At 71.3% G+C, this 55,096-nt stretch carries 61 protein-coding genes, 1 tRNA gene and 2 pseudogenes (2 of these 64 cut by a window edge); 36 read left to right on the forward strand and 28 right to left on the reverse strand.

Translation table 11 applies throughout. The annotated features are described in order from the left end of the window. On the forward strand, positions 1-608 hold the 3' portion of the coding sequence (locus tag O7635_RS01765) for an alpha/beta hydrolase (protein ID WP_278078623.1). Its footprint begins 190 nt before the window's first position; 608 of the gene's 798 nt are visible here — the last part of the coding sequence; its start codon lies beyond the left edge, outside the window; the stop codon is at positions 606-608. A gap of 49 nt (positions 609-657) precedes the next feature. Here the strand turns inward: O7635_RS01765 and O7635_RS01770 are convergent, their stop codons facing one another. From O7635_RS01770 to O7635_RS01785, 4 genes and pseudogenes are all read right to left on the reverse strand, one after another. Then, entirely contained in the window at positions 658-1,041 is a 384-nt protein-coding gene (locus tag O7635_RS01770) for a VOC family protein (RefSeq protein WP_278078624.1), read from the reverse strand. A 119-nt stretch (positions 1,042-1,160) separates the two neighbouring features. Continuing rightward, positions 1,161-1,862, reverse strand: coding sequence for an SDR family oxidoreductase (locus tag O7635_RS01775; RefSeq protein WP_278078625.1), 702 nt, complete (start codon positions 1,860-1,862; stop codon positions 1,161-1,163). A 44-nt stretch (positions 1,863-1,906) separates the two neighbouring features. Further along, the gene (locus O7635_RS01780) at positions 1,907-2,641 is read right to left on the reverse strand and encodes a phosphotransferase (RefSeq protein WP_278078626.1); all 735 of its coding nucleotides are present in this window, start codon (positions 2,639-2,641) and stop codon (positions 1,907-1,909) included. Positions 2,642-2,644: 3 nt separating this feature from the next. Then, a pseudogene (locus O7635_RS01785) lies at positions 2,645-3,418 on the reverse strand (SDR family NAD(P)-dependent oxidoreductase); the annotation flags it as partial. Here O7635_RS01785 and O7635_RS01790 point away from each other — a divergent pair. From O7635_RS01790 to O7635_RS01810, 5 genes are all read left to right on the forward strand, one after another. Continuing rightward, positions 3,367-3,741 (forward strand): hypothetical protein, encoded by a 375-nt coding sequence (locus O7635_RS01790; protein WP_278078627.1) that lies wholly within the window; start codon positions 3,367-3,369, stop codon positions 3,739-3,741. The pseudogene O7635_RS01785 and the gene O7635_RS01790 sit on opposite strands and share 52 nt — an antisense overlap. Before the next feature lie 69 nt (positions 3,742-3,810). After that, entirely contained in the window at positions 3,811-4,185 is a 375-nt protein-coding gene (locus tag O7635_RS01795) for a hypothetical protein (RefSeq protein ID WP_278078628.1), read from the forward strand. Between the two features lie 13 nt (positions 4,186-4,198). Beyond that, a complete protein-coding gene (locus tag O7635_RS01800; protein WP_278078629.1) occupies positions 4,199-5,392 on the forward strand; it encodes a caspase family protein in 1,194 nt (397 codons plus the stop codon). Between the two features lie 123 nt (positions 5,393-5,515). After that, positions 5,516-5,914, forward strand: a complete 399-nt coding sequence (locus tag O7635_RS01805) for a YciI family protein (protein WP_278078630.1) — start codon at positions 5,516-5,518, stop codon at positions 5,912-5,914. Between the two features lie 88 nt (positions 5,915-6,002). Next, positions 6,003-7,148, forward strand: a complete 1,146-nt coding sequence (locus O7635_RS01810; RefSeq protein ID WP_278078631.1) for a hypothetical protein — start codon at positions 6,003-6,005, stop codon at positions 7,146-7,148. A gap of 122 nt (positions 7,149-7,270) precedes the next feature. Here the strand turns inward: O7635_RS01810 and O7635_RS01815 are convergent, their stop codons facing one another. Then, positions 7,271-7,795: a TetR family transcriptional regulator gene (locus O7635_RS01815; RefSeq protein ID WP_278078632.1), complete on the reverse strand. Its 525-nt coding sequence runs from the start codon at positions 7,793-7,795 to the stop codon at positions 7,271-7,273. Positions 7,796-7,893: 98 nt separating this feature from the next. On the opposite strand from O7635_RS01815, the gene O7635_RS01820 reads away from it, so the two are divergent. Further along, the gene (locus tag O7635_RS01820; RefSeq protein WP_278078633.1) at positions 7,894-9,291 is read left to right on the forward strand and encodes an amidase; all 1,398 of its coding nucleotides are present in this window, start codon (positions 7,894-7,896) and stop codon (positions 9,289-9,291) included. Positions 9,292-9,309: 18 nt separating this feature from the next. Beyond that, positions 9,310-9,732 carry a nuclear transport factor 2 family protein gene (locus O7635_RS01825; RefSeq protein WP_278078634.1) on the forward strand — a complete coding sequence of 141 codons (423 nt, stop codon included), beginning with the start codon at positions 9,310-9,312 and terminating at the stop codon, positions 9,730-9,732. 25 nt (positions 9,733-9,757) lie between these two features. Here the strand turns inward: O7635_RS01825 and O7635_RS01830 are convergent, their stop codons facing one another. Together O7635_RS01830 and O7635_RS01835 are read right to left on the reverse strand one after the other, a co-directional pair. Continuing rightward, a complete protein-coding gene (locus tag O7635_RS01830) occupies positions 9,758-10,228 on the reverse strand; it encodes a hypothetical protein (protein ID WP_278078635.1) in 471 nt (156 codons plus the stop codon). After that, positions 10,221-10,367: a hypothetical protein gene (locus O7635_RS01835; RefSeq protein WP_278078636.1), complete on the reverse strand. Its 147-nt coding sequence runs from the start codon at positions 10,365-10,367 to the stop codon at positions 10,221-10,223. The genes O7635_RS01830 and O7635_RS01835 overlap by 8 nt, the downstream gene beginning before the upstream one ends. 131 nt (positions 10,368-10,498) lie before the next feature. Here O7635_RS01835 and O7635_RS01840 point away from each other — a divergent pair, with 131 nt between their 5' ends. The 6 genes from O7635_RS01840 to O7635_RS01865 all read left to right on the forward strand — a co-directional run bounded on the left by O7635_RS01840 (position 10,499) and on the right by O7635_RS01865 (position 15,212). Continuing rightward, positions 10,499-10,786, forward strand: coding sequence for a hypothetical protein (locus tag O7635_RS01840; protein WP_278078637.1), 288 nt, complete (start codon positions 10,499-10,501; stop codon positions 10,784-10,786). Then, positions 10,779-11,066, forward strand: coding sequence for a hypothetical protein (locus O7635_RS01845; protein WP_278078638.1), 288 nt, complete (start codon positions 10,779-10,781; stop codon positions 11,064-11,066). Before O7635_RS01840 ends, O7635_RS01845 begins: the two co-directional genes overlap by 8 nt. 25 nt (positions 11,067-11,091) lie before the next feature. Next, a complete protein-coding gene (locus O7635_RS01850) occupies positions 11,092-12,759 on the forward strand; it encodes an FAD-dependent oxidoreductase (RefSeq protein ID WP_278078639.1) in 1,668 nt (555 codons plus the stop codon). Further along, complete coding sequence (locus tag O7635_RS01855) at positions 12,747-13,397, forward strand: class I SAM-dependent methyltransferase (RefSeq protein WP_278078640.1); 651 nt, start codon at positions 12,747-12,749, stop codon at positions 13,395-13,397. The genes O7635_RS01850 and O7635_RS01855 overlap by 13 nt, the downstream gene beginning before the upstream one ends. Before the next feature lie 81 nt (positions 13,398-13,478). Beyond that, positions 13,479-14,384, forward strand: a complete 906-nt coding sequence (locus O7635_RS01860; protein WP_278078641.1) for a serine hydrolase — start codon at positions 13,479-13,481, stop codon at positions 14,382-14,384. Between the two features lie 9 nt (positions 14,385-14,393). Further along, complete coding sequence (locus O7635_RS01865) at positions 14,394-15,212, forward strand: alpha/beta hydrolase (RefSeq protein ID WP_278078642.1); 819 nt, start codon at positions 14,394-14,396, stop codon at positions 15,210-15,212. Here the strand turns inward: O7635_RS01865 and O7635_RS01870 are convergent. Continuing rightward, entirely contained in the window at positions 15,209-16,033 is an 825-nt protein-coding gene (locus O7635_RS01870; protein WP_278078643.1) for an LLM class flavin-dependent oxidoreductase, read from the reverse strand. The two genes, O7635_RS01865 and O7635_RS01870, sit on opposite strands and share 4 nt — an antisense overlap. Before the next feature lie 89 nt (positions 16,034-16,122). Between O7635_RS01870 and O7635_RS01875 the strand changes: the two genes are divergently transcribed. Beyond that, positions 16,123-17,376, forward strand: a complete 1,254-nt coding sequence (locus O7635_RS01875; protein WP_278078644.1) for an MFS transporter — start codon at positions 16,123-16,125, stop codon at positions 17,374-17,376. Here the strand turns inward: O7635_RS01875 and O7635_RS01880 are convergent. After that, positions 17,355-18,134, reverse strand: coding sequence for a hypothetical protein (locus O7635_RS01880; RefSeq protein WP_278078645.1), 780 nt, complete (start codon positions 18,132-18,134; stop codon positions 17,355-17,357). The two genes, O7635_RS01875 and O7635_RS01880, sit on opposite strands and share 22 nt — an antisense overlap. A gap of 170 nt (positions 18,135-18,304) precedes the next feature. Between O7635_RS01880 and O7635_RS01885 the strand changes: the two genes are divergently transcribed. The 7 genes from O7635_RS01885 to O7635_RS01915 all read left to right on the forward strand — a co-directional run bounded on the left by O7635_RS01885 (position 18,305) and on the right by O7635_RS01915 (position 24,823). Next, the gene (locus O7635_RS01885) at positions 18,305-19,798 is read left to right on the forward strand and encodes a BTAD domain-containing putative transcriptional regulator (protein ID WP_278078646.1); all 1,494 of its coding nucleotides are present in this window, start codon (positions 18,305-18,307) and stop codon (positions 19,796-19,798) included. 57 nt (positions 19,799-19,855) lie between these two features. Beyond that, the gene (locus O7635_RS01890) at positions 19,856-20,428 is read left to right on the forward strand and encodes a permease-like cell division protein FtsX (RefSeq protein ID WP_278078647.1); all 573 of its coding nucleotides are present in this window, start codon (positions 19,856-19,858) and stop codon (positions 20,426-20,428) included. Continuing rightward, positions 20,425-20,937: a SigE family RNA polymerase sigma factor gene (locus tag O7635_RS01895; protein WP_278078648.1), complete on the forward strand. Its 513-nt coding sequence runs from the start codon at positions 20,425-20,427 to the stop codon at positions 20,935-20,937. The genes O7635_RS01890 and O7635_RS01895 overlap by 4 nt, the downstream gene beginning before the upstream one ends. Positions 20,938-21,054: 117 nt before the next feature. Then, complete coding sequence (locus O7635_RS01900) at positions 21,055-21,474, forward strand: YciI family protein (protein WP_278078649.1); 420 nt, start codon at positions 21,055-21,057, stop codon at positions 21,472-21,474. Continuing rightward, positions 21,474-22,745, forward strand: coding sequence for a sigma-70 family RNA polymerase sigma factor (locus O7635_RS01905; RefSeq protein ID WP_278085349.1), 1,272 nt, complete (start codon positions 21,474-21,476; stop codon positions 22,743-22,745). The genes O7635_RS01900 and O7635_RS01905 overlap by 1 nt, the downstream gene beginning before the upstream one ends. Positions 22,746-22,841: 96 nt before the next feature. Continuing rightward, positions 22,842-23,735, forward strand: a complete 894-nt coding sequence (locus tag O7635_RS01910; RefSeq protein ID WP_278078650.1) for an ATP-binding cassette domain-containing protein — start codon at positions 22,842-22,844, stop codon at positions 23,733-23,735. Beyond that, entirely contained in the window at positions 23,732-24,823 is a 1,092-nt protein-coding gene (locus O7635_RS01915) for an ABC transporter permease (RefSeq protein ID WP_278078651.1), read from the forward strand. Before O7635_RS01910 ends, O7635_RS01915 begins: the two co-directional genes overlap by 4 nt. Here the strand turns inward: O7635_RS01915 and O7635_RS01920 are convergent. The 10 genes from O7635_RS01920 to O7635_RS01965 all read right to left on the reverse strand — a co-directional run bounded on the left by O7635_RS01920 (position 24,813) and on the right by O7635_RS01965 (position 35,054). After that, positions 24,813-25,046 carry a hypothetical protein gene (locus tag O7635_RS01920; protein ID WP_278078652.1) on the reverse strand — a complete coding sequence of 78 codons (234 nt, stop codon included), beginning with the start codon at positions 25,044-25,046 and terminating at the stop codon, positions 24,813-24,815. The genes O7635_RS01915 and O7635_RS01920 overlap by 11 nt on opposite strands. 179 nt (positions 25,047-25,225) lie before the next feature. After that, positions 25,226-25,510 carry a type II toxin-antitoxin system prevent-host-death family antitoxin gene (locus tag O7635_RS01925; protein ID WP_278078653.1) on the reverse strand — a complete coding sequence of 95 codons (285 nt, stop codon included), beginning with the start codon at positions 25,508-25,510 and terminating at the stop codon, positions 25,226-25,228. Between the two features lie 5 nt (positions 25,511-25,515). Continuing rightward, positions 25,516-25,590 (reverse strand) — tRNA-Leu (locus tag O7635_RS01930). A 719-nt stretch (positions 25,591-26,309) separates the two neighbouring features. Then, positions 26,310-26,972, reverse strand: coding sequence for a response regulator transcription factor (locus tag O7635_RS01935; RefSeq protein ID WP_278078654.1), 663 nt, complete (start codon positions 26,970-26,972; stop codon positions 26,310-26,312). Continuing rightward, entirely contained in the window at positions 26,969-28,267 is a 1,299-nt protein-coding gene (locus O7635_RS01940; RefSeq protein WP_278078655.1) for a sensor histidine kinase, read from the reverse strand. The genes O7635_RS01935 and O7635_RS01940 overlap by 4 nt, the downstream gene beginning before the upstream one ends. Positions 28,268-28,315: 48 nt before the next feature. Further along, the gene (locus O7635_RS01945) at positions 28,316-30,148 is read right to left on the reverse strand and encodes a discoidin domain-containing protein (RefSeq protein WP_278078656.1); all 1,833 of its coding nucleotides are present in this window, start codon (positions 30,146-30,148) and stop codon (positions 28,316-28,318) included. Between the two features lie 54 nt (positions 30,149-30,202). Continuing rightward, positions 30,203-31,174: a substrate-binding domain-containing protein gene (locus O7635_RS01950; RefSeq protein WP_278078657.1), complete on the reverse strand. Its 972-nt coding sequence runs from the start codon at positions 31,172-31,174 to the stop codon at positions 30,203-30,205. A gap of 18 nt (positions 31,175-31,192) precedes the next feature. Beyond that, positions 31,193-32,164, reverse strand: coding sequence for an ABC transporter permease (locus O7635_RS01955; protein WP_278078658.1), 972 nt, complete (start codon positions 32,162-32,164; stop codon positions 31,193-31,195). Further along, on the reverse strand, positions 32,161-33,654 hold the full coding sequence (locus O7635_RS01960) for a sugar ABC transporter ATP-binding protein (RefSeq protein WP_278078659.1): 1,494 nt from the start codon (positions 33,652-33,654) through the stop codon (positions 32,161-32,163). The genes O7635_RS01955 and O7635_RS01960 overlap by 4 nt, the downstream gene beginning before the upstream one ends. Then, a complete protein-coding gene (locus O7635_RS01965; protein WP_278078660.1) occupies positions 33,651-35,054 on the reverse strand; it encodes an aldehyde dehydrogenase family protein in 1,404 nt (467 codons plus the stop codon). Before O7635_RS01965 ends, O7635_RS01960 begins: the two co-directional genes overlap by 4 nt. Positions 35,055-35,264: 210 nt before the next feature. Here O7635_RS01965 and O7635_RS01970 point away from each other — a divergent pair, with 210 nt between their 5' ends. From O7635_RS01970 to O7635_RS01995, 6 genes are all read left to right on the forward strand, one after another. Further along, on the forward strand, positions 35,265-35,666 hold the full coding sequence (locus tag O7635_RS01970) for a YbaB/EbfC family nucleoid-associated protein (protein WP_278078661.1): 402 nt from the start codon (positions 35,265-35,267) through the stop codon (positions 35,664-35,666). Positions 35,667-35,728: 62 nt separating this feature from the next. Then, positions 35,729-35,983 (forward strand): hypothetical protein, encoded by a 255-nt coding sequence (locus O7635_RS01975; RefSeq protein WP_278078662.1) that lies wholly within the window; start codon positions 35,729-35,731, stop codon positions 35,981-35,983. Between the two features lie 6 nt (positions 35,984-35,989). Continuing rightward, on the forward strand, positions 35,990-36,484 hold the full coding sequence (locus O7635_RS01980) for a hypothetical protein (RefSeq protein ID WP_278078663.1): 495 nt from the start codon (positions 35,990-35,992) through the stop codon (positions 36,482-36,484). Between the two features lie 33 nt (positions 36,485-36,517). Beyond that, positions 36,518-36,997, forward strand: a complete 480-nt coding sequence (locus O7635_RS01985) for an EndoU domain-containing protein (protein WP_278078664.1) — start codon at positions 36,518-36,520, stop codon at positions 36,995-36,997. A 16-nt stretch (positions 36,998-37,013) separates the two neighbouring features. Then, positions 37,014-37,454, forward strand: a complete 441-nt coding sequence (locus O7635_RS01990; protein WP_278078665.1) for a hypothetical protein — start codon at positions 37,014-37,016, stop codon at positions 37,452-37,454. Between the two features lie 119 nt (positions 37,455-37,573). After that, a complete protein-coding gene (locus O7635_RS01995) occupies positions 37,574-37,861 on the forward strand; it encodes a DUF1905 domain-containing protein (RefSeq protein ID WP_278078666.1) in 288 nt (95 codons plus the stop codon). Positions 37,862-37,866: 5 nt separating this feature from the next. Here the strand turns inward: O7635_RS01995 and O7635_RS02000 are convergent, their stop codons facing one another. The 3 genes from O7635_RS02000 to O7635_RS02010 all read right to left on the reverse strand — a co-directional run bounded on the left by O7635_RS02000 (position 37,867) and on the right by O7635_RS02010 (position 40,158). Beyond that, the gene (locus O7635_RS02000) at positions 37,867-38,424 is read right to left on the reverse strand and encodes a dihydrofolate reductase family protein (protein WP_278078667.1); all 558 of its coding nucleotides are present in this window, start codon (positions 38,422-38,424) and stop codon (positions 37,867-37,869) included. 69 nt (positions 38,425-38,493) lie between these two features. Next, positions 38,494-39,300 (reverse strand): MOSC N-terminal beta barrel domain-containing protein, encoded by an 807-nt coding sequence (locus O7635_RS02005; RefSeq protein ID WP_278078668.1) that lies wholly within the window; start codon positions 39,298-39,300, stop codon positions 38,494-38,496. A gap of 24 nt (positions 39,301-39,324) precedes the next feature. Beyond that, positions 39,325-40,158 (reverse strand): class I SAM-dependent methyltransferase, encoded by an 834-nt coding sequence (locus O7635_RS02010; RefSeq protein ID WP_278078669.1) that lies wholly within the window; start codon positions 40,156-40,158, stop codon positions 39,325-39,327. Positions 40,159-40,267: 109 nt separating this feature from the next. On the opposite strand from O7635_RS02010, the gene O7635_RS02015 reads away from it, so the two are divergent. The 6 genes from O7635_RS02015 to hutH are packed head-to-tail and all read left to right on the forward strand — an operon-like array spanning position 40,268 to position 48,013. Then, positions 40,268-41,110 carry a MurR/RpiR family transcriptional regulator gene (locus tag O7635_RS02015; RefSeq protein ID WP_278078670.1) on the forward strand — a complete coding sequence of 281 codons (843 nt, stop codon included), beginning with the start codon at positions 40,268-40,270 and terminating at the stop codon, positions 41,108-41,110. Between the two features lie 10 nt (positions 41,111-41,120). Then, the gene (gene hutU / locus O7635_RS02020; RefSeq protein ID WP_278078671.1) at positions 41,121-42,755 is read left to right on the forward strand and encodes a urocanate hydratase; all 1,635 of its coding nucleotides are present in this window, start codon (positions 41,121-41,123) and stop codon (positions 42,753-42,755) included. Next, positions 42,755-43,981 carry an allantoate amidohydrolase gene (locus O7635_RS02025; protein WP_278085350.1) on the forward strand — a complete coding sequence of 409 codons (1,227 nt, stop codon included), beginning with the start codon at positions 42,755-42,757 and terminating at the stop codon, positions 43,979-43,981. Before hutU ends, O7635_RS02025 begins: the two co-directional genes overlap by 1 nt. Continuing rightward, complete coding sequence (locus tag O7635_RS02030) at positions 43,978-45,315, forward strand: formimidoylglutamate deiminase (RefSeq protein WP_278078672.1); 1,338 nt, start codon at positions 43,978-43,980, stop codon at positions 45,313-45,315. The genes O7635_RS02025 and O7635_RS02030 overlap by 4 nt, the downstream gene beginning before the upstream one ends. Further along, positions 45,309-46,478 carry an imidazolonepropionase gene (hutI, locus tag O7635_RS02035; RefSeq protein ID WP_278078673.1) on the forward strand — a complete coding sequence of 390 codons (1,170 nt, stop codon included), beginning with the start codon at positions 45,309-45,311 and terminating at the stop codon, positions 46,476-46,478. The genes O7635_RS02030 and hutI overlap by 7 nt, the downstream gene beginning before the upstream one ends. Beyond that, positions 46,475-48,013: a histidine ammonia-lyase gene (hutH, locus tag O7635_RS02040; protein WP_278078674.1), complete on the forward strand. Its 1,539-nt coding sequence runs from the start codon at positions 46,475-46,477 to the stop codon at positions 48,011-48,013. The genes hutI and hutH overlap by 4 nt, the downstream gene beginning before the upstream one ends. Positions 48,014-48,321: 308 nt before the next feature. On the opposite strand, the gene O7635_RS02045 is transcribed toward hutH, so the two are convergent. Next, the gene (locus O7635_RS02045; RefSeq protein ID WP_278078675.1) at positions 48,322-48,888 is read right to left on the reverse strand and encodes a helix-turn-helix domain-containing protein; all 567 of its coding nucleotides are present in this window, start codon (positions 48,886-48,888) and stop codon (positions 48,322-48,324) included. Between the two features lie 232 nt (positions 48,889-49,120). Here O7635_RS02045 and O7635_RS02050 point away from each other — a divergent pair, with 232 nt between their 5' ends. Together O7635_RS02050 and O7635_RS02055 are read left to right on the forward strand one after the other, a co-directional pair. Beyond that, the gene (locus O7635_RS02050; RefSeq protein WP_278078676.1) at positions 49,121-50,038 is read left to right on the forward strand and encodes an alpha/beta hydrolase; all 918 of its coding nucleotides are present in this window, start codon (positions 49,121-49,123) and stop codon (positions 50,036-50,038) included. Between the two features lie 95 nt (positions 50,039-50,133). Next, entirely contained in the window at positions 50,134-50,541 is a 408-nt protein-coding gene (locus O7635_RS02055) for a hypothetical protein (protein ID WP_278078677.1), read from the forward strand. A gap of 239 nt (positions 50,542-50,780) precedes the next feature. Here O7635_RS02055 and O7635_RS02060 read toward each other — a convergent pair. The 5 genes and pseudogenes from O7635_RS02060 to O7635_RS02080 form a co-directional block, all read right to left on the reverse strand. After that, positions 50,781-51,701, reverse strand: a pseudogene (locus O7635_RS02060) (AraC family transcriptional regulator); the annotation flags it as partial. 473 nt (positions 51,702-52,174) lie between these two features. Next, the gene (gene rdgB / locus O7635_RS02065) at positions 52,175-52,789 is read right to left on the reverse strand and encodes an RdgB/HAM1 family non-canonical purine NTP pyrophosphatase (RefSeq protein ID WP_278078678.1); all 615 of its coding nucleotides are present in this window, start codon (positions 52,787-52,789) and stop codon (positions 52,175-52,177) included. Continuing rightward, entirely contained in the window at positions 52,786-53,514 is a 729-nt protein-coding gene (rph, locus tag O7635_RS02070) for a ribonuclease PH (RefSeq protein ID WP_278078679.1), read from the reverse strand. Before rph ends, rdgB begins: the two co-directional genes overlap by 4 nt. 10 nt (positions 53,515-53,524) lie before the next feature. Beyond that, entirely contained in the window at positions 53,525-54,688 is a 1,164-nt protein-coding gene (locus O7635_RS02075; protein WP_278078680.1) for a glycosyltransferase, read from the reverse strand. Next, positions 54,685-55,096, reverse strand: partial view of a glycosyltransferase family 1 protein gene (locus O7635_RS02080; RefSeq protein ID WP_278078681.1) — the final stretch only. The gene runs 734 nt beyond the window's last position; only the last 412 of its 1,146 coding nucleotides appear in the window; the start codon falls outside the window, past its right edge; its stop codon occupies positions 54,685-54,687. The genes O7635_RS02075 and O7635_RS02080 overlap by 4 nt, the downstream gene beginning before the upstream one ends.

The following is a 55,096-nucleotide window of genomic DNA, read 5'->3' on the forward strand; positions in this document are numbered from 1 at the left end:
CGGCCTCCTTCCGGGCCAATGACTACGCGGACTGTCTGGCGGCGTTCGTTCGCGCACTGCGGCTCGACCCATTGCACCTGGTGGGATTGTCCTTCGGCGGGATCGTGGCTCTCGAACTTTTCCGCCGACGAGCGGTTGTCCCGCGACGCCTGGTGCTCGCCGGCGCGTACGCCGGTTGGGCCGGTTCATTGCCCGCCGACGCCGTCGGCGAACGGCTGCGCGTCAGCCTCGATCGGGCGGACCTCCCGCCGGACCAGTTCGTCGAGGCGATGCTGTCATCGATGTTCTCAGCGTCCGCGCCGGCCGAGGCCGTCGCCGCGTTCGGCGCGAGCGTGCGAGCGTTCAGCCCGGCCGGGTTCCGCGCCATGACGTGGGCGTCGGCCGAAGCGGACCTCCGCGACGTTCTCGGCACCGTGGATGTACCCACCCTGCTGCTCTACGGCGATCACGACACCCGCGCGCCGCTGGCCGTCGCGCACGCGCTCCACACCGCGATAACCGGATCCGAGTTGGTCGTCCTGCCCGGCGTCGGACATGTCAGCCCGGTCGAGGCGCCCGAACTGTTCAACCGCGAGCTCCGCGGGTTCCTGACGCGAACCACCGCATGACCCGAGCACCTGCGTGTCCCAGACCGCCCGATTGTGCCACGGCACCTTTCTACACCAGCCCACCATGGCGAGCGCAGAACTCGTTGCCTTCCGGATCGGCCAGGACCCGCCAGCCGTCATGCTCGGACAACACCGTGGCGCCCAGCCGGACGAGTTGCTCCAGATGAGCCTCGTCCCGGAGCCGGACATCGACATGCATGCGGTTCTTCACGGTCTTGGGCTCGGGAACCTCTTGAAGGAAGAAGACCAGGGAACCGTCCGGGGAGTCGATGGCCACCGTCGGATCGGTCTCCGGTGTCAGGCCCAGGGATGCGAGCCGGGCAACCTCGGCCTCGTCGTAGGGCCGGATCCGCCAACCAAGCGCGACCTCCCAGAACCGCGCCAGGCTCGACGCATGACGGCAATCCAGCACGATCTCCACGAGATGGCTCATCCGACGAACGCTACCGATGCTGCTCGCATCCCGCGAGACCACCCGAGCAGCCCCGCGACCAGTTCGCGGTACGAGCGATGCCGAGCTCGCTGAGCCGACGCCCCGACAACCCAGCCACCTCAGCCGGCTCGTACCTGCTCGAAGCGGAACTCGCGGATGAAGCAGTCCCGGGGTTGGCCCACCGCGAACATGACGCAGTCGATCACCGACTGCGCGGTGAGGTCGCTGTCCGACCGCCGCGGTCCGTCCTGGACGAAGTCCGGCGGGAACAGGGAGATGACGCGGATCCCTTCCGGCCGGAGCCGGTGCGACAGGATCTCGGCAAGCCCGGCGTGGGCGTGCTTGGCCGCGTAGAAGGCCGGATGCGCACCCGAACGGCGATGGCCCACCTCGCCGCACGCGGAGATCATGTTGACGATGTCGGGCCGGGACGAGGCGCGCAGCAGCGGCAGCAGGTGCTTCGTCAGCAGCACGGTGCCGGTGCCGCCGGCCGCCAGGACGCCCTCGATCGTGTCGTCGGAGGCTTCGGCCAGGTCGTCGCCGTCGACGTACGCAGCGCCGTTGTTGATCAGCACGTCCAGGTGGCTCGTCCGCTCGGCCACGGCCGCGGCGAAACCGCGCACCGAGTCTGGTGCCGCGAGGTCGCACACGAATGCTTCGGCTCGAGCCGGGCCGATGGCGTCCGCCACCCGCTGCGCCGCCGCCCCGTCGCGGGCCGAGAGGAAGACGTGGGCACCGCGTGCGGCGAACGCCTCGGCCAGCAGTCGACCCGTGCCGCGAGCGGCGCCGGTGATGGCGACGCGCAGACCGTCAAGATCCATGGACAGCAGTGAAGCACCTCAACCCCGGTTGAGGTCCAGCGTTGTCAGACCGGTCGGACCTCGGCGAGCCGCTTGACCGAGAACTCGTCGTCCCAGCAGACGGCGGCTTCCCAGGCGGCCGACGCCTGCGCGGCGATGTCCCACGCCTCGTCGTCGAGTCCCGCGGCGTTGTCGGGCAGCACGAGATCGAGGTCGGGCACGTCGACATGCGCCTCGTCCCAGTCGATCAGGGCGACCCGATCAGGGGTCATGCGTACGTTGCCGAGGTTGTTGGGGTCGCCGTGGACGACGCAGGTCGGACGTCCGGTGAGCCGTGCCCACGCCGCCCGGCATCGCGCGACGCCCTCGGCGGGCATCGCGTTGAGGTCGACCTTCGTCCCGGTCTCGGCGTGCAGGAGGTCGGTCGACGAACGCCAACCCGGGCGCTGGGGCCAGCCGCGCGTCAACCGGTGCAGCTCGCGGAGCGCCTCGGCAACCCGCTGCCAGTCCGCGTGTGTCTCGGGCGGTACACCCTCCACATAGGTCATCACCACCAGGCCGTCGACGAACAGCCGGCCATCCACAGTGGGCATCGGCACCGGAACACTCAGACCCTGACGGTCAAGGAATCGGAGAAGCTCGGTCTCCCACGCGAGATCGGCGTCGCTCCCAGTGCCGAGCCGGCCGACCGCCGGCCGCCCGTCGACGCGCAGGCGCCACACGTCGTTGGCGACTCCGCCCGTCAGCGGTTCGACCCGAGCGGCGTCGTCACCCCACTGCCCGAGCGCCTCCCAACCCACGGCTCACACCGTACGGGATCCGCCTTGGGCGAGGCGGGAGATGTGCTCCCATGCTTCGAGACCGGCGAGACGGCCGGCGTACTCGGTGCGCACCTCGTCCAGTCCCTTGGTGCCGAAGAGCACTCGCAGCGGTGGGTTGGGCGCGTCGGCGAGGGCGAGCAGCGCGCGGCCGGTGGCTTCGGGGTCCCCGGGCTCGAAGCCGGAGCCGGCCACGCCGGTCCAGAGGGCTTCACGGGCGTGCGCGTACGCCGGGTCGGGGGTGGTCTGCGGCGAGGCGGCGATGAGGTCGGTGGGGAACATGACCGGTTCGATCAGCGTGACGTGGATGTCATACGCCGCGACCTCGGCGGCGAGCGCCTGGCTCATCGCTTCGAGTGCCCATTTCGAAGCCTGGTAGATGCCCAGCGTCGGGTGGGCGACCAGGCCTCCGAGGGAGGAGACCTGCATGATCCGGCCACGGCGGCGCCGGCGCATGCCGGGCAACACGGCTTGGGTCGTCCAGAGCGCGCCGAAATAGTTGACGTCCATCTGCGCGCGGGCCTGATCGGCGCCGACTTCCTCCACCGCGCCGACGAGCATGTGGCCGGCATTGTTGACCAGCAGGTCGATGCCGCCGAAGCGCCGCTCGGCCTGGTCGACGGCCGCGTCGACCGCGGCGCGGTCGGTGACGTCGAGCGCGAGCGCCAGCACGCGGTCGCCGTAGCGGTCGACGAGCGGCTTCAGCGTTGCGGCGTCGCGGGCGACGGCGGCGAGGTTGTCGCCGCGGTCCAGGACGGCCCGCGCCCAGTGGGCGGGCCACGGTCACCCGCCGCGACGACGCCCGGGCCCGGTCACTGGTCTCGTTGCTGCTCGCCGACAGCGCGGAGTTCGCGGCGCTGTGGGACCTGCACGACGTCGCCGTCATGCGCCGTCGCCGGAAGCGGATCCGGCACCCGCAGGTCGGCCTGCTGGAGTTCGACTGCCAGTTCCTCGTCGACGAGGACCGATCGCAGATCCTCGCCCTCTTCTCACCGGTGCCAGGAAGCGCGACCGCCGAGCGACTCACCTTGCTCGCCCTCACCCACAGCCCAGCGCGGCCAGCGACCCTAACGGGTGAATGAGGTCAGGTATCGCCGACCTCAGTAGACTTCCACCGGCGTGATTCCGTGTTGACCGATGGGCGGAACCGAGTGACTGTAGAGATCTCCATCGTCGATGGCGCTGTCGACGACCTCGAATCGCTTCACGAATGGCTCACCTCCGAAGATTCGCTCCGCGGGCGCGTCCACAAGGGAGCGGTTGTTCCGGCGCCCGACGAGATGGGCGCCCTGTCCGACAGCCTCGTGGTGGCGCTGAGTTCGGGGGGTGCCGTCACCGCTTTCGCGAGCGCCGTGACGGCGTGGGCGCGGCACCGCGCGCCAAGAGTCAAGATCCGGGTCTCGGTGACGAGAACCGGCCGCACGGTGGAGGTCGACGCCAGCAACTTCGCCGACGCGCACCAGGTCATCGCCGAGGCACTGGGCAACGCCGACGGAGAACGAGCGGATGCGCCTGCCCAGGGCTGAGGAGTCGCAGGTCGTGCTCATCGGCAGCGCCACCTATGACAGCGGCGCACTGCATGACCTGCCGGCGGTGACCAACAACCTGATCGACCTGTACGCGACGCTCACCGACCCGACGTTGTGCGGTCTTCGGACCGAGCACGCGCATTTCGTTCCGCAGCCCCGCCTGCCCGATGTCGGCATCACCATCGAGGTGGCGGCGCAGAAAGCGACCGACGTCCTGCTGGTCTACTACTCGGGTCACGGCATTCCGATGGATGGCGGCGAGCTCTACCTTGCGCTCGGCCAGACCATGCCGGAATACGTCGCGTACACCGCTCTCTCGTTCAGTCTGGTGCGCAAAGCGCTCGCGAACAGCCCGGCCCGGCACCGCATCCTGATCCTCGACTGTTGCTTCTCGGGACGTGCGATCGAGGCGATGGCGGACCCGTCGTCCCTGGTCGCGGGGCAGACGGAGATCTCGGGCTCCTACACCCTCACCTCGGTCGGGAAGAACGTGACGGCCATCGCGAAGCCCGGCGAGCGGCACACCGCGTTCACCGGAGCGCTCTTGGGTTTGTTGCGCAACGGGGTGGCCGGTGCGCCCGAGCTGCTGTCGCTGCGCGATCTGTACCGCTCGGTCCGACACCACCAGCACGTGCGCGGCCTGCCCGAGCCGCAACAGCGAGGCACGGGGTTCACCGACGAGATAGCACTCGCCAGAAACGTCGCCAACTCGACCGTGCTCACCAACTTCGGAAACCGGCATGAGCCAGTCGACGTCAGCGTCACCGACCTGACCGTGGAAGCCAGGGTGGTCATCCAGGACATGAGGCAGTTCGAGCGCGAGTTCAGGACCCGGCTGGTGGCCTTCTTCCAGCAACAACTTCGGCAGTTGCCGAGCGTCCGGCCGGCACCCGCGGGCCTGGAGCGGTTCGTTCACGAGTACAAGATCCGCCTGACGGTCTTCCTGCAGGGCAGGATCACGGAAGCCGAGGGCTTCCGCATGCGGGAGGCCCGGCCGACCGACGATCGCCAACTGCAGCAGCTGCTCGAGTTCATCGACGAGTACAGGACTCGGCTGAAAGGTTTCCTCGTGCGGCTCCACCAGGACGTGGCTGATTACGAGCTGCCCGAGGTGCACGACGCCCGGTACTACACCCATTTCCTCTCGGAACACGTAGAGGCGCACCTCGCGCAGCAGCTGTCGCTGTTCACCGAGCCCGGCTAGCTGGTGACCTCCGGCCCCGCCGCGGAGGAAGATCTGTCTCGTGACCGTGTCGATCGGCGGCTCGCTCGTTCGACCTGTGGGGGTGAGAGCCGAGAGGCGGCCTCGCCGAGGAGGAGAACCGCGATGCCGAAGTACATGCTGATCATGCGGGGCACCGACGAGTCGAACGCGGCAATCAAGGCCGGGTTCCAGGAGTTGGCGGCCGCGACCTACCACTACATCGAGGAGCTGGTCGAGGCCGGCGTGTTCGTCGCGGCCGAGGGCCTGGACGAGCCGAGCGACGGCGTGGTGGTCGACTTCAGCGGCGAGACCCCGGTGGTCACCGACGGTCCGTACGGCGAGACCAGGGAACTGTTCGGCGGCTACTTCCTGCTCGATGTGGGCTCGAAGCAGGAGGCGGTCGACTGGGCCCGGCGGATCCCGGCGGTCCGCGGGTCGAAGATCGAAGTGCGACGGGTGGCCGGCGACGAGGAGATGCCGCTGACCAGCGAGGGGTCGGTCGAGGAGAGCGGCCGGGTCTGACAGCGACAGAGCGGGTCGGCGCGGGCCGTCGCCTCGCCGACTCGCGTCACCCCTGGCGACGGCTGATCACCTTCGTTAGCCTCGCTCGGTGCGATCGAGGGCCGAGCAGAAGCGGTTGTGCGTCGAGCTCCTGCGCATCGGTGAGTCCGGTGGTGAGCCGCGCGATTGGCTCGAAGACGAGGATCCGGGGGTACGTGGCTGCGCGGCTCTCGCACCAGCGCTGGCCAGCGATCGGGCGGCGACCGAAGTCCTGCGACGATTGGCGTCGTCGGCGCGCGTTTTCGACTGCGCGCTCGGCTACGGCGGGGATTCGCCGGCGCTCCGGTACTTCGTCGGACCTCCCCGCTGGACGCTCGCCGAGGTTGTCTGCGCACGCGTCGACGACCCCGGCCGGATCAGCGAGGCCGCTCACGCCGCGCTTCAGCGTGCGTTCCGCCGATCACCCTGCCCGGAACTGTCGCCGTACATTCGGGTGGCCTTCCCCGGCGGGTGGCCGCGGGCGGAGGCCATCACGTCGGCCCAGCAAACGATCGCACGGGGGCTGACTGCTCGATCAGAGCTGTGGCAAGGGAATGCGGAGCATCGCGTCGCGACGCTGCGGCCGCTCGGGCTGCCTGACGACTGGGCGGCCTGGCACAAGCTGGCGCAGTCGGCGATGCCCGACGACCCCGGCCCGGCCGACATCCTGGTGATCGAGGACCCCCTCCAAGCGGTCCGGACGGGGCCGCAGCTGTATGTGGACGCGGCCGGGCGCTCTGATCCGCGGCTGCCCGGCGCGATCGTCACGCAACTCGTCGAGGAGTTCGCGCGATGCCACGGCACCGACGAGTCGGCCAGGTGGAATCTGACCATCGAGTCCCGCGGCAGATTCGTGTTGGAGGTGGACGGGATGGCGCTGAGCGCCGAATGGGCTCCGAGGCGCCGGTCCTACCTCACGACCGTGCTCACCTTCCCACAGGGCGCCAGAGCACCGGAGTGGCGGATCAGTGTGGCGGCCGCCTTCTGCGCCGGAGTGCTCGGCCGGACCTGGTACGGCGGTCGAGCGTTTGAGCAGGAGGTCGTCGACCTGCGGCCGCTGCATCCCCCCACGCCCGCAGGCGAGATGCACGGAACGGGCTACCGGATCGAGTTCGATCTGGATATGGAGTGGCTGCCGCCGGGGAGCGCTATCCCGCTGGGCTTGGACGCCCATCCGCGCGTCCACGACCTCCGCTCCGCACGACCCCAACGCTGACCAGGTCGAAGTGGCAAGGCTGGTGCGGCACAGGGGCGCGCGTCGCGCCCAGGAGCAGTCGCGGCGGGGCCGCGAGGCGGTGTGCGAGCGACGCGCGACGTGCCGTGCCGACGGCGCCTGGTTCAGGAGTCGTTCGTCAACGCGGCGACGGCCTCGGCCAGGATGCGGTCGCTGAGGTCGGTGCCCGCGGTCGCCCGCGCCAGGATCAGCGCGCCCACGGCCGTGCTCACCGCCGTCAGGTCCCCCAGCTTGTCCGCGTAGTACTCGACGCCGTCGGCGTAGGTGGTGACGAGGTCGGGGTTGGCGCCCGGTAGGTCGCGGGCGAAGCCGGCGATCGGGCAGCCGGCGCCGGGTGAGTCGCGGTGGTCGGGCGAGAGGTAGTGGTCCAGAAAGGCCGCTCGGTCGCTCGGCTGTGCGATCCTGGCCAGGCGCTCGGCCACCTCGGCCAGCCCGCGGGTCAGCGCCTCGACGGCCAGGGCGTCCTTCGACGTGAACTGCTTGTAGAAGCCACCATGCGTAAGTCCCGCCCCAGCCATCACGTCGGCGACGCTCACCTGGGCCACGCCGCGCTCGCGGAACAGCCGCGCGGCTGTCTCGACGACCTGCCGGCGGTTCTCGCGCGCCTGTGCCTGCGACACCCGACTCATGAGCCCAGCATAGATGATGTATTTCATCTAAACGGCCGCGCGGCTCAGATGATGTCGGTAATCTAAGACCTACGAACGGATCTTGAGAGGAGTCGATCATGAATACCGAGCTCACCTACCAGGACGCGACCGCCCTCGCCGAGTTGATCCGTACGCGGAAGGTTTCGTCCGTCGAGGTCGTGCAGGCGCACCTGGACCGCATCGAGGCCGTCGACGGCAAGACCAATGCCGTCGTCACCCTGGCCGACGGCGCGCTGGACGCCGCCCGGGCCGCGGACGAGACGCTGGCGGCGGGCGCCGCGGTGGGGCCGCTGCACGGCGTGCCGTTCACCGCCAAGGACTCGTTCGACACCGCCGGGGTGGCCACGCAGCGTGGTTCGCCGATCTTCGCGGGACGCGTACCCGAAACGGATGCGACCAGTGTGGCGCGGATGAAGCAGGCCGGGGCGATCCTGCTGGGCAAGACCAACCTGCCGGAGTTCTCGTACTGGATCGAGTCCGACAATCTTCTGACCGGGCGGACGAACAACCCGTGGGACCTCGATCGGTCGCCGGGCGGTTCGAGCGGTGGGGAGTCCGCGGCGATCGCGGCGGGCATGTCGCCGATCGGGCTCGGCAGCGACCTGTCGATCTCGCTGCGCGGGCCGGCCGCCGACACCGGCATCGCCGCGCTCAAGGCGACGCACGGGCGCGTACCCATGACTGGGGTCTGGCCCCGGGAGCCCCGCCGCGACTGGCACGCCGGCCCGCTGGCCCGCTCGATCCGCGACCTCGCACTGGCGTACTCCTTCCTGGCGGGTCCCGACGGCGCCGACGGCTTCTCCGACGTTCCACGCGAGTTCGACGCCGGCCTCGGCAACACGCCGGTCCGGGTCGGCTGGCTCGTCGACTCGGGACTCGGTCCGACCGACACCGAGGTCGCGGCAACGGTGCGAGCGGCCGCCGACGCCCTGCAGAACGCGGGCATGCGGGTCGACGCCGTGCACATCCCGGCCCTGGAGCGCGACAACCCGCTCGACCTCTGGACGCGGCAGCACGCGATGGAGATGAAGCCGCCGGTCCGGGAGGTCACCGCCGGCCACGAGGACGAGATGTTCACGTACTCCAAGACCTTGCTCGGCACGCCCGACACGCCCGTGGCGGACTACGTCGACGCCGAGGAGGGTGTCGAGCGGCTCCGGGACGGCTTCGCCGACTACTTCCAGCGCTACGACCTGCTGCTGATGCCGGTGACGACCTTCCCCGCGCACGCGCACGGGCTCACGAAGATCACAGTGGATGGTCAGACGGTGGACGCGTTCCACGTGAGCGCGACGACGGTCCCGTTCAACCTGACGGGCCTGCCGGCGTTGTCGATGCGCTTCGGCACCACGTCCGAGGGCATGCCGATCGGCGTGCAGCTCGTCGCCACCTGGCACGCGGAGTCGACGATCCTGTGCACCGCCGCGCTGCTGGAGTCGCGCAGCCCGGTCCGCGACCTGCATCCGGCCATCTGAGGCGCGCGAGGAGAAGTCATGCCCTTTGTCGACGAGCGCGGTTCCTACAGCAGCGCCGAGCTGGCGTACGCCGTCACGAGGTTGTTCGAGGACGCCGACCGGAGCCCGATCCTGCCGATGCTCAGCGACGACGTCGTGCTGAGGCTGCCGGACACCCTGCCCTACGGCGGCGAGTTCACCGGCCGCACGGCCTTCGACGAGTTCTTCTCGAAGAGCCCGGCCGCCAACCCGGTCTGGGAGTCGTTCGACATCACCGTCGAGGACGTCATCGCGGCCGACGACCACATCATCGCCCGCCTCACCAACACGGCCGTGCCCAAGGCGACCGGCAAGGCGGTGGTCTTCGAGAACCTGTGGCTCTTCAGCGTCGCGGACGGCCGCATCGTGCGCGTCCAGCTCTACGCCGACACCGCGGTCACGACGGGCGGCCCGGCGAGCTGACCCGCGCTGGGTTCGCCGCGTGCCTCTAGCTGCTGTCGGTCATCGATTTGATCCCGTGGCGCTGCCGCAGCTCTGGCAGCGGGTCCGGGTGGCGGCGACGCCGCGGGCGCCAGATGCGGGCGACCGTGGTCGCGGAGTTGGGGCCCGGCACGTCGTAGGGACCACCGCGGGGACAGACCTGAAGCGTGCTGCCCCACATTCCGCCGTCCACCCATTCGATGCGCTCGATCTCGGTCCAGGCGTACGAGCGGGTCAGGCCACCGCGGCTCCGGACAAGTAGCCCGACGTCGTCGCCGAGCACGGCGTTCCACCGGCGGGTGAGCGCGATGACGAGCGAAGCCACGACGGCGCCGGTCGCCCACCAGGAGAAGAGGCGGAACACCGCCGCCACGGCGACCAGCACGATCGCGATCGCGCCGGGTATCGCGACCGCCGGCCAGATCCGCGACTCACCGAGCACCCGCACGTCACCGACCGGCTGGACCGAGCTAGCCATGATCACCCAGGAAGTTCTCGACGGCGCCGACGACCTGGCCGAGGACCGCGATCGAGTCGGTGAGCGGGCCCGGCACGTAAATGCTGTGATCCGGCGCGCGACCGCGCCGACCTCGGGTCACGAACGCGTCAGCCAACATCGTCAATACCGTACCGACATAGCGAAATTCTGTTGCCCCGCGAGCGGACCGGCGCTCGCCCCAGCGGCCATCGACGCCCGAGTTCCCTCGATGGCTAGCGGTCCGCGTCATACATGTCATACGCTGCGGGGGTGGGTGTGTTGGTGTGGCGGATGCCGGCGGCTGGTGAACCGACGGCGAAGCTCATCGATGTGAACGTCGCAGAGGTCGCCGAGGCGTTGGAAGCGCCGTCGCATCGTCAGCTGCGGATCACCATCGACAAGGACGTGCTCGCGGTCTATTCGGTGACGGCGGAGCGCCGGGCCGTTGGTGTGCTGCTCTTTCGAGATGACGACTCGTTCGTGTGGCGGGTGGCCCGGGCGAAGCCAATGAGCGGTGCCGAGTTCGAGGCTTGGCTGGAGAGGAGCAGCGATGAGTGACCTACCGGACTTTGCCGCGATGACCAAGGAGGAAATCGGCGACTGGTTCCTGAACAACGACACCAGCGCTCTGGTGGCGGCGGCCGAACCAGCGACCGAACCGATGGTGCAGGTGGACGAGCACGGTATGCAGGTCATGCGACCTGCGACGTTCAGGCTGCCGCCGGCCATGCTCGAGTGGTTGGAGCAGGCCGCCGGCCGCGACAGGGAAGGCAAGTCCGGCATCGTTCGACGAGCGCTCCAGGAGTACCGCGAACGGCATCCCGGCCACGCCGCTTGATGGGCGTGGTCAGTACGGTATCCGGGTGAGTGAGATCCCGGTGCCCGACGAGCGGACCCTTTACTCGTCGCAGCGGCCGGGTGGGGCCGACTCCCCGGCCTGGCCCGTGTTCAGCGCGCACGCGCTCGAGATGCTGCGGTCCGTCGGTGAGGTGCTGCGGCCCCAGCCCGGCGAGCAGCTGTGGGACGCCGGCGACCCGTACGACCTGAATCTCGTGCTCTCCGGTGGGGTGCTGCTGGTCGACCGGCGCGACGACCGCGTCGTGTTCGTGGTCGAGGCCGGTGACTTCGTCGGCGAGCTCGGCATGCTGATGGGGCAGCGGGCGTTCCTGCCCGGCGTCGCCATGGCGGGCACCGAGCTGTTGCGGGTACGCGTCGCGGACCTCCGCCGGCTCGTGGAGATCTCGGGTGAGCTGAGCGACGTCCTACTGTCCGCATTGGACGCTCGACGGGGTCTGCTGACGCGGCTGGGTGAGGGCGGTCTCGTGCTCGCCGGCGACGACGACGACCGCGACCTGCACCGGCTCCAGGACTTCGCCGAGCGCAACCAGCTCCCCTACCGCACGGTGCTGCGCAGCGACGTCTCGGCCTGGGCCGATCTGGCGAAGACCTGCGACCTGCCCGAGGCCGGTACGGCCGTCGTGACCGGCCAGCGCCGGGTGATGATCGCCCCGACGACGCGGGACCTGGCCAGCGCGCTCGGGATCGACCTGTGGGGCATCTCCGACGACGCGCGGTGCGACCTGCTGGTCGTGGGCGCCGGGCCGGCGGGTCTGGCCGCCGCCGTCTACGGGTCGTCCGAAGGGCTCGACGTGGTCGTCGTCGAGGACGTCGCCATCGGCGGGCAGGCCGGCAGCTCGTCGCGGATCGAGAACTACCTCGGCTCGTACCGCGGCGTCTCCGGTGTCGAACTGGCGCGGGCGGCGATGCTGCAGGCGGTCAAGTTCGGGACACGCCTGGTGTCGCCCCGCTCCGTCACCGGGATCGCGCGGGTGGCCGACGGGTTCCGGGTGCGGCTCGACGACGAGCACGACGTCCGCGCGGCCACGGTGATCATCGCCAGCGGCGTCCGCTACCGGCGGCTCGACCTGCCCGGGCTGGCCGACCTCGAGGGGCGCGGCGTCTACTACGCGGCGAGCCAGCTCGAGGCCAAGGTGGTCGCCGGCCGGGACGTCGTCGTGGTCGGGGGCGCCAACTCGGCCGGGCAGGCGGCGCTGTTCCTGGCCCGGCACGCCGCCCGGGTGCACGTCCTGATCCGCCGCGACGACCTGCGCGAGACGATGTCCAACTACCTGGCGCAGCGGCTCACCCACCACGAGCGGGTCACCGTCCATCCGCGGTCACAGGTGCGCGCGGTCCACGGCACCAGCCGGCTCGACGCGGTGACCTGGCACGACCACCACCTCGACCAGGACGTACGCCTGGACGCCGCCGGCCTGTTCCTGATGATCGGTGCGGAACCGGGCACCTCGTGGCTGCACGACGCCGGCGTCGACCTCGACGACAAGGGGTTCGTGGTCACCCACGACGGCTTCGCGACCTCGGTGCCCGGCCTGTTCGCCGTCGGTGACGTGCGCGCCGGTTCCGTCAAGCGGGTCGCGTCGGCGGTGGGCGAGGGTTCCGTCGTCATCTCGGCGATCCACTCCCACCTGGCCGACCGCCAGCGACCTGAGGAGCAGCCATGGACGTCCTGAGCACCACCCGCGACGCGTACGACGATGCCGCGCTCGCCTATGCCGAGCTCTTCCGGGACTCGTTGCGGGACAGCCCGCTGGACCGGGCGATCCTGGGCGCCTTCGCCGACGTGGTGCGGGCGTCCGGGAACCCCCGGGTCGCGGATGTCGGCTGCGGGCCCGGCCACGTCACCGCGCATCTGGCGGAGCTCGGGCTGGCGGCCGCCGGCGTCGACGTCTCCCCCGCGATGGTCAAGCTGGCCCGCGAGGCCTTTCCCGGGCTGCGGTTCGACGAAGGGTCGATGACTTCGCTGGACATCGCTGACGGCGCGCTCGGCGGTGTGCTGTCGCGGTGGTCCGTCATCCACACACCCCCGCCGGACGTCCCCGCGATCCTCGCGGAGCTGCACCGCGTGCTGGCGCCCGGAGGCCACCTGCTGATCGGCTTCTCGGCCAGCGACGACGCGGCGCACCTGACGCAGGTCTTCGACCACAAGGTCACGCCGGCCTACCGGTGGTGGCCCGACCACCTGTCGGCGCTGCTCCGGGACGCCGGGCTGGCCGAGGTGGCCCGCATGGTCGCCGAACCCGAACCCACCGACGCGCGGCAGTTCAAGTCGGTCCACCTGCTCGCCCGCAAGGCGGCAGGGTCGCGCTGACCACAGCGTTTCCGTGCAACGCCGCACCACCCGGCTTCCGTCTTTGCATTGACTCTGTGGCGTCATGCGATTGGGAACCCGATGAAAACCCCTCAAAGCCGTACGAGCAGGCGCGGTCTGCTGGCCGCGGCGGTGCTCGCCCTGGCCGGCGGCGGCGCGGCCGAAGCGACCGTGGTCTGGCGGCGGTCGTCCACCGGCGGTGCCGCGCCGACCCCGGCCGCCGCGACCCTCTCCCCCACGCCGAGCCCGACACCGGACTATCTGGCGGCGGCCAAGGCGAAGGTCGCGGCCTACGTGGCCGAGTCCGGCAACGGGCACGTCGCCCTCGCGGTGCGCGACCGGACGACGGGCCTCGCGCTCACCATCGGCGGCACGCGCTTCCCCACGGCCAGCATCATCAAGGTCGACATCCTGGCCGCCCTGCTGCTGCGGTCGCGGCAGGGCGACCTCGACATCACCGACAGCGACCGCCGCAACGCCAAGAAGTCGATCACGTTGAGTGACAACGACGCCACGACCAAGCTGTTCTGGCGGATCGGCGGGAAGTCGGGCCTGAGCGCCGCCAACAAGACGTTCGGCCTGAAGGAGACCCGGCCGAACGGAGCGTGGGGCAGTTCCTCCACCACGGTGGCCGACCAGATCCGGTTGCTCACCGCGCTGACCGACGAGAACGGGCCGCTGGACGATGCCGGCCGGCGCTACCTGTTCGGCCTGATGAGCCAGGTCGACGAGGAGCAGGACTGGGGCGTGCCGGCCGCGGCGACCACCGCCACCACCGGCGTCTTCGTCAAGAACGGCTGGGACACCATCGGCGCCGACGGCGGGCTCTGGCAGGTCAACACGATCGGCCGCCTGGTCGAGCCGGGCCACGACTGGCTCGTCGCCGTGCTCTCCGGCCACCACCGCACCCACCCCGCGGGCGTACGCATGGTCGAGGCGATGGCCAAGTACGCCCTCAAAGAGCTCCGCAAGATCCCCATCGGCTAACCTACGTCGATGGAACACGTCCTGCCCGACGGGCGGGTGGTCGCGTGGGCGGAGTTCGGGGATCCGGCCGGCCGGCCGGTCAGCTATCTGGACGGCACGCCAGGCTCGCGACTGTGGAGTCCGCCGGAATCGGCCCTGGACGGCATCCGACTGTTCACAATGGACCGGCCCGGTTACGGACGGTCCGATGCCGTGCGTCGCCCCACCCTGCTCGGTGTGGCCGACACGGTCAGTGCGCTGATGACGGCGGTGGACGTGCCGCGATTCGGCGTGGTGGGCCATTCCGGCGGAGCACCGTACGCGCTGGCCTGCGGCGCCCGCTTCCCGGACCGGCTCACCGGCGTGGTGGCGTCGGCGTTGACCGGACCGGACCGCGAGCTGGGCACCGTCCGCGGCAAGCAGCGTCGGCAGGTGTGGCTGTTGCGCACCGTGCCCGGCCTGGGACGCCGGTTCGTAACGAGGGCCGCCGCGTTCTATGCCCAGGATCCGCTGGCGATGCACCGCCAGCAGCTGGCCAGCGGCAACGACCGGTGGATGACGCCACAGGAGGAGTCGAAGCTCGAGGGCGCCCGGCAGGGTGCCGCCGGCCTGATCGCCGACTGGTTAGCCACCGACATCCACCGCTGGGGTTTCGCGTTGCGCGACGTGCGGGCCCGCACTCTGGTTTTCGCCGGCCGCCACGATCCGGGCCGCGCTGCGCCCGACGCGCCGATGGTCGTGGCTCGCATCGCCGGCGCTGAGCTGCGGATCGACGAGGAGGCCGGGCACACGCCGTCGCCGGCGGGCTGGCGCGACCTGTTGAGCTGGGCCGCAGGCGCCCCCGGCTAGACGGCGGGCGGGCCCTGGCGGATGCGGTCGCGATAGGCGGCCAGGCCACCCTCCGCCTCGTCGGAGGCGAGTTCGACCCACCACGTGCCGCCGGCGGCCGCGAACTCGCCCACCTGCTCCGCCGTGTCCGCGGACCGGACCGCGTTGAAAGCCACCTCGAAGGCCTGCCCGGCGCGCTGGGCCGCCACCGCCGCGACCACCTCGGCGATGTCGGCCGGCCGGAGCAGCTCGCCGGTCTTCTGGTGCACCGTCATGAGATAGACGCCGTCCCAGCGGGCGGCCCGGGCCAGCGGCCGGCGGTTGGGCCAGCCGGCCGCCGGCCAGACCGGGATGCGGGGCGTCTGCACAGGCGCCGGCCCCAGCGTGACGCCGTCGAGGCGGTAGTGGCGGCCGGCGTAGGAGAACGGCTCCCCGGACCAGACGCCGGCCAGCACGTCGAGCGCCTCGTCGAGCATCGCGGCCCGCGTGCGGAGGTCCCATTCCTCGCCGAACGGGGTGAAGTCGACCTCGCTGTAGCCCAGGCCCGCGCCCACCACGACGCGGCCGCCGGACAGGTGGTCGACGGTGGCGGCCTGGCGGGCGACCTGCCACGGCCGGCGGCGGGGAAGCGCGTTGACGAGGATGCCGATCCGCATGCGGTGGGTGGCCAGCGCGACCGCGGCCAGGCTGATCCAGGGGTCGGCCGCCGGCAGGTCGCCGTTGAGGGTGTCCTGGAGAAAGAAGCCGTCCCAGCCCGCCGCCTCGGCCTCGGCCGCCATCTCGGCGAGCAGGCGCGGGTCGGCATAGGGCCCGTTGACGGGCACGTCGAGACCGAACCTCATCGCCGCAGTCTGCCGCAGCGACGGGATTCACGAAACCCTTCTCGCCACCAGCTTGCTATTGCCAATAGTTTGCAATAAGACTCGAAGCCATGGCAAAACTGCTGCCGGAGACCGGGCCCCAACGCCTCCTCGCCGCGTCGAACCTGGTCTACACCGTCGGCAGCGGGCTCTACCTGACCGCCGGCGTCCTCTATTTCACGCAGGCGGTGCGGCTGCCCGCAGCCCAGGTCGGCGCCGGCCTGGCGATCGCCGGCGCCGTCGCGCTCGCCGTCGGGATCGCCGCCGGCCATCTCGCCGACCGGCACGGGCCCCGCGGGGTGTACGCGGCCACCCTCGCCGTGCAGGCCCTCGCGACGGCCGCATTCGTGCTGGTGCACAGCTTCTGGCCGTTCGTCGTGGCGGTCTGCGCGGCCACGGCGGCCAAGGCGGCCGGGCTGGCCGCGCGGAGCCCGCTGATCCGCCACTACGGCGGCGACCGGCCACAGGCCTTCCGGGCCTACCTGCGCGCGGTCACCAACGTCGGCATCTCCGTGGGCGCGCTGGGCGCGGGCTGGGCGGTGCAGGTCGGCACGGTCAGCGCGTACCACCTGCTGGTGGCCGGCAACGCGATCGCGTTCGTCGTCTCGGCCGTGCTGCTGGTGCGCCTGCCGGCGGTGGCGCCGCTGCCACCGGCGCCGGGCCCACGCTGGACCGCCCTCGGCGACTGGCCCTACCTCGCGCTGACCGCCCTGGACGGCGTGATGGCCGTCCAGTTCAAGGTGCTGACCGTCGGCATTCCACTGTGGATCGTCTCGGCGACCACGGCGCCGGCCTGGATCGTCTCGGGCACCATGCTCGTCGGCACCGTCATGGTGGTGCTGCTCCAGGTGCGGGCCAGCCGGGGCGTCGACTCACCGGTCGCGGGCGGCCGCGCGTACCGCCGATCGGGGTTGGCCTTCCTCGCCTCGTGCTCGATGATCGCGCTGACCCGCTCGCTGCCGGGCTGGGCCGCGGCCACGCTGCTGATGTCGGCGGCGGTGGTGCACACGGTCGGCGAGCTGTGGCACTCGGCCGCCGGCTTCGAGGTGTCGTTCGCCCTCGCACCCGACCACGCGACGGGCCAGTATCTCGGCGTGTTCGGCATCGGCGCCGGCCTGGCGGAGGCGTTCGGGCCGGGTCTGCTTATCGCGTTGTGCATCAGCTGGAGCGGACCCGGCTGGTACGTCGTCGGCGCCATGTTCGCCCTCACCGGGTTCGCGGCGCCGGCCGCCGTCCGCTGGGCGGAGCGACGCCGGCGCCCGGTCCGACCCCCGTCGATGCCGGACCGGGCGCCCGCCGCTCGTCAGGCGTTGAGCAGCTCGTAGGCCGCCGCCGGGGCCGGCTGGCTCGCGCCGGCGGACGGCGCCGAGACCTCGGGCGCCGAACCGTACGCGCTGAACGTGGCATGGTGCGTGGCCGCCTTGACCTCCCCGTGCGCCGGGACCTTGATGTCGATCGACGCCAGCCGGCCCGCGTCGTCGACGGTCGCGGTGAACGGCACCGCCTTGGCCTTGCCGCCCAGCGCCGCCAGACCCTCCTCGTCGACGATCGCCGCCTTGTCAGCCTTGGTGAGGTCGACCGTCCCGGTGAAGGTGCCGGGCTTCGACTCCTTGACCTCGACGATCGCGTCGACCAGGTCACCGGCGCCGACCGGATCGGGATCCGCCGGGCTGACCGGCGCGCCGTCGTCCACCTTGGACTTGTCAATGAGCAGCCACTTCTTCGGCAGCTTCGGCATGCCGGGCAGCTGCTTGTCGAAGGTGATCTTCACCCACTGGTCCGCCTCGACCAGCAGGTAGGACATGGTCATGGTGAAGCCCACCTCGGGCTCCTTGTAGGTGACGGTCAGGGTGGACCGTTTGGCCTTCGCGTCCACGACGCCCTTGGTGGTGCTCTCCCCGTCCTTCAGCGCGAAGGCGTAGCGCCCCTCCGTGCCGTCCGGCACCGCCGCCGCCAGCTTTTCCTGCGGGGTGGCCGGCGCGCTGGTGGCCGGCGCCGCCGCGTCTTCCGCGAGGGGCCCGCACGCGGCGAGCAACGCGGCGGCCGTACCCGCGACGAGGGCGGTGATGATGCGTCGTCTCATGGCGATTCTCTCCGTCGGTCGTGCTGTCACAGCGCAGATGCTCGGGTGCCCCGCTGCCGAACCGATGCCGTTATGCTGCGGCGGGCTGCCGACCGGCTGCCGCGCGCTGCCGCACCGCTGCCGTGGCCCGGCGGCGGGGGACGAAGCCCGAGGTCAACGAGGGGACGGCAGTGCCGCAGCGGTTCGAGATCCTGGGGCCGATCCGGGTGGTCGACGGCGACCGCGAGATCGACCTGGGCCCGGGCAAGCAGCGCGCGGTGCTCGCCGTCCTGTTGCTCAACGCCAACAGGCCGGTGCCGACGACCCAGATCGTCGACGCGGTGTGGCAGGACGAGCCTCCGGAGAACGGCGCCAACGTCGTCCAGAAGTACGTCGCGGGCCTGCGCCGGGCGCTCGAACCGGACCGCTCGCCGCGCACGCCGGGTCAGCTGCTCACCCTGACCGAGGCCGGCTACCTGCTGCGGGTCCCGCCCGGCGGGCTGGACGCGGACGACTTCGACCAGCGGGTACGCGCGGCGCGGTCCCACCAGGCCGCCGGAGCGCTCGAACCCGCCGTGGCCGACCTGCGCGCCGGCCTGGCGCTCTGGCGGGCCGAGGCGGTCGCGGGCCTGGCCGGTGGCTACTTCGCGGCGGCCCGGGACCGGCTCGGCGACGCCCGGTGCGCCGCCTACGAGGCGCTGGCCGAGATCGAGATCGCCCGCGGCCGGCACGCCGAGCTCGTGCCCGAGCTGACCGGGCTGGTCGCCGAGTTCCCGCTGCGCGAGCAGCTGCGCTACCAGCTGATGCTGGCGCTCTACCGGGGTGGCCGGCAGGCCGAGGCGTTGGCGGCCTACCGGGCGGCCCGCGAGTTCCTGGCCGAGGAGTTCGGTGTCGAGCCCGGTGAGCGGCTGCAGGAGCTGCACCGGCGGATGCTGCGGGCGGATCCGGCGCTGCTCGGCCCGCGGCCGGCGGCGCCCGTGTCGGCGCCGCCGCCGGTGCCGGTCTTCGCGCCGCCCCCGCCGCCGCCCGCGCCGGTGCGCCGCTCGTGGCGGTGGGGTGACGAGCCGCCGGGCTGGGCGCGGGTCGGCGCGGTCCTGGTCACGCTCGCCGGCGCCGGCATGCTGACCTGGCTGGTGATCGGTGCGTATGCCGTGCACCGCCGCAGCCGCATCCTCGGCGCCATCGCGGTCGCCTACCTCGCCCTCGCCGTCGTCAGCTGCGCGCTGGTCGACAGCGAGGCGAGCAAGCCCGCGGAGGAGATGGCGGGCCTGCCGATCGGGGGGTGGTTCCTGGTCTGGTTCGGCGGGGCACTGCACGTGCTGGTGCTCAACTTCCTGCCGAAGCGGGCCCCGCGCCATCCGGACGAGATCGCCGAGATCGAACGGCGGGTCCGGCGCGCGCAGGCGCTGGAGCTGGTGCGCCACCACCCGGCCATGGCCCGGGAGCTCGGCATCGGCCGCCCCGACGTGCCCGGTCACTTCGACGACGGCGGTCTCGTCGACGTCAACTCCGCGCCCGAGCCGGTGCTGGCCAGCCTGCCGGGCGTCGGGGCGCTGCGCGCCCGGGCGATCGCCGCCGACCGTTACCGCCGCGGGCCGTTCGCGACCGTCGACGACCTGGCCGCCCGCGGTCTGGTGCCGCCGCACGACCTCGGGCCGCTGCGGGAGATACTCATCTGCGTCTGAGGTGTGACCGATCCGGTCGCCCGACCAGTCATCACTGGTGACGGGAAGGAGCACACCGTGGACGAGAACCTGCGGCAGCTGTTCGACCGCGCGGTGGCCGACGAGCCTGAGCCGCCGGCCGGCGAGTTCGCCGCGCACGTCGTGGGCCTCGGGCGACGCCAGCGCCGGCGCCGGGCCGCGCTGGTCGGCGCCGCCGGGATCGCCGTCGTCGCGGCGGCCGGCCTGGCCAACCTGCCGGCCGACGCGCCGCCGGAGACCGTACCGGCGCGGTTCGTGGGTCAGCTCAATCCGGTCTGCGAGTCGCCGACCCGCAAGGCGCCGACCGACATCTCCATCTTCCTCCGGCTCGACATCACCGACGACGAGCGCGCGGCGCTGGACCGGACGCTCCGCGAGGACGCGGCGGTGGTCGTGGTGCGTTACGAGAGCCGCGATCAGGCGTACGCCACGTTCAAGGCGATGTTCAGCGACAACCCGGCCCTCGTCGCGGCCGTCAAGGTGGAGCAGATGCCGGAGTCGTTCCGGCTCAAAGTGCACGGTCCGGTGAAGGGCGTCGAGGGCGCGCCCGGCGTGGAGCAGGTGATCGGGAGTCGGTGCCCGGCCGGCGTCTCCGTCGGGACGGCCGGATGATCGGCGGCTGGGGCGCGGCGCGGCGGCGGGACGCGGAGTTCACCGCGTTCGTGGAGGCCGCCGCGCCACGGTTGCGCCGCACCGCGTACCTCATGTGTCGCGACTGGCATCTCGCCCAGGACCTGACCCAGACCACGTTCGTCAAGATGTACGTGGTGTGGGGCCGGATCCGGCGGCACGCCAACCTCGACGCCTACAGCCGGCGGGTCCTGCTGAACGCCGTCTTCGACCAGCGGAGCCGGCGCGGCGCGACCGAGGTGGTGCTGGCCGCGCTGCCAGAAGCGCCGACGCCGCCCGGAGACGTCGAGACGCACGTCGCGCTGCTGCGGGCGCTGGCCACGCTGCCCGTCCGCGACCAGGCCATCGTGGTGCTGCGGCACTGGGAGGACCTGAGCGTCGAGACGGTGGCCGAGATCCTCGACGTCTCGGTGTCGGTGGTGAAGACCCAGAACGGCCGGGCGCTGGCCCGACTGCGGGCGGTGCTGGGCGAGGACTTCGTGCGGAGCTAGGTGTGCTGCCGGGCTCACCCAAAAAATCTTCCGTTGCCGTGTCGATCCCCGGCCGGGCCGCTCGACCTTGGCGTGAAAGGGTCGAGAAGCGGCCCGGACAGTAAGAGGGAGAGACCGATGGCGAAGTACATGCTCATCATGCGGGGCACCGACGAGACCACCGCGGCGATGATGCAGACCCCGTTCGACGAGATGCTCGCCTCGATGGGCCGGATCAACCAGGAGATGATCCGCGCGGGCGTGCTCCTGGCGGCCGAAGGGCTCGACGACCCGGCCCAGGGCGTGGTGGTCGACCTGAGCAACGAGACCCCGGTGGTGACCGACGGGCCCTACGGGGAGACCAAGGAGCTGTTCGGCGGCTTCTGGATGCTCGACGTCGCGTCGCGGGACGAGGCGGTCGAGTGGGCCAAGCGGCTGCCGACGCTGCCCGGCGCCAAGTGCGAGATCCGCCGGGTGCCGACGATCGACGAGTTCCCGCAGGACAACGAGTGGATCATCAAGGAGCGGGCGTGGCGCGAGCGGACCGGCCAGCTCTGATGGCCGCGGCCACCGACGGCCCGCCCGACGCCGAGTCGGCGCGGCGGGCCGTCGAGGCGGTCTGGCGGATCGAGTCGGCGCGGATCATCTCGGCGCTGGCCCGCTACACCGGAGACTTCGAGCTCGCCGAGGACGTCGCCCAGGAAGCGGTGGCGGAGGCGCTGACCAGCTGGGCCCGCGAGGGCACGCCGGACTCGCCGGTGGGGTGGCTGCTGGCCACCGCGCGGCGGCGGGCGATCGACAGCTTCCGGCGGCGGTCGGCGCTGGACGAGCGCTATGCCACGCTGGCCGCGGCGCCGCCGGCGGAGGGACCGGACGACCTGCTGTGGGACCCGGACCGGGTCGACGACGACGTCCTGGCGCTGATGTTCATCGCCTGTCACCCGGTGCTGTCGCCCGAGGCGCGGGTGGCGCTCACCCTGCGCACGGTGGGCGGTCTGTCCACTGAGGAGATAGCGCGCGCGTTCCTCGTTCCCGTGCCGACGATCCAGGCCCGGATCACCCGGGCCAAGAAGACGATCGCCGCGGCCGACGTCCGATTCGAGCTGCCGCCGGCCGCCGAGCGCCGCGACCGTCTCGGCGGCGTGCTGAGCGTGCTCTACGTGATCTTCACCGAGGGCTCGACGGCCACCGCCGGCGATCGCCTGGTGCGTACCGACCTGGCCTACGAGGCGATCCGGCTCGCCCGCATGCTGGCCGCCCTGCTGCCCGAGGAGCCGGACGTGTTCGGCCTGCTCGCGCTCTGCGAGCTGACCGCGTCGCGGTTCCCGGCGCGCACCGACGCCGCGGGTGAGGCGGTGCTGCTGGAGGACCAGGACCGGCGGTTGTGGGACCGGTCGGCGATCCGGCGCGGGCGGGCGGCGCTGGACCGGGCGTCCGCGCTGGGCCGGGGTCTGGGCCCCTACGGGTTGCAGGCCGCCATCGCCGCCTGCCACGCCGTGGCCCCGTCGGTCGCGGAGACGGACTGGGACCGGATCGTGCTCCTCTACGAGGCGCTCGGCCGCGTCGCGCCGTCGCCGATCGTGGAGCTCAACCGCGCGGTCGCGGTGGCCATGGCCGTCGGACCGGCCGAGGCGCTGTCCCTTGTGGACGAGCTGGTCATCGGCGGGCGGCTGTCGGGGTCACACCTGCTGCCGACGGTGCGCGGCGAGCTGCTGACCCGGCTGGGCCGGCGCGGGGAGGCCAAGGCCGAGCTGGAGCTGGCCGCGCGCCTGTGCGGCAACACCCGCGAACGCGCGGTGCTGCTCCGCAAGGCCGCCGCCCTGGCCTGACCGTCGCACGGGGGATGGGGTCCGTCGCGCGACTGACCCCACGGATCGATCCGCCGCCGGACGACGCCGGAACCGCCCGTTCCTAGCCTGATAGGCATGACCAAGGTGCTTCATCTCGAAGCGATCAACCGGAGCTTCGGCGACCGCCAGGTGCTCCGCGACGTCACGTTCGACGTCACCGCCGGCCGGATGACCGGGTTCGTCGGTGCCAACGGCGCCGGCAAGACGACCAGCATGCGGATCATCCTGGGCGTGCTCGCCCCGGACTCGGGCGAAGTGACCTGGCAGGGCTCGCGGCTCACCCGGGAGGACCGGCGCCGGTTCGGCTACATGCCGGAGGAGCGGGGCCTCTACCCGAAGATGACCGTACGCGACCAGCTCGTCTACCTCGGCCGCCTGCACGGCCTGTCGCTGCAGCAGGTCAACCGCAACGTCGACGAGCTGCTCGAGTGGCTGAGCCTCGGCGAGCGGGCCAACGACCCGGTCGAGAACCTCTCGCTCGGCAACCAGCAGCGGGCCCAGATCGCCGCGGCGCTGGTGCACGACCCGGACGTGCTGGTGCTCGACGAGCCGTTCTCCGGCCTCGACCCGATGGCCGTGGACACGGTCGTCACGGTGCTGCGCGAGCGTACCCACCGCGGTGTGCCCGTGCTCTTCTCCAGCCACCAGCTCGACGTCGTCGAACGCCTCTGCGACGACCTGGTGATCATCGCTGACGGCGCGATCCGGGCGGCGGGGAGCCGGGACAGCTTGCGCGACGCGTACACCCAGCGCCGTTTCCTCCTGGTCGTGGCCGGCGACGCCGGCTGGGTGCGCGACCTGCCGGGCGTCACGCTGATCGACCTCGACGGACCGCGCGCCGTCTTCGACCTGGCCGACGACGCCGACGACCAGGTGGTGCTGCGCGCGGCGCTGGAACGCGGCCCGGTCCGCTCGTTCGGCCCCGTCACCCCCACACTCGCCGAGATCTTCCGGGAGGTCGCCCGATGAACACGTCGTCCGCCATCCGGCTGGTCGCGGCCCGCGAGCTGAAGGTCAAGATCAAGGACAAGACCTTCCTCATCAGTACGATCTTCTTCCTGCTGTTCGCCGTCGGCAGCGCGGTGGTGCCGGCCCTGCTGGCCGGCGGGGCGTCGAGCGTCGCGGTCGCCGACTCGGCCGCCGCGACCACCCTGCGTGACAAGGGTCTGGAGGTGACGCAGGTCGGTGACGACGCCGCCGCCGAGCAGGCGGTCCGCGCCGGTGACGTGGACGCCGCGGTGGTGACGGGGGGCGGCGACCCGAAGGTGCTGGCGATGGACGAGGCGCCGAACGACGTGGTCGAGGCGCTCAGCGCCGAGCCGCAGGTGCAGCTGCTCAACCCGGACGCGGTCGACCCGATCCTGGCGTACCTCGTGCCGTTCGGCTTCGCCATCGTCTTCTTCTTCACGTCGCTGACCTTCGGCCTGCAGATCGCGCAGAGCGTCGTCGAGGAGAAGCAGACCCGGATCGTGGAGATCCTGGTGGCCAGCGTGCCGACCCGGGCGTTGCTGGCCGGCAAGGTGATCGCCGGCGGCCTGCTCGCGCTGGCCCAGATCGCGCTGATCGCGGCGGTCACGGTCGCCGGCATCCAGCTGACCGACAACGGCGCGCTGCTGTCGCTGATCGGCCCGTCGATCGGCTGGTTCATCCCGTTCTTCGTGGTCGGGTTCGTGATGCTAGCGGCGCTCTGGGCGGCGGCTGGCGCCCTGGTCAACCGCCTCGAGGACCTCAACGGCGTCTCGATGCCGCTGCAGCTCGTGGTCATGCTGCCGTTCTTCGCGGTAATCTTCCTGAGCGACAACAAGCCGGTGATGACGCTGCTGTCCTACATCCCGTTCTCGGCGCCCACGGCGATGCCGCTGCGGTTCTTCTTCGGTGACGCGGCGGGCTGGGAGCCGGTGGTATCGCTGGCCGTGATGGTGGTCGCGGCGGCGGCGCTGATCGCGGTCGGGGCGCGGGTCTACGAGGGCTCGCTGTTGCGTACCAACGGAAAGAGCTCGTTCGGGGCCGCCTTCCGCGACCGGGAGAGCAAGCGGCTGGCGGAGCTCAACAACTGACGTACTGGTCAGCAGGGTCGGAGGGCAGATGTAGCTCTCCGACCCGCTGGTCGACGGCCTCCCACAGCTGTCGCCGGGCCCGCCGATCGGTGTCGGATCGTGGCTCGGCGAGCCGCTGCCAGAGCTCAGGCGCCCGCGCGCCGTAGGTCTCGCCCAGGTGCGCGACGATCGCCGCGTCAAGGTCGAGCCCGCCGACCCCGGCACAGACAACGGACGGCAACATCGGCGCCCCGTCGAACAACACGCCCGAGCCCGCCCATCACCCCACCGCAACACGGCCGCGGTGTTGGAGGTCCCGAAATCCACCCCAAGCACAACTCCGGCGCCGTCCACTGTGCCCACGGAGCCCATGCCCCCACCGCATCCGTCACCGGCTCACCTTCGACGGCCGGCAAGGTAGCGCTAGACGGTCGGTCGTCTATCCGAAGCGGTCAACTCCCTCATCGAGCGACGTAAGGCGGCAGCGTTGCCAGGATTCCGGAGTAGATATTCCGTCTCCTTGAGCGATGCCCACTCCGCGAGCGGCACGATCACGACCGCCTCACCGCCCGAGCGGGTGACGACCACTTCCTCTGCGGTCGCGATCACCCGATCCACCTCGGCGGAGAGGTTGCGCCGAAGCTGAGCGACGGTGACGGCGCGCACCTGGACCTCCACTAGGCCAACGACGGGCCGCGCGGCGGCCATGAAAGTAGGGTCGACGGGACTCGAACCCGCACTGAAACGGACCTAAACCGTTTGCCTCATGCCAATTGGGCTACGACCCCTCGCTGAACTGTGCTCCGGTATACCAGGCGCTTTTCTTGGTCGGAACCCCGCACCCGACCCGCCAACCGCGCCCAACCGTTACGTTGGCCGCGTTGGCCAGTCATTCGGTGACGCCGAGCCTCCGGATACGCCCAGGTTGGGGGCACCCGAGCGGCCTGAGCAGGCCAACGTCGCAGGACGCGATAGAGGCAAACGTTGGTTTCACGTTGGCTCCGCCGAAGCGAACCTTCACCCCTCCGCGCTCTATCGGGCAGGCGGTCTAGAGCAGCCAAAGCCCGCGTCCGGAGGTATCTCCGGGGAGCCGAAATGCTCAAGCATGTACGCACACCTCACGGCATGTCGGCCCGCCGCAGACCAATCCCTTGGAGCCCGGAACCCAATAGAGCCGTCGGCGCCACCGCGCACACGCCACGCCACGCCACGTGGCGTCATGATCGGGATGCATCGCCGCCGAGCCGGCGTCACCGGGCCATGGGCAAATCGAGAGTCGGCGACCGAAGCCTCCCGATCATTTGCCCGCCACAAGGTGTCCCGGCCGCCCGTCACAGCTGAACTGCGCTGCGACGTTTCCCCGCCGCTGGCCGCGGGGCAGCGCTGCACTCGGCTGCGCGGTCCGCCGCCTGCCAGCGACGTGGCGATCGCGGCCACCTGGGGGCAGGCTGCGAGCTGCGCGGCGAGCGCCAGCCGGACCGCGGCGGCCCGGGCAGGTCGGCGGTGGTCAGCCGCCCGGGGTGACCACGCCGTGTTCGTAGGCGAAGACGACTGCTTGTGTGCGGTCGCGTAGGCCGAGCTTTGTCAGAACCCGGCTCACGTGGGTCTTGACCGTGGCCTCGCCCAGGTGCATCGACGCGGCGATTTCCGCGTTGGTCGCGCCGCTGGCCAGGGCGACCAGCACCTCATGCTCGCGCGCCGTCAGCTCCGCCAGTTGGTCGCCGCTCGTGCGGGGTGTGCCGCCCGGGCGCGCGAAGGTCGCGATCACCCGCCGGGTGATCTCGGGGGCCAGCAGCGCGTCGCCGCGGGCCAGCACGCGGACCGCGTCGATCAGTGCTTCGGGTGTCCCGTTCTTGAGCAGGAAGCCGCTCGCTCCCGCCTCGAGCGCCGCGAACAGGTAGTCGTCTCGGTCGAAGGTGGTGAGAATCAGGACCGCGGGGCCGTCGGGGGTCGCGGTGATGCGGCGGGTGGCGGCCAGGCCGTCGAGGCCCGGCATCTCGACGTCCATCAGCACCACGTCGGGGTTGAGCGCCGCCGTCATCCGGACCGCCTGCTCGCCGTCGGAGGCCTCGCCGACCACCTCGAAGTCGTCTTCGGTTTCGAGGATGACCCGGAAGCCCGTGCGGACCAGGTGGTGGTCGTCGGCGAGGAGCACCTTGATGTCGGTCACGCCGTCACCTCTGTGGCGGGCGCCGTCGCGCGGGTCAGGGGGAAGCGGGCGCGGACGCGGAAGCCGCGGCGGCCCGGGCCGTCGCCGACCGGGCCCGTTTCGAGGATGCCGTCGTGGGCCGTCGCCCGCTCGCGCATGCCGATCAGGCCCATGCCTCCCGTGCGGGGGCCAGCCACCGCGGATCGGCCGTCGTCGGTCACGTCGATCTCCACCTCGTTGGCCAGGTAGCGGATCCGGACGTCGACCGTCGCGGCGCTCGCGTGCTTGATGGTGTTGGTCAGGGCCTCCTGGACGATCCGGTAGATCGCCTGCGACAACGACTCCGGCAGCTCGACCGGCTCCCCGTAGACACCGAGTTTGGTCTCCAGGCCCGCCTCACGGGCATTGGACAACAGGTCGTCGAGACGGTCGACCCCGCCCCCGGCCGCGTCGACCGCGTCGCCCGACTGCCGCAGCAGGCTCAGCATCCGGCGCAGCTCGTCGACCGCCGTGCGGGCACTCACCTCGACCGACTCCAACGCCGCGCGCGCTTTGACCGGGTCCTTCTCCAGGACCCGCCGCCCGGCCGACGCCTGCACGCCCATCACCGACACGTGGTGGGCGACCACGTCGTGCAGCTCGCGGGCGATCCGTAGTCGCTCATCGGCGACCGCCAGCTCCCGCGTCTCGGCCTGCGACGCGCGGAGCTGCTCCGCCTGGAGCTCGAGCTGGTGCTCACGCCGCGCGGCCGTCCACGCGGTCTCGCCGAAGAAGTAGGCGAAGCCGAACAGCAGCACGTTGACCAGCAGGCTGTTGACGATCACGGCCAGCAGCGGCGGGAGAAAGCCAGAGGCGCGCTCGAACTCCGGCTCGGAACCCTGCGCCAGGAAGATGGTCAGGTTGATGAAGATGAACAGGAACATCGCGCCGATGATCCCGACGCGGATCCACTTGGCCAGCCGGCGGTTGCGGCCCCAGGCGCCGAGCGAATAGATCGCCGCGAAGAGCACGCCCGTCGTCAGTTGCTGCTCGGGCGCCGCGCGGATCTGGCCGCCGATGAACGCCGCCGACACGATGATCGCCACCGCCTCTGGCCACCGGCGCCGCCAGCACAGCGGCAGCGCGATCAGCACGGTCCAGAAGACCTGCTCGGGCAGGGCCGGGACATGCGGGAAGATCAGCGCGCCGGCCGAGGTGGCCAGGGTCATGTTGAGCAGCGTCAGCGCCGTGACCGCCACGCCGACGAGCACGTCGACGCGGCGCTGCTCCGGCGTCGGGCCGGGGCGGCGCCACTGGTCGAGGTCGGCGGTCACCAAGCAAGTGTAGGGAAGGGGTCCGACAGCAACCCCTTCCCCACAGATCGCTCACGAGGCGTACGCCTCCAGCTCGTAGACCCGGGCCGCCCGGTCCGAGTCGCTCGTGGGAGTGATCACGTTGACGCGGAGATATCGCGCCGACCGGGGGCTGAAGGTATGGGTCGTCACGTTCGCCGTGTTGCCCCGCGGCGACGCCACCGTGGTCCACGCCACCCCGTCGGAGCTGACCTGCACGTCGAAGTCCCGCGTGTTCCAGACCGGCTTCTCACCACCGGCCCCGGAGTGCCGCAGCACCACCCGCCCCACCTGACGCGCCGCCTGCAGGTCGACCCGCAGCCACTTCGAGGCGCCGAGCGAGCACCACTTGTCGGCGTTGCCACCGGACACCGAGCCGTTGACCGCCTTGGCCGGACCCTCGGCCGCCGCGCACTGGCTGTCGGCCGTCGCCGGCCGGTTCAGCGCCAGGTTGCCGGTCGGCACCGCCTCCGGCACGTAGAGCCGCACGTCGGTCAGGCTCGCGCTGCCCTCGTACACGTTGGTGTAGAGGTCACCGATCACGAACCAGTCGGGGTACGCGGACCCGGACGGCCACTGGTTGGGCCACGTCGTGCTGCCGTTGTAGTCGTTCTGCACCAGGTTGCCGTTGAACTGCCCGTTGTATTCGCTCGCCTTGACGTTGTAGTGCCAGATCGGATTGTTGTTGACCACGAACGGCCGGTGGAACCGCAGCGTCTTCTGGCCGACCCGGGCGAAGTTGCCGCTGGCCTCCAGCACGTAGCCGGTCGCATCCCGCTCGATGGCGAACGTGTAGAACGTGTTGGGCATCAGCTCCGGCTGGAGCTCGGCGGCCGACGAGAGCTGCTGCTCCGCCACGCCGCCTGAGCACGAGGTCATGAACCACTGCGAGTTGCCCGCCAGCCCACCGCGGCCGGGGTTCCAGTTGGGCATCCCGCTGATCCACATGTTGACCGTGTTGAAGTTGCCGTCGCGGTAGTTGTAGTAGGTGTTGGTGTTGGAGTCGCAGACCCGCCCACCGGTGCCCGAGCCGACCCGGTCGGGGTGCTGCGAGAACGAGTCCATCAGCACCTTGCGCCGATAGTGCCAGAAGTGGTTGTTGCGCGGCGCCGGGTTGGCGAAGTCCACGATGGACATGAAATGGAACCCGTTGTAGCCGTAGTTCCCGGCCCGGACATCCTGCCATTCGCAGTACGGCACGGACGCGTCACCGCTCCAGCCCGGGCTGTCGGACCCCTCACCCCACGGATGCTGGGTCTTGCAGCCCGTGGCGGAATAGCCGTTGATCCGCCCGCCGTAGTTGATGGAGCCGTTGCGCTTCCCACCGAAGTCGATCGTCTTCAGCTTGTATTCGACCCGGTAGTAGTCGGGCAGCTGCTGCGACGGCCGCAGGATGACTCCGCCGGTGTGGTCGGGCACGTTCATCTTGGCCACCCACTCGCTGCCCAGCTGTTCCCGGGTCAGCGACGGGGGCGTCTCGATGACGCCGTCGGCGTTCCAGTCGCGCGCCGAGAGCGAGGCGGTCAGCCAGCCGTTCTGCCCGACCGGGAACTCCTTGCGATAGGTGCGGAACGAGTTGAACGCCGTCGTCCACGCTGGACCGTAGTCGTTGCGGTACCACTGACCGTTGTCGTCCATGATGGTGTCGAACGGCTGCGCGTAGGTTTCGCGTACCCAGGGCGCGTTTCCGGTGTTGATGGGGTTGGCGAAGCTCTCGTTGTAGAGCAGGGTCCACCCGGGCCGGGTGGGGTCGTCGGCTGCCGCCGCGGGCGACCCCGGCAGGCCGACCACGGTGCTCAGCGCGACCGACCCCACCACGGCGAGGGCCAGCGATCGGCGACGGATGGACAGTGTGCGTCTGCGCATGCTCACTCCTTATCCACTCGGGTGGCGACGCCGACCGCCACGACTACTGACCCGTCAGAACACGCCGGAGTCCATGTGCTGCTTCGCGTTCTCCTTGGTCACCATCGGCGAGTCGACGACGGTGTCCTTCTCCGGCGTAGCGCCGCCGAGGATCTCGACGGCCCGGTCGAGCCCCTTGGCGCCGATGATGTCGGCGTCGTTGAGCCCGGTGACCAGGTAGTTGGTGCCGTCCGCGATCGCCTTGAGCGCCTCGGTCTGCCCGTCGACACCCGCGATGACGATCTGCGCAGCCTTGCCGGCATCGGCGATCGCCCGCTGCGCGCCCAGGCACATCGCGTCGTTCTCGCAGAACACGGCGACCAGGTCGGGGTGGCTGGCCAGCAGGCTCTCCATGACGGTCAGCCCGCCGTCGGAGCTCCAGCCGCCGAAGTCCGGCGCCTCGACCAGGGTGATGCCGGCCTTGCCCTGCAGGGCGGCCTTGACACCGTTGGTGCGCGCCAGGCCGATGCTGTTGTCGGCCGGCCCGCCCTTGATGATGGCAACCTTGCCGCCCTTGGTCAGCCGCTGGGCCAGGAACTCGCCGTTCTGCTTGCCGATCGCCTCGTTGTCGGGCCCGATCCAGCTCGTGTACTCGCCCGTCTGGAACTTGCGGTCGACCAGCACGACGGGCTTGCCGGCGGCCTTGATGGCGGCCAGCGCGGCTGGCGCCGACTCCAGCGGTCCGCCCGAGATGATGACGGCGTCGACGTTCTTGCTCAGCAGGTCCTCGACGTTGGCGGCGAGCTTGGCGGCGTCGCCGTTGGCGTCCGTGCTGATGATCTCGACGTTGCCCTTCTTCTTGGCCTGGGCCGCGATCGCCTTGTCCATGCCGCTGAAATAGGGCCCGCCGAGCATGAAGTTCGCGACCCCGATGGTGTACGAGTCCTTGGCCGCCGCCCCGCCACCGCCGCCGTCGTCGTCCGAGCCGCAGGCGGTGACACCGACCGCCAGCGCCGCCGCCATCAGTATTCCGGTGATCCGTCTCATGGTGCGCCTCCCTGTGGGTTAAGTGCGCCGGCGGCTGGCCCGCTGTACGAGGATGACCGCGATGATGATCAGTCCTTTGAGGACCTGCTGCCAGAAGCTCTGCACGTTGTAGAGGTTGAGCAGGTTGTTGATGAGCACGAGGACGAGCACCCCGCCGAGAGTGGCCGCGGCGGAGCCCTTGCCGCCGGCCAGGCTCGCGCCGCCGATGACGCACGCCGCGATCGCGTCCAGCTCGAACGCGACACCGACGCTCGGTTGGGCGATGCCGACCCGGCTGGCCAGGATGACGCCGGCCAGACCGGCGCAGAAACCACTGATCGTGTAGGCGAGCAGCACGTGCTTGCGCACGCTGATGCCGGCCAGCCGGACCGTCTCGGCGTTGCCGCCGATGGCGACGATCGACCGTCCGGCCGGGGTGCGGTGCAGGAACACCCCACCGAGCAGGAAGACCGCGAGCATGATGACCGTGGTCAGCGGGATCGGGCCGAGCATGGCCGAGCCGAGCCAGAAGAACGACTCGTCCTCGGGCGCGATCGGCACGTCGGAGTAGACGAACGCGAGGCCCCGGATCGTCGTCAACGCGGCCAGCGTGACCACGAACGGCGCCAGGTCGAAGCGGGCCACCAGCGCGCCGTTGACCAGTCCGAAGAGGACGCCGCTGGCGATGCCGACGAGCATGGCGACCGGCAGGGGCAACCCCGACGAGAGGCCCGCGGTGATGATGCCGGCGAACGCGACGACCGAGCCGACGGACAGGTCGATGCCGCCGGTCAGGATCACGACGAGCATCCCGTACGCCAGGAGGCCGGTCGTCACCATCTGCTTGAGCAGGTTGGTCAGGTTGGTCTGGGTGAGGAACGCGTCCGTGGTGAGCGCGGCGACCGCCAGCACCACGATGACGAGCGCGATGGCGGCGCGGGCGAGCGTGAACTGGCGCGCGGTCAGCTGACGCGGCTCGGCCGTCGCCTGCTCCGGTTCGGTGAGAGTCATGCCGCCCGCCCGATCGAGTATGCGAGTACCTGGTCTTCGGTGGCGCCCTCCGAGCGCAACTCGCCGGCGATGCGCCCCTCGCGCATCACCAGCACCCGATCGGTGGCACCGAGCACCTCGGTGAGGTCGGAGGAGATCAGCAGGACGGCGACGCCGGTGCGGGCGAGCTCGTCGACCATGCGATAGATCGCGACGCGGGTGGCCATGTCGACGCCGCGCGTGGGCTCGTCGAGCACCAGCACGCGCGGCTTCTTCAACAACCACTTGGCGAGTACGGCCTTCTGCTGGTTGCCGCCGCTGAGTCGGACCACGGGCATCGTGGCGCAGTGCGGTGGCCGGATGTCGAGCCGCTCGATCATCCCGGCCACGGTGCGGCGTTGGGCGGCGGCGTCGACCAGCCCGGCCCGGGAGTCAGTGTGCAATGTGGTCAGTGCGACGTTCTCGCGTACCGTCAGGTCCGGCACGATGCCGTTGCCCTTGCGGTCCTCGGTGACCAGCGCGAGGCCGGCGGCGATGGCGTCCTGTGGTGTGCGGAAGGCGCGCGGCGTGCCGTCGACCTCGATCCGGCCCGCGGTCGGGCGGGTGGCGCCGAAGAGGCAGTGGGCGAGCTCGGTGCGCCCGGAGCCGACGAGTCCGAAGAGGCCGACGATCTCGCCGGCGCGGACGGTGAGGTCGACGCCGTGGAACTCGCCCGTCCTGCTGAGCGCGTACGCGGCCAACGCCGGTGTGGTCGCCGCCAGCCGGCGGTCCGGGTAGATCTGCTCCAGGCGTCGGCCGGCCATCAGGCGGATCAGCTCGTCCTCGTCGGTGCGGTCGGGCGTGGTGGTGGCGATGACCGCGCCGTCCTTCATGACGACGATGCGGGTCGCGAGGTCGAGCACCTCGACGAGCCGGTGCGAGATGTAGACGACGAGCACGCCGCGCTGCCGGAGGCGGCGGATCAGGGCGAAGAGCGCGTCGAGGTCGCTGCCGGCGAGGACGGCGCTGGGTTCGTCGAGGATCAGCACACGGGGCTCGTCGACGAGGGCCTTGGCGATCTCGACCATCTGCTGGCGGGCGACCGACAGGGTGCCGGCTGCCGCTCGTGGATCGATGGCGCCGAAGCCGATGTCGTGGAGCAGCGTCGCCGCCCGCTCGTGGGCGGCGCGCCAGTCGATGAGCCCGTGGCGGCGCGGAAAGCGGCCCAGCAGCAGGTTTTCCGTGACGGTGAGCTGCGGCGCGAGGGTCAGCTCCTGATAGACGGTGCGGATGCCGAGTCGGTGCGCGTCGTGCGGGCTGGCCGGCGTGACGGCTGCGCCGTCGATGCGCACCTCGCCGCTGGTCGCCTTTTCGGCGCCCGCGAGGATCTTGATCAGGGTGGACTTGCCGGCACCGTTCGCGCCTACGACACCGATCACCTCGCCCCGGTCGCCGGTGAGGTCGACGCCGTGGAGGACCTCGACACCGGCGTACGCCTTGTGGATGTCGTCGAGTTCCAGCAGCACGGTCACTGGAAGGCGTCCATGACGACGATGGTCTTCTGGCTGGTGAGGTCGGCGACCGTGTCGTGGACGCCCTCGCGGTAGCCGCCGGTCTCCTTCGTGCCGCCAAAGGGCAGGTTCTCGGCGCGCAGGGCGGTCGAGCCGTTGACGATCACCCCGCCGACGTCGAGCTGGCGGGCCATCGTGAAGGCGCGCGAGATGTCGCGGGTCCAGACGGCGGCCTGCAGTCCGTACGGCGATTCGCTGGCCATCCGCGTGGCGTCTTCGGGCTCCGTGAACCGCGCGACCGGGGCGACGGGGCCGAAGATCTCCTCTCGCAGGGCCGGGCTGTGCGCCGGCACGTCGGTGAGGACGGCGGGGTGGAAGAACGCCCTGTCCCGGTTGTTGACGGTGCGCGGCTTGGCGCCGTCCTGGACGAGGCGGGCGACGGCCTGCTCGACCTGGTCGGCCGCGTGGTTGGTGATGAGGGGGCCGACGTCGGTGCGTTCGTCGAGCTGGTCGCCGACGGTGAGCTTGGCGGTCTGGGCCAGTAGGGCGTCGACGAACTCGTCGTGCACGGGGTCCTGCACGTAGACCCGCTTCACCGCGCAGCAGATCTGGCCGTTGCCGCGGGCGAGGCGACCGAGCACGACGGCCTCGGCGGCCTTCTCGATGTCGGCGTCGGCGCAGACGATGAGGGCGTCGTTGCCGCCGAGCTCGAGCAGGACCTTCTTGAGGGTGCCGCTGGCCCGCCGGGCGATCTCCTTGCCGGCTCGCGTGCTGCCGGTGAGCGAGACAGCCGCGACGTTGTCGGCCTCGGCGAGGCCCTGCGAGATCTCCGGGCCGCCGTTGACGAGCTGATGCGCGTACGCGGGGATGCCTTGGCTCTCGATGATCTCGGCGATGCGGTGGAGGGCGAGCGGGCACTTCTGCGGCGGGTGGACGATGACGGCGTTGCCCGCGGCCAGTGCGGCGCCGGCCTTGTGCGCGTAGAGCTCGACCGGGTAGTTGAACGGCACCAGCGCCGCGACGACGCCGAGGGGTTCGCGGAGGGTGACGGCGAGGTGCCTTTCGAGACCGGGTACGGCGTCCAGCGGGATCTGGCGGCCGAAGATCCGCGTGGCCTCGGCGGCGAGGGCGTGGAAGATCCGGATCGCGGCGGCGATCTCGCCCCGGGTCTGCGTGATCGGCTTGCCGTTCTCCTGGGCGAGGAGGTGGGCGAGCGGCTCCTGCTCTTCCCCTATCGCGTTGGCGATGTCGCGCAGGAGCCGGGCCCGCTCGTGCGCTGGCATGGCGGCCATGGCGCGCTGGCCTTGTTGGGCGTTGTCGATCTTCTGTTGGAGCTCGTCCGCGCTGGTCGCCGGGACCTCGCCGAGCCGCTCCCCCGTTCCCGGATTGTGGACGGTGATGACCGCGTCCGCCGCTAACATCCGATCACTCCAAACTCGCGATGCCGTCCGCTTTGCCCAGCACCACGCACTCGACCTGCGCTGATGTAAAGATCCAGGACTGCAAGAGTTTCGATGTCGTGACGGAATGGTCACAGACTCCGTGGATCACCGTCAATACTCATCCCATGATTGCGCTGTCGTCCACTTTGTCCGTCACGATGGATACATCGACGCCTTACGCTGCGTAGCGTGACGTACCCATCAGACTTGATCAATCTGTTGTCGTCCGTGACGGCCGCGCTGTCGTCCGCGCAGGACCCCGCGTCGGTGGTCGGCGAAGGTGTCGCCGCCGACGGCTTGATCGTCGTGTGGACCGGGCTGCCGGGCCGGGTGACCGGCATCGACCTGGATCCGGCGGTGGCGCAGCTTCCGGTCGAGGAGCTGGCCGCCGCGTTGCTGACGGCGGTCAACTCGGCCCTGGCCGACCTGCAGGCGCAGGCCGGCCTGCCCGCCGGTGGCGCCAGCCTTGACGCGCTGTCCGGGCAGCTGCAGGAGATCCAGCAGCAGACGTCGCGCCAGTTCTCGGCGTTCACGGGCTCGCTGCTCGACGCCCAGGCGGCGCTCGCCCGCCGCGCGGGTGAGCCGCGATGACGGGTCCCGGTTTCGCGGTCGACCCCGGGGCGGTTGGTGGAGCCGGAGCTCAGCTGTCCCAGGTGGCGCTCGATTTCGGGTCGGCGCTCCAGGCGTTTCGGTCGGAACTGTCGTCGTTCGGCGCGCCATGGGGCGCCGACGAGATCGGCTCACTGATCGGAGCGGCCCACGAGGAGGTGGCGTCGTGGGCATTCGAGTGCTTCACGACGGCGGCCTCGGAGATCGAGGCCGCCGGGGCCGACCTGGGCGACATGGCGCGCGCCTATCTCGAAGTCGAGGAACGCGTCCGCGGCGCTTTCGACGCCTTCGGCCGGTGAGGTGCGATGTCGCTCGAACTCCCGGGAGAGCTGCGATCTCTGCTGGGCCTACTCGGCTACACGTGGCCGGAGGCGGACGAGGACAAGCTGTTCGGGATGGGCCAGGCCTGGCTCCGCTTCGCCGCGACCCTGGACAATTTGACCGCGAGTGCCAACGCCGGCGCGGCCCCGGTCTGGTCTCTCAACACGGGCGCCGACATCACCGCCTTCCAGCGGTGGTGGACCGACGAGGACAGCCCCCTGTCCACCCTCCGCGACGGCATGCCGGCCGCAACTCTGACCGGCACGGGCCTCATCATCTGCGGCACGATCGTGTTGGCGTTGAAGGTCGCGGTCATCGCCCAACTAACGATCCTGGCCATCCAGATGGCCCAGGCGATTGCCACCGCAGCACCGACGTTCGGGGCTTCGCTGGCCGAGATCCCGGTATTTCAGGCACTCGCCCGCACTCTGATCGGTCACCTCTTCGACGAGGTCATCACGACCCTGCTCGAGGCCTGAGCAATGTCCAGGGGCCGCGGTGGCGGCAAGTTGATGCGGGCGGCGTTGCAATACCTGCGTCGCGCGAAGAAACGAACACGGCCGGGGAGGTTGCCGCCGAGAGGGCTCGACCATGTCTTCGGTGGCGATGTTCGGCCGACGAAACCCAAGGGATCGGGGTACCACTACCGTCCCGGCGGCGTGGACTTCCCGGGTCGCCGTCTGCAACCCGGCTCGCTCTCCCGCAACCCGAGGACTGGCGTCTACACCGCCAAGCCGGAGTTCTTCGACGCCCAGCTGGACCCGCCCCATGGCCGCTGGAAACCGAAGGCTGGCAACCAAGGCTTCAGCACATTCTTCCCTGACCACTGGACACCAGCCCAGGTGGACGCAGCCATCGCGGGTGCTTTCCGCAACCACACGCTAGTGCCGGGCTCGACTAAGGTATGGCGAGGCACATACGGCGGAGTCAAGATCGAGGGATACCTCGATCCGGCAACGGGCGCGTTGAAACACGGCTGGCCACTCCTCTAACTCCACGAGGGCGTGTATGAGCTTCGTCGACTTTCACCTCACCAGCGAAGGCTTCCCCACCTTCGACCTCGAGGATCAGCGCTACCGGGCACTCGCCGCCTGGGCCGTCATCGACATATCGCTTCTCATGGGAGTCTGCCTGGATGCGTTGGCGATGGTCGACGACATCGCCAACGGACGCCCTGCCGAACCGTGGAGCAGCGAGCACTACGACCTGACGCTGACACCGGACGGCGTGAACTTCAGCAACTACTGGGCCGACGACGAGAACGGCGAATACACCTTCAGCGAGTTTCGGGAGGTCGTCGAACGCTACTGGGTGTTTCTCGCCAACCGGCCCGAAGAGCCGTTCATGCAACGCGAGTACTGGCCCGACCTGCCTGCGCCGGAGGCCGAAGTACGCCTTTGGGAGAAGACGTGGAACCGGCCCCACCCTTATCGCGGCCGGTTGTTCTGACCTGGTTCGGCTTGGCGCAGGATTCAACACACGTTCTTGCTCGACCGCTTCAACCGTTGCGCAGCCGAGCAGGCCAGCGGCGGGCGCGGCTGGCGTCCCCTGACCTTATGGTGGGCCGCATGGAGTTTGAGTTTGACGGTGAGGTGTGGTTCTGGAAGGGGCCTGCGCCGTGGTATTTCGTGACCGTGCCTGAGGATCATTGTTTCGAGTTGGCGGCTAACGCGGACCTGGTCACCTACGGGTGGGGCATGATTCCGGTGGCGGCGCAGGTGGGTGATACCGCGTACACGACGTCGCTCTGGCCCAAGGATGGGCGTTACATCGTGCCGCTCAAGACCGCCGTGCGGAAGGCTGAGCGGATCGATGTCGGTGACACCGTGACGGTCCGGCTCACTCTGGACGTGTGAGCCGTTCACGCCGGGACGTAGCTGAGTAGCACCGACCGCTTGTCGAACGTCCGTGTTTCCACCAGGTCCAGGCCGAAACGGTCGATCGGCAGCAGAGGCTTGCCGCCGCCTAGGACAACCGGGTGGACGATCACCTGGATCTCGTCGAGGAGGCCGAGCGAGGCCAGCAGGCCGCCGATCGCCGAGCCGCCGTTGAGCAGCAGGTCCTTCCCGGGCTCGGCTTTCAGGTCGGCCACCGCGGAAGCCACGTCCGAGCCGATCAGCCGGGCGTCCCAGTCGAGCGGGCCGCGCAGCGTACGCGAGAAAACGATCTTCGGTGTCGACCGCCAGACCGAGGCGAACTTCAGGTCGTGCGGGTGGTCCGACTCCTTGTCGGCGGTCGGCCAGTAACCGGACATCATCTCCCAGACGGCGCGCCCATAGAGAAAAGTGTCGACGCGGTCGTGCACCTCGTCGGCGTACGCCGAGAGGTCCGGCCCCATCGCCGTCCAGTCGAACTCGCCGTTGGGGCCGTCGATGAAACCGTCGACCGACGTGTGCACCCAGTAAATGATCTTGCGCATCTGGTCCTCCTGGCAGTGGCGTCTTCACCACTGAGGTCGGAGCCGGCGTAGCTCCTTCGACAGATCGCGCTAAAGAATTTCCACCTCGTCGCCCACCGCGACCGGGCCGACCGAATCCGGCACCAGGTTGAGGCCGAACATCAGGCCCTGGTCGATGTTGCGATATTTTCCGAGCGCCCGCAGCGGCTGCTTGCCCTTCTCCGCCGTCTCCTGGTCGATCGTCGTCACCACGCACCGGTCGCAGAGGCTGATCGCGCGGAACACCACCTCGCCGACCCGCACGCGCCCGCCGATCCATGAGTCCTCGGCCCACGGCGCGGCGCCTTCGACGACCAGGTTGGGGCGGAATCGGATGATCGGCACCGGTTCGTCGCCCGCCTCGAGCAGCCAGTCGTTGAGCGCGGTCAGCGACGCGGCGTTGGCCAGCAGCAGCGGGTAGGCGTCGGCGAACGTCATCGTGTCGACCTTGGCGGTGGCGCCGGCCACGTGCGCGGTCGGATCGTGGAGGAACACGAGCCGGACGGGGCGCTCCAGGAACTCGCTCAGCCACGCGTCGGCCTCGGCGCCCGCGGGTCGCGCCGGCACCAGGGCGGTCCGGCTCTTGAAGGTCTTCACACCCACGTCGTACGCCGGTGCGGGCTCCTGGATCGTGATGTCGGGGCGTCCTGGCGCGGCGAGCCGCAACTCGCCGGGCGAGGCCGCCGCATCCAGGAAGACGAGCTTTGCCGTCTCACGTTGGGTGACGCCGACGCCGTCCGCGTCCACAATCATCCAGCGGCGGTCACCCGCCAGCCCCCACCGCTCGACGCGCGCGTCGTCGTGGGTGATGCGGTGACAACCCTTGACGGGGTACGTGTAGATGGCGCCGAGTCGCATCGCTTCAGGGTGCCATCGGTGTCGTCACCAGGCGAGGCCAATTCCGTCGCCCGGGAACCAGTGCCGGGACGGCGTCTCGCGGTAGGCGAGGAACCGCCGGCCGGTGCGTTCCGCGTGCTCGGCCAGCACGTTGGTGACGGTCACGTTGTCGGTCAGCAGCAGGCCACCGGGCGCGAGCTTCGCCTCGACGGCCTCGAACTCGCGCCGCTCGTGCGCCACGCTGTGGTCGCTGTCGTGCAGGAACATGTCGACCTTGCGGTCCAAGGCGCCGATCGACTCGATGGAGTCGCCGATCACCAGGTCGACGACCTCGCTCCAGGGCGCCGTGCGGGCCAGATAACCCGCCTCGGGGTTGATGTCGAGCGACGTGACCCGGCCGGGCGCGCCCTCGGCGGTGTTCCGGAGCAGAGCGGCCGCGAGTACGCAGGTGCCGAGTCCTTTGTCGACACCGGTTTCCACGATGTGGGTGGGGCGTTTGGCGCGCACGATCGCGTACCAGCCGATGCGTCTGGCGTATCTGACCTGCTTGTCGGCCAGCCCTCGGCGCGCGGACGTGGCGGTGGCCGACTCGATGTGGCCGCGCAACGCCTGGTCGCCGTCGATCTCGGCGAAGTAGCCACGGACCGTGGCGACCGGCACCGCGCAGGTGATGCTGACGAACCAGGCCAGGTGCTCACGGGAGAGCTTGGTCAGCTCATAGGTGTAGTTGTGGTGCTCGCGCGACGTGAAGAGCCAGCGCACCGAGGTGCCGATGACCCTGGCGTCGTATCGGGCGACCCGGTGCAGCCGTTGCGGGAAGGCGGCCACGGGCGCGAGTGGTGTGCGGGCGATGGCTCGGCGAAGTCTCGTCCGGTTCACGCGGCAAGTTGTACCAGACGGTGTTACCTGCGTCACACAGCTAACTGCTCTTTCGCAGTATCGCCGCATGTCCTTGTTCCCTGAATAGTTCTATGCATAAGCTGCTCGCGTGAATGAAGGCGTTCGCGTGGTGGATCTGTTCCGTGGGGTTCGGCTGACACCGACCCAGCGGCGGATCGCCCACTGCCTTGTGCAGAACGCGACGTCCGCGGCTTACCTGTCGGCGTCCGAGGTGGCCGAGTTGGCCCAGGTCAGTCAGCCGTCGGTGACCCGGCTGGCGATGGCGCTGGGCTACGACGGCTATCCGGCGCTGCGCCGCAAGCTGCGCGAGCTGGTCAGCCCGCCGATCGACATCACCTGGGTCAAGCCCGACGGTGACAACGAGATCCAGCTGGCGCTGCGGGCCGAGGCCGACAACCTGCACGACCTGGCCGGTCGGCTGCACGACGCCGCGCCGTTGACCCGGGCCGGCGCGCTGCTGGCCGAGAGCCGGCCGCTGCCGGTGCTCGGGTTGCGCTCGGCGGCGCCGTTGGCCGCCTACTTCGCCTATTTCGCGGCCAAGGTGCACCCCGACGTGCGGTTGCTCGACACCGGGGGCAGCATGCTGGCCGACCGGGTCGACCAGGCCCGCGGGGCCGGCGCGAGCGCGCTGCTGGCCGTGGTGCTCCCCCGCTATCCGCGCGAGGCGATCGAGGCGTTGGCGGCGGCCCGGGCCGACGGTCTCGCGGTCGTGCTGATCACCGACTCCGCCGTCGGCCCGGCCGCCGAGCACGCCGACGTGGTGCTGACCGCCGCGGTCGGCGCCCAACTGGTCTTCGACCTGCACGCGGCCCCGATGGCCCTGGCCATGGTGCTGCTTCAGGCCCTCTGCGACGCCGCTCCGGCCGAGTCGCAGCGCCGCCTCGAAGAGTTCGAACGTTCCGCGTCCCGCCGTCAGTTGTTCGTGAGCTAGGAGGCTCGTCGTGCGCGCTCCGCGTGGCAGCAGCATCACCGCCCTTGGTTGGCCGCAGGAGGCCGCCAAGCGGATGCTGATCAACAACCTCGACCCGGAGGTGGCCGAGCGGCCCGACGACCTGGTGGTCTACGGCGGCACCGGCAAGGCGGCGCGCGACTGGCCGTCGTTCCACGCGCTCGTCCGCACGCTCGACACCCTGCGCGACGACGAGACCATGCTGGTCCAGTCCGGGCGGCCGGTCGGCGTGTTCCGCACCCACGAGTGGGCGCCGCGGGTGCTGCTGGCCAACTCCAATCTGGTGGGCGACTGGGCGACCTGGCCCGAGTTCCGCCGCCTGGAGAAGCTCGGGCTGACCATGTACGGGCAGATGACCGCCGGCTCGTGGATCTACATCGGGACGCAGGGCATCCTCCAGGGCACCTACGAGACGTTCGCGGCCGTGGCGGAGAAGCGGTTCGGCGGGTCGCTGGCCGGCACGCTGACGCTGACCGCGGGCTGCGGTGGCATGGGCGGGGCACAGCCGCTCGCCGTCACGATGAACGGCGGCGCCTGCCTGATCGTCGACGTCGACCGGTCCCGGCTCGACCGGCGGGTCGCCACCCGCTATCTCGACGTCGTGGCCGGGTCGCTCGACGAGGCGGTCGACCTGGCGGTGGCGGCCAAGGCCGAGCGGCGGGCGCTGTCCGTCGGCGTCGTGGGCAACGCGGCGACGGTCTTCCCCGAGCTGCTACGCCGGGGCGTCGAGATCGACATCGTCACCGACCAGACCAGCGCCCACGACCCGCTGTCCTACGTGCCGGAGGGGATCGACCCGGCCGACGCGCCCGACTACGCGGCCCAGAAGCCCGAGGAGTTCACCGACCGCGCCCGCGCCTCGATGGCCGCGCACGTGGCGGCGATGGTCGGCTTCCTCGACGCCGGCGCCGAGGTCTTCGACTACGGCAACTCGATCCGCGGCGAGGCGCAGCTCGGCGGCTACGAGCGCGCGTTCGCTTTCCCCGGCTTCGTGCCGGCCTACATCCGGCCGCTGTTCTGCGAGGGCAAGGGCCCCTTCCGGTGGGCCGCGCTCTCCGGCGACCCGGCCGACATCGCGGCGACCGACCGGGCGGTGCTCGAGCTGTTCCCGGAAAACGAGTCGCTGGCCCGGTGGATCCGGATGGCCGGCGAGCGCGTCGCCTTCCAGGGGCTGCCGGCGCGGATCTGCTGGCTCGGCTACGGCGAGCGCGACAAGGCCGGCGTCCGGTTCAACGAGATGGTCGCCTCCGGCGAGCTCTCCGCCCCGGTCGTCATCGGCCGCGACCACCTCGACGCGGGATCGGTCGCCTCGCCCTACCGCGAGACCGAGGCGATGGCCGACGGCTCCGACGCGATCGCCGACTGGCCGCTGCTCAACGCGCTGGTCAACACGGCCAGCGGCGCGTCCTGGGTGTCGATCCACCACGGCGGCGGGGTCGGCATCGGCCGTTCGATCCACGCGGGTCAGGTCTGCGTCGCCGACGGGTCCGCGCTGGCCGGGCAGAAGATCGAGCGTGTGCTGACCAACGATCCCGGCATGGGCGTCATCCGGCACGTCGACGCGGGCTACGACCTGGCCGCCGACGTGGCGGCCGAGCGCGGCGTGCGCATCCCGATGGCGGAATGATGGTCAGCGACCTGCTCCACTCCTTCCGGGAGGTGTGGGCTCAGCTGTCGGGCATCGGTCGGGCACCTGACGGCGGCTACCTGCGGTTCGCCTGGTCACCGGCCGAGATCGAGCTCCGCGACTGGTTCCATGCCCAGGCGGCGGCCCGCGACATGCCGGTCACCTCCGACGGCAACGGCAATCTCTTCGCCACCTGGGGCGACGGCGAGCCCGGTGGCGTGCTGACCGGCAGTCATTTCGACTCGGTGCCGCACGGCGGCGCCTACGACGGGCCGCTGGGGATCGTGTCGGCCTTTCTCGCCGTCGACGTGCTGCGCTCGCGCGGGTTCCAGCCCGTTCGGGCGATCACGGTGGCCGCCTTCGCCGAGGAGGAGGGGTCGCGGTTCGGGGTCGCCTGCCTCGGGTCGCGGTTGCTGACTGGTGCGATCGACCCGGAGCGGGCGGCCGCGCTGACCGATCGCGACGGCCTGTCCCTGGGTGACGTGCTCGGCGTGGTGCCCCACGGGGCGCGGCCTTCGTTCGTCGCCCGATTCGACGCCTACGTCGAGTTGCACGTCGAGCAGGGGCGGGCGCTCGGCTCGCCGGTGGGTGTCGCGAGCGCGATCTGGCCACACGGTCGGTGGCGCTTCGACGTCGAGGGCGAGGGCAACCACGCGGGCACCACGCTGATGAGCGACCGGCGCGACCCGATGCTGACCTACGCGTTCACGGTGCTCGCCGCCAACAAGGAGGCCCGGCTGCGGGGCGGCCACGCGACGGTCGGGCGGGTGGAGGTCGTGCCCAACGCGACCAACGCGATCCCGTCCGGCGTACGCGGCTGGCTCGACGCCCGGGCGGCCGACGACGAGACCCTCGCCGCCATGGTGGAGGCGCTGGCCAAGAAGGCCACCGAGCGGGCGGGGCGCGACGGCACCGCGATCCGGTTCACGGCCGAGTCGACGACCGGTGAGGTGCGCTTCGACGAAGGCCTGGCCGCCCGCCTCGCCACGCTGCTCGGCGACGTGCCGGTGCTGCCGACCGGGGCCGGGCACGACGCCGGGGTCCTCTCCGCCCACCTGCCCACGGCCATGCTCTTCGTCCGCAACCCCACCGGCGTCAGCCATGCCCCGGCGGAGTCGGCCACCGACGACGACTGCGCCGCCGGCGTCCTGGCCCTGGCCCGCGTGCTGGAGGAACTGTCCGGTCGACCACTCGTTGATCATGACGAGGGGGTGGCGCGGGCATGAGCGATGGGTTGTGGTTCGCCGACTGGGCCTGGCTGGGTTCCGACGAGGCGCCGACCGAGCACGTGGTGATCGAGGTGGCCGGCTCACGGTTCTCGACGATCACTGTCGGCGTGGCCACACCGCCGCCGGGGGCGATCCGGCTGCCCGGGCTCACCCTGCCGGGGCTCGCCAACGTGCACTCGCACGCGTTCCACCGCGCCCTGCGCGGCCGCACCACCGACGACCGGGGCAGCTTCTGGACCTGGCGCGACCGCATGTACGCGCTGGCCGGCCGCCTCGACCCCGACCGCTACCTGGCGCTGGCCCGGGCCACCTACGCCGAGATGGCGCTGTCCGGCATCACCACGGTCGGCGAGTTCCACTACCTGCACAACGACGTCGACGGCGAGCCCTACGTCGACCCCAACGTGATGGGGACCGTGCTGATCGAGGCCGCCGCCCAGGCCGGCATCCGGATCACGCTGCTCGACGCGCTCTACCTGACCTCGTCGGCCGACGGCGCGCCGCTGGAGGGCGTCCAGCTGCGGTTCGGCGACGAGGATCTCGACGGCTACTTCACCCGCCTGGCCCGGCTCGACGAGGCCAACGTCGACAACGCCGACAACGTGCGGATCGGCGCCGCGCTCCACTCGGTGCGGGCCGTCCCGGCCGCGCTGCTGCCGGAGTTCGCCGAGCGCACCGCCGGCCGGCCCCTGCACTTCCACCTCTCCGAGCAGCGCGCCGAAAACAAGGCGTGCCTGGCCGCCTACGGGCGCACCCCGACCGAGCTGCTCTCGGACAGCGGCATCCTCGGCACCCGCTCGACCGCGATCCACGCCACCCACCTCACCGACCTCGACCGCACGCTGCTCGGCGACACCGGCACGGGCATCTGCTTCTGCCCGACCACCGAACGCGACCTCGCCGACGGCATCGGGCCCGCCCGGGCGCTGGCCGACGCCGGCAGCCCGCTCTCGCTCGGAAGCGACAGCCAGACGGTGATCGACCTCTTCGAGGAGGCGCGCGCGCTCGAGGCCGGCGAGCGGCTGCGCACCGAGCGGCGCGGCCACTTCATGCCGGCGGAGCTGGTCCGGGCCGCCTCCGTCGCCGGCCACAACGCGCTGGGCTGGGCCGACGTGGGACGCATCGCGGTCGGCGAACGGGCCGACCTGGTCACGATCAACACCGCGAGCCCGCGTACGGCCGGCGCCCCGCCGGTCGGCGCACCGCTCGCCGCCACCGCCGCCGACGTCACCACCGTGGTGGTCGACGGGCGGGTCACCGTCCGCGACGGGCACCATGTGCGGATAGACGTGCCGGCGGCGCTCGAAGAGGCGGTGCACAGCCTGTGGTGAGTTTCGTGATCGACAACATCGGCGAGCTGGTGACCAACATCCCGGGCACCGGCGACGGCGGCCTGCTCGGCATCCGGCGCAAGGCCGCGGTGCTGGTGGAAGAGGGCGACATCGCCTGGATCGGACCGAGCCGCTACGCCCCGGCGGCCGACCGGCGGATCGACGCCCAGGGCGGCGCGGTGCTGCCCGGCTTCGTCGACAGCCACGCCCACCTGGTCTTCGCCGGCGACCGGGCCGCCGAGTTCGCCGCCCGGATGGCCGGCGAGCCCTACACCGGCGGCGGGATCCGCACCACGGTCGCCGCGACCCGGGCCGCCGACGACGACCTGCTCCGCGACAACGTCGACCGGCTGCGGGCCGAGGCGCTGCGGCAGGGCACCACGACCATCGAGATCAAGAGCGGCTACGGGCTGACCGTGGCCGACGAGGCCCGCTCGTTGCGGATCGCCGGCGAGTTCACGCAGGAGACGACCTTTCTGGGCGCGCACGTGGTCCCGCCCGAATACGCCGACCGCACCGACGACTACGTCGGGCTGGTCTGCGGGCCGATGCTGCGGGCGGCCAAGCCCTACGCCCGCTGGATCGACGTGTTCTGCGAGAAGGGCGCGTTCGACGCCGACCACGCGCGGGCGATCCTGACGGTGGGCAAGGACGCCGGGCTGGGCGTACGCGTCCACGCCAACCAACTCGGCCCCGGTGAGGGCGTGCAGCTGGCGGTGGAGCTGGGCGCGGCCAGCGCCGACCACTGCACGCACCTGTCCCGCGTCGACGTCGACGCGCTGGCGGGCTCGCGTACCGTGGCGACCCTGCTGCCCGGCGCCGAGTTCTCCACCCGGTCGACCTATCCCGACGCGCGCCGGCTCATCGACGCCGGCGCCACGGTCGCGCTGGCGACCGACTGCAACCCCGGCTCGTCCTACACCTCCTCGATGCCGTTCTGCATCGCCCTCGCGGTCCGCGAGATGGGCATGATGCCGGCCGAGGCGGTCTGGGCGGCCACCGCGGGCGGCGCCCGGGCGCTGCAGCGCGACGACGTGGGCGTGATCCGCCCCGGCGCGCGGGCCGACATCGTGCTGCTCGACGCGCCCACCCATCTGCACCTGGCCTACCGGCCGGGCGTACCGCTGGTCACCAAGGTTCTGCACAACGGAGCGCCGCAATGACAACCGTCACCGTCCTGTCCACCGGCATCACCCCGGAAGACGTCCATGCCGTGGCCCGCGGGGCCGCGCTGGTCGAGCTGCACCCCACGGCCGTCGAGGCGATGGCGGCGTCGCGGGCCCACGTCGACCGCATCGAGGAGTCCGGCCGCCCCGTCTACGGCGTGTCCACGGGCTTCGGCTCGCTGGCCAACACGTTCGTCGCCAGCGAGCGGCGGGCCGAGCTCCAGCACGCGCTGATCCGCTCGCACGCCGCCGGCGTCGGCGCACCGATGCCGCGCGAAGTGGTGCGGGCGATGATGCTGCTGCGCATCCGGTCGCTGGCCATGGGCCGCTCCGGGGTGCGCCCGCTGGTCGCGCAGGCGCTGGTCGACCTGCTCAACGCCGACGTGACCCCGTGGGTGCCGGAGCACGGCTCGCTCGGCGCCTCCGGCGACCTCGCGCCGCTGGCGCACTGCGCGCTCGTGCTGCTCGGCGAGGGTTGGGTGCTCGACAAGTCCGGCGCCCGGATCGACGGCGGCGAGGCGCTGCGCCGGGCCGGCCTGCGCCCGATCGAGCTGGCCGCCAAGGAGGGCCTCGCGCTGGTCAACGGCACCGACGGCATGCTCGGCATGCTGCTGCTCGCCCTCGGCGACGCCGCCCACCTGTTCTCGATGGCCGACCTGACCGCGGCGCTGTCGATCGAGGCCATGCTCGGCTCCGACCGCCCGTTCATGCCGGAGCTCCACGCGATCCGCCCCCACCCGGGCCAGAGCACCTCCGCGGCCAACATCCACCGTCTGCTGCAGGGTTCCGCGATCATGGATTCCCACCGCGACGACCTGGCCCACGCGGTGCAGGACGCCTACTCGATGCGCTGCGCGCCCCAGGTGGCCGGCGCCGCCCGCGACACGCTCGAGTTCGCCGCCCAGGTGGCCGGCCGCGAGCTGCGCTCGGTCGTCGACAACCCGGTCGTACTGCCCGACGGCCGCGTCGAGTCCACCGGCAACTTCCACGGCGCGCCGCTGGGCTTCGCGGCCGACTACCTGGCGATCGCCGCGGCCGAGGTGGGCGCCATCGCCGAACGCCGCGTCGACCGCCTCCTCGACGTGTGCCGCTCCCGCGACCTGCCGCCGTTCCTGTCCCCGGACGCGGGCGTCAACTCCGGGCTGATGATCGCGCAATACACGGCGGCCGGGATCGTCGCCGAGAACCGCCGCCTGGCCTCCCCCGCGTCGGTCGACTCGCTGCCGACCAGCGGCATGCAGGAAGACCACGTGTCGATGGGGTGGGCGGCTACCCGCAAGCTGCGGACGGTGCTCGACAACCTCACGAGCCTGCTCGCGGTGGAGCTGTTGGCCGCGGTCCGCGGCATCCAGCTCCGCGCGCCGCTGACGCCGTCGCCGGCCGGCACCATCGCCGTCGAGGCGGTGACCCGCTTCGCGGGCGCTCCCGGGCCGGACGTCTTCCTGGCGCCGGTGATCGAGGCGGCGCGGGCGCTGGTCAGCGGCCCAGACCTACGCGCGGCGATCGAGAGGGAGGTCGGCCCGCTGAGCTGACCGCGCGGAAGGCCGCAGCCGGCTCACGCGGCCAGAGGCAGCCTTTGGCATCGCGGTCCGCCGCGGCTGCCGCAGGCCGCAGCCGGCTCACGGGGCCAGAAGCAGCCTTCGGCATCGCACTCCGCCGCGGTGGCCGCAGGCCGCAGCCGGCTCACGGGGCCAGAAGCAGCCTTCGGCATCGCACTCCGCCGCGGTGGCCGCAGGCCGCGGCCGGCTCAGCCGGCCAGAAGCAGCCTTCGCCATCGCGGTCCGCCGCGGTTGCCGCAGGCCGCAACCATGCGTGCGCCTAGGAGCGGGCGGCGCGTTTGTCACTTCTCGCCGGCGGCGTAGGGCTGGGCGAAGAGCAGCAGCTCCACCGGGCGGGTGCCCGGTGGGCGGGCGTCCGTGTCGCGGAGGCGGTCGTCGTAGCGACCGAGCACTTCCCGGATGTCCGTGATCATCGCGCGGACCTCGTCGAGAGTCCCGTAGACGACCGTGCCCGACCCACCGAGCACCTCCTGCCAATCCGCCGGCTCGGTGTGCCGCGTCGCCTGCGCTGACTGCAGCCGCGCCACCCAGTGCCGCAGCAGCACATCCGACAGTGCGCGCGCCGCGGCCGACGACTGTTCGTCGTCCTGGACGTCCGAGAACGCGAGCGGCACGTCGAGGGCGCGCCACGGCCGCCGACGGCCCGGGCCCGTGCCGACCTCCTCGACGAAGCCGAAGCGGGCCAGGGCGCGCAGGTGGAAGGCGCAGTTGGTCGGGGTCTCGCCGAGCAACCGGCTCGCCTCGGTCGCGGTCAGCGTGTCGTGCACGCGGAGGGCTTCCATCAGCGCGATCCGGGTCGGGTGCGCCAGCGCGCGCATCGCCGCCGCTCCCTGCAGACGTCCGGGCATCGCGCGAAATCCTCTCTTGTATTGAGTCCTGTCTTTCGAGAATATCGTCTCGAAAGAACTCGCTCGACACCGGGGAGCAAGCGAGACCCAGGTACCGAGCGAGGCTCAAGCAGCAGGCGAGAACTAGTGAGCTGGCGAGACCTAGTGAGCTAGCGAGACCTAGTGAGCTGGCCAGACCCAGGAACCGAGCGAGACACCGAGCACCGAGCGCGAAAACCTCAGGAGGCGACGCATGACGATCCGGCGGCACAGCGACGACCCGGTGATCACGGCTCTGTCCGCGCTGGCCCCCGACGCGGGCTTCACGCGCGGCGAGCTGGAACGCACCGGCGGACGCCGCCTCCGCTGGGTCGAGAGCGCCACCGCCGGACCGACGATCCTGCTAGCCGCCGGCGCCGGCGACACCGTGCTCGACTGGGGCACCATCCTGCCCGCCCTGGCCGCCGACTTCCGCGTCGTCGCGTACGACCGGGCCGGTCTCGGCGCCAGCGACCCGAGCGGTCGGCGCCTCACGATCGACTCGCAGGTCGACGACCTGGTCGCCCTGCTCGACGCCCGCGGCCCGGCCCTCCTGGTGGGCCACAGCTGGGGCGGCCTGTTGGCCCAGCACGCGGCCGCCGCCCGACCCGGGCAGGTCGCCGGGGTGGTGCTGGTCGACCCGACCCACGAGGAGGTGATGGCCGCGCTGCCGAAGCGGCTGCAGCTCGGATCGGAGGTCATCCTCGGCTGGATCGTCGCGCTCAAGGCGGTGGGCCGCTTCGACAAGTGGCTCGACAAACACGCCCGCGGGCTCGCCGACCGCTGCACCGACGACCCGGCGATCCGGGAGCTGCTGGTCACCGCCTACCACGCCTCGTACGCCGGGATCGCCCAGGTCGCCGCCATTCGCGCCGAGAACCGGCTCGCCTCCGCCGTCCCCGCCGCCCGCCGGGCGCGCGCCACGCTGGTCCCGCCCGACGTGCCGATGACCATCCTGACCGCGACCCGGGACAAGCCGCCAAACCTGCAGATCCGCTCCGCCGAGCTCGCCGACGAGACCGCGGCCGCGTACCCCCGGGGTCAGCACATCGTGATCGACGATTCGGGCCATTACATTCACCACGACCAGCCGGCCGCGACCGTCGCCGCGATCAAATCCGCCGCAGGCTGATCACGGGTTCCGGCGGCCACACCGGTCGCGGCTTGAGCCGCAACTCACGCGCGAATGAGCATCGCGACACCGGTGATCGACGGCAGACTGTGCCCATGGTGGAGTCGCAACATCGCGAGGAGACCGCCAGTCGTCCCCTCCTCCTCAACAAGTACGCCGCCGTGGTCGTGTTCATCGTCGGGTACGCGGCGCTCGCCGCGGTGGCCCGCCCGCTGACCCTGCCGGCGTCGTTCACGGTGCTCGTCCCGGGGCTGGCTCTGGTCGTCTGGGGCACCCGCCGGATCCCGAACCGGACCCACAGGACCACCCGGGCGACGGTCGCCACCTGGTTCACCCTGCTCGGCCTGTTCTGCGTCTGGGAGCTGGTCGCCTTCGGCTGGGGCAACGACCAGGGCCACCCGACGCTGAGCCTGGCGTTCGACCCCGTGCTGGAGAACTATCCGGCCCGGGTGATCGGCTACGTCATCTGGCTGAGCACCGGCGCTTGGGTGGCGACCCGATGAGTCCGCGCTACATCCTGATCACGGGGTTCATCGTCATCTTCGGTTCGATGCTCGTCGTCGACCTCGTCAGCCGCCGCCGTGGCCGCGGCCCCGAGCCGGCGGCGACCGCGCTCACCGCCGCGATGCGTACGCCGCTCGGCCGCGTCCTCGTCCTCGGCTGGTGGTGCTGGATCGGCTACCACTTCCTGGCCCGCTGAGCGCGCCGGGACAGCCGGGACCGCGGCGACCGCCGACCGGTTGCGGTGCTCCTGCGGGCTCACCCCGTGCACCCGCTTGAACGCCGTGCTCAGCGCGAACGCGCTCCCATACCCCACCTGCCGCGCCACCGCCGCGACCGTGGCGTCGGGCTCCCGCAGCAGATCGGCCGCGAGCGCGAGCCGCCAACCGGTCAGATAGGACATCGGCGGCTCACCGACGAGATCCGCGAACCGGCGCGCCAACGCGGCCCGCGACAGCCCACTGCGGGCGGCGAGCGACGCAACGGTCCACGGGTGTGCCGGGTTGTTGTGCAACATCCGCAACGCCCGCCCGACGACGGGATCGGTCTGCGCCTGGTACCACGCCGGCGCCGCCGCCTCCGGCCGCGAGAACCAGGCCCGCAGCACCGCGATCAGCAACAGGTCCAGCAGCCGATCGAGCACCGCCGACTGCCCCTGCTCGTCCCGCGTGATCTCCGCACCGAGCAGCCCGATCAACGGACTGTCCCACTCACCGGACCGCAGCACCAGCAGCCGCGGCAGCGCCCGCAACAGCCGGTCGCTGATCTCCCCGTTGACCTGGTAGGTGCCGGTCAACAACATCGACCCGCCGGTCTCGCTGGTCCCCCACGTCCGCACGCCGAGACTCATCTCGTCATGCAGATCGACACCGTCCAATGTGGTGCACCGCTGCCCGGGATGAATCACGATCTGCGGCGCCGTCCCGGGATCGTCCGCGATCGTGTAGTGATCGGGCCCGCGCATCACCGCGACATCCCCGGGCGCCAACCCCACCGGCTCAGCCCCGTCGAACGTCACCCACGCGTCCCCACGCACCACGGACACGATCGACAACGGCGCCTCGTCGCGAATCCGCAACGACCACGGCGGATCCAACACACACCGCAGCAGGAACGCCTCCCGCGCCCGCGGCCCGTCCAGCAGCCCGGCCAGAGCATCCATCGACCCATGCTAACGACAACCACCACGCCGACCAGGCCCGTTCAAGCCGCCAACAGCCAGGCGGGACTCGGGTCCGCGGCGCTTACGACCGTCGCTCCCGCCAGACACCGCTCCGCTGCGCTGCGCTGCCAGGCCCGACCCCGGTCACCCTCACCCCAAACGCCTCACAAGCAACACCAACCACGGCTGTCATGACAGTAACGCCATGGCGCAGGGAGCGTCCGGCGAGTCGCCGGTGCTGTGGTTATAGCGCGAGCGCGGACATGGTTTGGCATGTGCGTACATGCCAAAGCATGTGCGCCTCAGGCCACCACCTTCCTCCGGCGGCGCCGAACGCGCGTTAAGAGTGACCAGGCGCGGGCCTGGCAGCGAAGCGGTCCCTGGCGGGAGCAACGGTCGCGCCCACCGCGAACCCGAGCCAACTCAGCGAATCTGGGTCCTGAGCGACGACCACGGCCCGCACTCGAGCCCCCTCAGCGGATCTGCTCCTTGGCAATGACCTTGGCCAGCGCCCGCAAGGCCTTGCCGCGGTGGCTGATCGCGTCCTTCTCCTCGGGCGCCAGCTCGGCGTTGGTGCGGTCCTGGCCTTCGCCGATGAAGAGCGGGTCGTAGCCGAACCCGCCCGTCCCCCGCGGTGCCCGCAGCATGCGGCCCTGTTGGCGGCCCTCCACCAGGTGTTCGCGGCCGCCCGGGGTAACGAGAGCCGCAGCGCAGACGAAGGCGGCGCCGCGGTTCTCGTCGGCGAAGTCGCTGATCTGGGCCAGCAGCAGCTCGTTGTTGGCGTTGTCGTCGCCGTGTTTGCCGGCCCAGCGGGCGCTGAGCACCCCGGGCATGCCGTTGAGGGCGTCCACCGCGATCCCGGAGTCGTCGGCGATCGTCGGCAGGCCCGTGCGGCTCGCGCCCTCGCGGGCCTTGATCAGGGCGTTCTCGGCGAAGGTCAGGCCGGTCTCGGCGGGTTCGGGGTAGGCGGCCACGTCGCGCAGGCTGACCAGCTCGATCGCGCCGCCGCCGAGGGCCGCGTCGAGGATGCGCTGCAGCTCGACCAGCTTCTTGGCGTTGTTGGTCGCCAGCAGCATCCGGCGGCTCATGACGCCAGCGCCTTCCGCTGGGCGTCGGTCAGGGTCGCGCAGCCGGCCACCGCCAGGTCGAGGAGGGCGTTGAGCTCGGCCCGGTTGAAGACCGCGGCCTCGCCGGTGCCCTGCACCTCGACGAAGTCACCGTCGCCGGTGCAGACGACGTTCATGTCGACGTCGGCGGCGCCGTCCTCCAGGTACATGAGGTCGAGGCGGGGCTCGCCGTCGATCACGCCGACGCTGACCGCGGAGACCGAGCGGGGCAGGGCCGCCTCGACGGTGCCGGCGAGCAGCTTGCGGCCGGCGATCCAGGTGACCGCGTCGTGCAGGGCGACGTAGGCGCCGGTGATCGCGGCCGTGCGGGTGCCGCCGTCGGCCTGGAGCACGTCACAGTCGAGAACGACGGAATTTTCACCCAGCGACTTGAGGTCGACGCAGGCCCGCAGGCTGCGGCCGATCAGGCGGGAGATCTCCTGCGTACGCCCGCCGACCCGGCCCTTGACACTCTCCCGGTCGGAGCGGGTCGTGGTGGCCCGGGGCAGCATCGCGTACTCCGCGGTCACCCAGCCCAGGCCGCTGCCCTTGCGCCAGCGGGGCACGCCCTCGGTGACGCTGGCGGTGCACAACACCCGGGTGTCGCCGAACTCGACCAGCACCGAACCCTCAGGGTGCATGCTCCACTGTCGAGTGATCGTCACCGGTCGCAGCTGGTCGGGTCGCCGCCCGTCTGGTCGAGCCATGTGGGCCAGCCTAGGCGGCCTCCACGTCCGCCCGCGCGCGCCCCGCTGTCACCGCCGCCCGGTGGGCGCCGAGGAACCCGGCCGTCGCCTCCGGCCAGGAGAACCGCTCGGCCCGCAGCCGGGCCCGTGAGCGGCGCGAACGCTCGTCGACGGCGAGCAGGCCGGTCACCGCGGCGGCCAGTTCGACACCCGTGCCCGGTGCGGCGGCGCCGGCCGGGCCGATCACCTCGGGCAGCGCGCTGGCCGCGTTGACCACGACCGGCGTCCCGCAGGCCAGCGCCTCCAGGGCGGCCAGCCCGAACGTCTCCACCGGTCCCGGCGCGACCACCACGTCGGCGCTGGCCAGGAGCGCCGCCACGGCGGCCTGGTCGGGCAGGAAGCCGGCGAACGTGACCGGCAGGCGGGCCGCGCGCTCCTCCAGCGCCGGGCGCCGCGGGCCGTCGCCGAGCACGACCAGGCGGGCCGGCACCCCGGCGCGGACCAGCGCGGCCAGCGTGTCGACGGCCAGTTCCGGCTTCTTCTCCGGCGACAGGCGGGTGCAGGTGACCAGCAGCACCTCACCCGCGGCGGCATAGCGCGAACGGACCACCGGGTCACGCCGCCCCGGATGGAAGGTCGACAGGTCCACGCCGAGCGACGCCCGCCGCACCGGCACCCCGAGACGGAGGAACTCCTCTGCCGCCCAGCCGGTGGTGCAGACGATCGTGTCGTACGCGGCCGCGGTGCGCGCGTTGAGCGCGTCGGCCGCCTGCCGCCCGGCCGCCCCCGACAGCCCGGACAGCCGCAGCAGTCCGGCCAGGCTCTCGTGGGAGACCATCACGCTGCGCACCCCGGCCTCCCGGGCCCACCGTCCCGTCCAGCGCAGCGTCGAGCGGTCGGAGACCTCCAGCCGGTCCGGCGCGAGGCGGTCCAGCAGCCGGGCCAGCGGGCGGCGGCCGATCAGCACCCGGTAGCCGCCGGTCAGTGGCACCATCGGCCCCGGGAGCGTGATCACCCGGCCCTGGTCGGTCTCCTCGTCGGCGTACCGCTCACCGGGCATGACCAGGATCGGCTGGTGGCCGTTGGCGATGTAGCCGGCGCCGAGGCTGCGCAACGCCGTCCGGAGGCCGCCGGACCTGGGCATGATGAAGTTGGCGAGCCGCACGATGCGCAGCCCGGTCGCGCCGGAGCTCATGCCGCGACGGCCAGCCGCGGCCGGGTCGCCCGCCCCCGGAGCACCTCGCTGTAATGGCCGACCAACTCGTCGCCGATCGCCGCCCACGTCCGGCCGGCGACCGAGTCACGCGCGGCCAGGCCGTAGCGCTCGCGCAGTTCGGGATCGGCGACCAGCGCCGCCACCGCGGAGGCGATCGCCACGCCGTCGCCCGGCGGCACCAGCGTCCCCGTCAGGCCGGGGCGCACCAGGTCGACCGGCCCGCCGGCGGCCGGCGCGACCACCGGCACGCCGCTGGCCATCGCCTCCTGCACGCTCTGGCAGAACGTCTCGTGGGGGCCGGCGTGCACGAACACGTCTAGGCTCGCGTAGATCCGGGCGAGTTGGTCGCCACCGCGCTGGCCCACGAAGATCGCGTCCGGCAGGTGC

This window comes from Asanoa sp. WMMD1127 (genome assembly GCF_029626225.1).
Taxonomy (GTDB): Bacteria; Actinomycetota; Actinomycetes; order Mycobacteriales; family Micromonosporaceae; genus Asanoa.

Coding starts and splice junctions, on each gene's coding strand:
- O7635_RS01770 (WP_278078624.1), bottom strand. CDS start 1,041: ATGAGCCATCTCGTGGAGATCGTGCTGGATTGCCGTCATGCGTCGAGC.
- O7635_RS01775 (WP_278078625.1), bottom strand. CDS start 1,862: ATGGATCTTGACGGTCTGCGCGTCGCCATCACCGGCGCCGCTCGCGGC.
- O7635_RS01805 (WP_278078630.1), top strand. CDS start 5,516: ATGCCGAAGTACATGCTGATCATGCGGGGCACCGACGAGTCGAACGCG.
- O7635_RS01815 (WP_278078632.1), bottom strand. CDS start 7,795: ATGAGTCGGGTGTCGCAGGCACAGGCGCGCGAGAACCGCCGGCAGGTC.
- O7635_RS01820 (WP_278078633.1), top strand. CDS start 7,894: ATGAATACCGAGCTCACCTACCAGGACGCGACCGCCCTCGCCGAGTTG.
- O7635_RS01825 (WP_278078634.1), top strand. CDS start 9,310: ATGCCCTTTGTCGACGAGCGCGGTTCCTACAGCAGCGCCGAGCTGGCG.
- O7635_RS01830 (WP_278078635.1), bottom strand. CDS start 10,228: ATGGCTAGCTCGGTCCAGCCGGTCGGTGACGTGCGGGTGCTCGGTGAG.
- O7635_RS01835 (WP_278078636.1), bottom strand. CDS start 10,367: ATGTTGGCTGACGCGTTCGTGACCCGAGGTCGGCGCGGTCGCGCGCCG.
- O7635_RS01845 (WP_278078638.1), top strand. CDS start 10,779: ATGAGTGACCTACCGGACTTTGCCGCGATGACCAAGGAGGAAATCGGC.
- O7635_RS01855 (WP_278078640.1), top strand. CDS start 12,747: ATGGACGTCCTGAGCACCACCCGCGACGCGTACGACGATGCCGCGCTC.
- O7635_RS01860 (WP_278078641.1), top strand. CDS start 13,479: ATGAAAACCCCTCAAAGCCGTACGAGCAGGCGCGGTCTGCTGGCCGCG.
- O7635_RS01865 (WP_278078642.1), top strand. CDS start 14,394: ATGGAACACGTCCTGCCCGACGGGCGGGTGGTCGCGTGGGCGGAGTTC.
- O7635_RS01870 (WP_278078643.1), bottom strand. CDS start 16,033: ATGAGGTTCGGTCTCGACGTGCCCGTCAACGGGCCCTATGCCGACCCG.
- O7635_RS01875 (WP_278078644.1), top strand. CDS start 16,123: ATGGCAAAACTGCTGCCGGAGACCGGGCCCCAACGCCTCCTCGCCGCG.
- O7635_RS01880 (WP_278078645.1), bottom strand. CDS start 18,134: ATGAGACGACGCATCATCACCGCCCTCGTCGCGGGTACGGCCGCCGCG.
- O7635_RS01895 (WP_278078648.1), top strand. CDS start 20,425: ATGATCGGCGGCTGGGGCGCGGCGCGGCGGCGGGACGCGGAGTTCACC.
- O7635_RS01900 (WP_278078649.1), top strand. CDS start 21,055: ATGGCGAAGTACATGCTCATCATGCGGGGCACCGACGAGACCACCGCG.
- O7635_RS01905 (WP_278085349.1), top strand. CDS start 21,474: ATGGCCGCGGCCACCGACGGCCCGCCCGACGCCGAGTCGGCGCGGCGG.
- O7635_RS01910 (WP_278078650.1), top strand. CDS start 22,842: ATGACCAAGGTGCTTCATCTCGAAGCGATCAACCGGAGCTTCGGCGAC.
- O7635_RS01915 (WP_278078651.1), top strand. CDS start 23,732: ATGAACACGTCGTCCGCCATCCGGCTGGTCGCGGCCCGCGAGCTGAAG.
- O7635_RS01920 (WP_278078652.1), bottom strand. CDS start 25,046: ATGTTGCCGTCCGTTGTCTGTGCCGGGGTCGGCGGGCTCGACCTTGAC.
- O7635_RS01925 (WP_278078653.1), bottom strand. CDS start 25,510: ATGGCCGCCGCGCGGCCCGTCGTTGGCCTAGTGGAGGTCCAGGTGCGC.
- O7635_RS01945 (WP_278078656.1), bottom strand. CDS start 30,148: ATGCGCAGACGCACACTGTCCATCCGTCGCCGATCGCTGGCCCTCGCC.
- O7635_RS01950 (WP_278078657.1), bottom strand. CDS start 31,174: ATGAGACGGATCACCGGAATACTGATGGCGGCGGCGCTGGCGGTCGGT.
- O7635_RS01955 (WP_278078658.1), bottom strand. CDS start 32,164: ATGACTCTCACCGAACCGGAGCAGGCGACGGCCGAGCCGCGTCAGCTG.
- O7635_RS01965 (WP_278078660.1), bottom strand. CDS start 35,054: ATGTTAGCGGCGGACGCGGTCATCACCGTCCACAATCCGGGAACGGGG.
- O7635_RS01980 (WP_278078663.1), top strand. CDS start 35,990: ATGTCGCTCGAACTCCCGGGAGAGCTGCGATCTCTGCTGGGCCTACTC.
- O7635_RS01985 (WP_278078664.1), top strand. CDS start 36,518: ATGCGGGCGGCGTTGCAATACCTGCGTCGCGCGAAGAAACGAACACGG.
- O7635_RS01990 (WP_278078665.1), top strand. CDS start 37,014: ATGAGCTTCGTCGACTTTCACCTCACCAGCGAAGGCTTCCCCACCTTC.
- O7635_RS01995 (WP_278078666.1), top strand. CDS start 37,574: ATGGAGTTTGAGTTTGACGGTGAGGTGTGGTTCTGGAAGGGGCCTGCG.
- O7635_RS02000 (WP_278078667.1), bottom strand. CDS start 38,424: ATGCGCAAGATCATTTACTGGGTGCACACGTCGGTCGACGGTTTCATC.
- O7635_RS02005 (WP_278078668.1), bottom strand. CDS start 39,300: ATGCGACTCGGCGCCATCTACACGTACCCCGTCAAGGGTTGTCACCGC.
- O7635_RS02025 (WP_278085350.1), top strand. CDS start 42,755: ATGGTCAGCGACCTGCTCCACTCCTTCCGGGAGGTGTGGGCTCAGCTG.
- O7635_RS02030 (WP_278078672.1), top strand. CDS start 43,978: ATGAGCGATGGGTTGTGGTTCGCCGACTGGGCCTGGCTGGGTTCCGAC.
- hutH (WP_278078674.1), top strand. CDS start 46,475: ATGACAACCGTCACCGTCCTGTCCACCGGCATCACCCCGGAAGACGTC.
- O7635_RS02045 (WP_278078675.1), bottom strand. CDS start 48,888: ATGCCCGGACGTCTGCAGGGAGCGGCGGCGATGCGCGCGCTGGCGCAC.
- O7635_RS02050 (WP_278078676.1), top strand. CDS start 49,121: ATGACGATCCGGCGGCACAGCGACGACCCGGTGATCACGGCTCTGTCC.
- O7635_RS02055 (WP_278078677.1), top strand. CDS start 50,134: ATGGTGGAGTCGCAACATCGCGAGGAGACCGCCAGTCGTCCCCTCCTC.
- rdgB (WP_278078678.1), bottom strand. CDS start 52,789: ATGAGCCGCCGGATGCTGCTGGCGACCAACAACGCCAAGAAGCTGGTC.
- rph (WP_278078679.1), bottom strand. CDS start 53,514: ATGGCTCGACCAGACGGGCGGCGACCCGACCAGCTGCGACCGGTGACG.
- O7635_RS02075 (WP_278078680.1), bottom strand. CDS start 54,688: ATGAGCTCCGGCGCGACCGGGCTGCGCATCGTGCGGCTCGCCAACTTC.